At 72.8% G+C, this 56663-nt stretch carries 52 protein-coding genes and 1 tRNA gene (1 of these 53 running past the window's edge); 18 read left to right on the forward strand and 35 right to left on the reverse strand.

The genetic code is table 11. From position 1 onward, the window contains the following. Nucleotides 1-720: pantoate--beta-alanine ligase (panC, locus tag UW392_RS52320; protein WP_320782506.1), on the reverse strand; the 720-nt coding region annotated here is incomplete at its 3' end. After that, nucleotides 717-1637 carry a Rossmann-like and DUF2520 domain-containing protein gene (locus UW392_RS52325; RefSeq protein ID WP_320782507.1) on the reverse strand — a complete coding sequence of 307 codons (921 nt, stop codon included), beginning with the start codon at nucleotides 1635-1637 and terminating at the stop codon, nucleotides 717-719. The genes UW392_RS52325 and panC, both read right to left, overlap by 4 nt. Nucleotides 1638-1806: 169 nt before the next feature. Here UW392_RS52325 and UW392_RS52330 point away from each other — a divergent pair, with 169 nt between their 5' ends. Further along, nucleotides 1807-3027 (forward strand): threonine aldolase family protein, encoded by a 1221-nt coding sequence (locus tag UW392_RS52330; protein ID WP_320782508.1) that lies wholly within the window; start codon nucleotides 1807-1809, stop codon nucleotides 3025-3027. Between the two features lie 46 nt (nucleotides 3028-3073). On the opposite strand, the gene UW392_RS52335 is transcribed toward UW392_RS52330, so the two are convergent. Next, nucleotides 3074-3745: a response regulator transcription factor gene (locus UW392_RS52335; RefSeq protein ID WP_320782509.1), complete on the reverse strand. Its 672-nt coding sequence runs from the start codon at nucleotides 3743-3745 to the stop codon at nucleotides 3074-3076. A 56-nt stretch (nucleotides 3746-3801) separates the two neighbouring features. Next, nucleotides 3802-5004: a sensor histidine kinase gene (locus UW392_RS52340; RefSeq protein WP_320782510.1), complete on the reverse strand. Its 1203-nt coding sequence runs from the start codon at nucleotides 5002-5004 to the stop codon at nucleotides 3802-3804. A 199-nt stretch (nucleotides 5005-5203) separates the two neighbouring features. Between UW392_RS52340 and UW392_RS52345 the strand changes: the two genes are divergently transcribed. Further along, nucleotides 5204-6247 carry an SAM-dependent methyltransferase gene (locus UW392_RS52345; RefSeq protein ID WP_320782511.1) on the forward strand — a complete coding sequence of 348 codons (1044 nt, stop codon included), beginning with the start codon at nucleotides 5204-5206 and terminating at the stop codon, nucleotides 6245-6247. Here UW392_RS52345 and UW392_RS52350 read toward each other — a convergent pair. Further along, nucleotides 6212-7363: an NADH-quinone oxidoreductase subunit D gene (locus tag UW392_RS52350; protein WP_320782512.1), complete on the reverse strand. Its 1152-nt coding sequence runs from the start codon at nucleotides 7361-7363 to the stop codon at nucleotides 6212-6214. The genes UW392_RS52345 and UW392_RS52350 overlap by 36 nt on opposite strands. 31 nt (nucleotides 7364-7394) lie before the next feature. Here UW392_RS52350 and UW392_RS52355 point away from each other — a divergent pair, with 31 nt between their 5' ends. Both UW392_RS52355 and UW392_RS52360 read left to right on the forward strand, forming a co-directional pair. Then, nucleotides 7395-8015: a PH domain-containing protein gene (locus UW392_RS52355; RefSeq protein WP_320782513.1), complete on the forward strand. Its 621-nt coding sequence runs from the start codon at nucleotides 7395-7397 to the stop codon at nucleotides 8013-8015. 65 nt (nucleotides 8016-8080) lie between these two features. Next, a complete protein-coding gene (locus UW392_RS52360) occupies nucleotides 8081-9376 on the forward strand; it encodes a PH domain-containing protein (RefSeq protein ID WP_320782555.1) in 1296 nt (431 codons plus the stop codon). Between the two features lie 33 nt (nucleotides 9377-9409). Here the strand turns inward: UW392_RS52360 and UW392_RS52365 are convergent, their stop codons facing one another. Then, nucleotides 9410-10729 carry a hypothetical protein gene (locus tag UW392_RS52365; RefSeq protein ID WP_320782514.1) on the reverse strand — a complete coding sequence of 440 codons (1320 nt, stop codon included), beginning with the start codon at nucleotides 10727-10729 and terminating at the stop codon, nucleotides 9410-9412. 272 nt (nucleotides 10730-11001) lie between these two features. Between UW392_RS52365 and folP the strand changes: the two genes are divergently transcribed. The 5 genes from folP to UW392_RS52390 all read left to right on the forward strand — a co-directional run bounded on the left by folP (nucleotide 11002) and on the right by UW392_RS52390 (nucleotide 14128). Continuing rightward, nucleotides 11002-11877: a dihydropteroate synthase gene (folP, locus tag UW392_RS52370; protein WP_320782515.1), complete on the forward strand. Its 876-nt coding sequence runs from the start codon at nucleotides 11002-11004 to the stop codon at nucleotides 11875-11877. Continuing rightward, nucleotides 11874-12380 (forward strand): nuclear transport factor 2 family protein, encoded by a 507-nt coding sequence (locus UW392_RS52375; protein ID WP_320782516.1) that lies wholly within the window; start codon nucleotides 11874-11876, stop codon nucleotides 12378-12380. Before folP ends, UW392_RS52375 begins: the two co-directional genes overlap by 4 nt. Nucleotides 12381-12617: 237 nt before the next feature. Further along, nucleotides 12618-12977 carry a dihydroneopterin aldolase gene (gene folB / locus UW392_RS52380; RefSeq protein ID WP_320782517.1) on the forward strand — a complete coding sequence of 120 codons (360 nt, stop codon included), beginning with the start codon at nucleotides 12618-12620 and terminating at the stop codon, nucleotides 12975-12977. Further along, the gene (folK, locus tag UW392_RS52385; protein WP_320782518.1) at nucleotides 12974-13585 is read left to right on the forward strand and encodes a 2-amino-4-hydroxy-6-hydroxymethyldihydropteridine diphosphokinase; all 612 of its coding nucleotides are present in this window, start codon (nucleotides 12974-12976) and stop codon (nucleotides 13583-13585) included. Before folB ends, folK begins: the two co-directional genes overlap by 4 nt. 54 nt (nucleotides 13586-13639) lie before the next feature. Further along, nucleotides 13640-14128, forward strand: a complete 489-nt coding sequence (locus tag UW392_RS52390) for a DUF3180 domain-containing protein (RefSeq protein WP_320782519.1) — start codon at nucleotides 13640-13642, stop codon at nucleotides 14126-14128. Nucleotides 14129-14150: 22 nt separating this feature from the next. Here UW392_RS52390 and folE read toward each other — a convergent pair whose 3' ends face one another. From folE to dacB, 6 genes are all read right to left on the reverse strand, one after another. Further along, on the reverse strand, nucleotides 14151-14756 hold the full coding sequence (folE, locus tag UW392_RS52395; RefSeq protein WP_320782520.1) for a GTP cyclohydrolase I FolE: 606 nt from the start codon (nucleotides 14754-14756) through the stop codon (nucleotides 14151-14153). Nucleotides 14757-14876: 120 nt separating this feature from the next. Continuing rightward, nucleotides 14877-16916 carry an ATP-dependent zinc metalloprotease FtsH gene (gene ftsH, locus UW392_RS52400; protein ID WP_320782556.1) on the reverse strand — a complete coding sequence of 680 codons (2040 nt, stop codon included), beginning with the start codon at nucleotides 16914-16916 and terminating at the stop codon, nucleotides 14877-14879. A 174-nt stretch (nucleotides 16917-17090) separates the two neighbouring features. Beyond that, nucleotides 17091-17651 carry a hypoxanthine phosphoribosyltransferase gene (gene hpt, locus UW392_RS52405; RefSeq protein WP_320782521.1) on the reverse strand — a complete coding sequence of 187 codons (561 nt, stop codon included), beginning with the start codon at nucleotides 17649-17651 and terminating at the stop codon, nucleotides 17091-17093. 111 nt (nucleotides 17652-17762) lie between these two features. Next, nucleotides 17763-18899, reverse strand: coding sequence for a tRNA lysidine(34) synthetase TilS (tilS, locus tag UW392_RS52410; protein WP_320782522.1), 1137 nt, complete (start codon nucleotides 18897-18899; stop codon nucleotides 17763-17765). 194 nt (nucleotides 18900-19093) lie between these two features. Further along, complete coding sequence (locus UW392_RS52415) at nucleotides 19094-20227, reverse strand: zinc-dependent metalloprotease (protein ID WP_320782523.1); 1134 nt, start codon at nucleotides 20225-20227, stop codon at nucleotides 19094-19096. A gap of 77 nt (nucleotides 20228-20304) precedes the next feature. Next, complete coding sequence (gene dacB, locus UW392_RS52420; protein ID WP_320782524.1) at nucleotides 20305-21954, reverse strand: D-alanyl-D-alanine carboxypeptidase/D-alanyl-D-alanine-endopeptidase; 1650 nt, start codon at nucleotides 21952-21954, stop codon at nucleotides 20305-20307. Between the two features lie 79 nt (nucleotides 21955-22033). Between dacB and UW392_RS52425 the strand changes: the two genes are divergently transcribed. Together UW392_RS52425 and UW392_RS52430 are read left to right on the forward strand one after the other, a co-directional pair. Continuing rightward, nucleotides 22034-22525 carry an inorganic diphosphatase gene (locus tag UW392_RS52425; protein WP_320782557.1) on the forward strand — a complete coding sequence of 164 codons (492 nt, stop codon included), beginning with the start codon at nucleotides 22034-22036 and terminating at the stop codon, nucleotides 22523-22525. A gap of 125 nt (nucleotides 22526-22650) precedes the next feature. Continuing rightward, nucleotides 22651-24312 (forward strand): threonine/serine ThrE exporter family protein, encoded by a 1662-nt coding sequence (locus UW392_RS52430; RefSeq protein ID WP_320782525.1) that lies wholly within the window; start codon nucleotides 22651-22653, stop codon nucleotides 24310-24312. A 175-nt stretch (nucleotides 24313-24487) separates the two neighbouring features. Here UW392_RS52430 and UW392_RS52435 read toward each other — a convergent pair whose 3' ends face one another. The 7 genes from UW392_RS52435 to UW392_RS52465 form a co-directional block, all read right to left on the reverse strand. After that, on the reverse strand, nucleotides 24488-25399 hold the full coding sequence (locus UW392_RS52435; protein WP_320782526.1) for a DedA family protein: 912 nt from the start codon (nucleotides 25397-25399) through the stop codon (nucleotides 24488-24490). A gap of 145 nt (nucleotides 25400-25544) precedes the next feature. Continuing rightward, the gene (locus UW392_RS52440) at nucleotides 25545-25712 is read right to left on the reverse strand and encodes a TipAS antibiotic-recognition domain-containing protein (RefSeq protein WP_414497553.1); all 168 of its coding nucleotides are present in this window, start codon (nucleotides 25710-25712) and stop codon (nucleotides 25545-25547) included. 67 nt (nucleotides 25713-25779) lie between these two features. Then, the gene (locus tag UW392_RS52445; protein WP_320782558.1) at nucleotides 25780-26508 is read right to left on the reverse strand and encodes an ABC transporter permease; all 729 of its coding nucleotides are present in this window, start codon (nucleotides 26506-26508) and stop codon (nucleotides 25780-25782) included. 29 nt (nucleotides 26509-26537) lie between these two features. Further along, nucleotides 26538-27503, reverse strand: a complete 966-nt coding sequence (locus tag UW392_RS52450) for an ATP-binding cassette domain-containing protein (protein ID WP_320782527.1) — start codon at nucleotides 27501-27503, stop codon at nucleotides 26538-26540. Nucleotides 27504-27591: 88 nt separating this feature from the next. Continuing rightward, complete coding sequence (locus UW392_RS52455) at nucleotides 27592-28233, reverse strand: PadR family transcriptional regulator (RefSeq protein ID WP_320782528.1); 642 nt, start codon at nucleotides 28231-28233, stop codon at nucleotides 27592-27594. A gap of 32 nt (nucleotides 28234-28265) precedes the next feature. Next, nucleotides 28266-29726, reverse strand: coding sequence for an aldehyde dehydrogenase family protein (locus tag UW392_RS52460; RefSeq protein WP_320782529.1), 1461 nt, complete (start codon nucleotides 29724-29726; stop codon nucleotides 28266-28268). A gap of 190 nt (nucleotides 29727-29916) precedes the next feature. Continuing rightward, nucleotides 29917-30741 carry a helix-turn-helix transcriptional regulator gene (locus tag UW392_RS52465; protein ID WP_320782559.1) on the reverse strand — a complete coding sequence of 275 codons (825 nt, stop codon included), beginning with the start codon at nucleotides 30739-30741 and terminating at the stop codon, nucleotides 29917-29919. 399 nt (nucleotides 30742-31140) lie between these two features. Between UW392_RS52465 and UW392_RS52470 the strand changes: the two genes are divergently transcribed. Next, nucleotides 31141-31641 (forward strand): ATP-binding protein, encoded by a 501-nt coding sequence (locus UW392_RS52470; protein ID WP_320782530.1) that lies wholly within the window; start codon nucleotides 31141-31143, stop codon nucleotides 31639-31641. A gap of 145 nt (nucleotides 31642-31786) precedes the next feature. Here the strand turns inward: UW392_RS52470 and UW392_RS52475 are convergent, their stop codons facing one another. From UW392_RS52475 to rpmG, 5 genes are all read right to left on the reverse strand, one after another. Beyond that, nucleotides 31787-32056, reverse strand: a complete 270-nt coding sequence (locus UW392_RS52475; protein WP_320782531.1) for a DUF397 domain-containing protein — start codon at nucleotides 32054-32056, stop codon at nucleotides 31787-31789. Nucleotides 32057-32418: 362 nt separating this feature from the next. Further along, entirely contained in the window at nucleotides 32419-32652 is a 234-nt protein-coding gene (gene rpsR, locus UW392_RS52480) for a 30S ribosomal protein S18 (protein WP_320782532.1), read from the reverse strand. 5 nt (nucleotides 32653-32657) lie between these two features. Next, nucleotides 32658-33854: a CobW family GTP-binding protein gene (locus tag UW392_RS52485; protein ID WP_320782533.1), complete on the reverse strand. Its 1197-nt coding sequence runs from the start codon at nucleotides 33852-33854 to the stop codon at nucleotides 32658-32660. Next, complete coding sequence (locus UW392_RS52490; RefSeq protein WP_320782534.1) at nucleotides 33854-34114, reverse strand: type B 50S ribosomal protein L31; 261 nt, start codon at nucleotides 34112-34114, stop codon at nucleotides 33854-33856. The genes UW392_RS52485 and UW392_RS52490 overlap by 1 nt, the downstream gene beginning before the upstream one ends. An 8-nt stretch (nucleotides 34115-34122) precedes the next feature. Further along, nucleotides 34123-34287, reverse strand: a complete 165-nt coding sequence (rpmG, locus tag UW392_RS52495; protein WP_044382365.1) for a 50S ribosomal protein L33 — start codon at nucleotides 34285-34287, stop codon at nucleotides 34123-34125. A 72-nt stretch (nucleotides 34288-34359) separates the two neighbouring features. Between rpmG and rpmB the strand changes: the two genes are divergently transcribed. From rpmB to UW392_RS52515, 4 genes are all read left to right on the forward strand, one after another. Then, on the forward strand, nucleotides 34360-34596 hold the full coding sequence (gene rpmB / locus UW392_RS52500) for a 50S ribosomal protein L28 (RefSeq protein ID WP_320782535.1): 237 nt from the start codon (nucleotides 34360-34362) through the stop codon (nucleotides 34594-34596). Beyond that, a complete protein-coding gene (rpsN, locus tag UW392_RS52505; protein WP_320782536.1) occupies nucleotides 34596-34901 on the forward strand; it encodes a 30S ribosomal protein S14 in 306 nt (101 codons plus the stop codon). Before rpmB ends, rpsN begins: the two co-directional genes overlap by 1 nt. A gap of 141 nt (nucleotides 34902-35042) precedes the next feature. Then, nucleotides 35043-35531 carry a hypothetical protein gene (locus UW392_RS52510; RefSeq protein WP_320782537.1) on the forward strand — a complete coding sequence of 163 codons (489 nt, stop codon included), beginning with the start codon at nucleotides 35043-35045 and terminating at the stop codon, nucleotides 35529-35531. Between the two features lie 94 nt (nucleotides 35532-35625). Further along, a complete protein-coding gene (locus tag UW392_RS52515; RefSeq protein WP_320782538.1) occupies nucleotides 35626-36147 on the forward strand; it encodes a DUF4232 domain-containing protein in 522 nt (173 codons plus the stop codon). 77 nt (nucleotides 36148-36224) lie between these two features. Here the strand turns inward: UW392_RS52515 and UW392_RS52520 are convergent, their stop codons facing one another. Beyond that, nucleotides 36225-37382, reverse strand: coding sequence for a DUF2786 domain-containing protein (locus UW392_RS52520; RefSeq protein ID WP_320782539.1), 1158 nt, complete (start codon nucleotides 37380-37382; stop codon nucleotides 36225-36227). 105 nt (nucleotides 37383-37487) lie between these two features. Between UW392_RS52520 and UW392_RS52525 the strand changes: the two genes are divergently transcribed. Continuing rightward, a complete protein-coding gene (locus tag UW392_RS52525; RefSeq protein ID WP_320782540.1) occupies nucleotides 37488-39155 on the forward strand; it encodes a bifunctional 3'-5' exonuclease/DNA polymerase in 1668 nt (555 codons plus the stop codon). Between the two features lie 202 nt (nucleotides 39156-39357). Here the strand turns inward: UW392_RS52525 and UW392_RS52530 are convergent, their stop codons facing one another. Then, on the reverse strand, nucleotides 39358-41412 hold the full coding sequence (locus UW392_RS52530; RefSeq protein WP_414497554.1) for a BTAD domain-containing putative transcriptional regulator: 2055 nt from the start codon (nucleotides 41410-41412) through the stop codon (nucleotides 39358-39360). 113 nt (nucleotides 41413-41525) lie between these two features. On the opposite strand from UW392_RS52530, the gene UW392_RS52535 reads away from it, so the two are divergent. After that, nucleotides 41526-42410: an alpha/beta hydrolase gene (locus UW392_RS52535; RefSeq protein WP_320782541.1), complete on the forward strand. Its 885-nt coding sequence runs from the start codon at nucleotides 41526-41528 to the stop codon at nucleotides 42408-42410. A gap of 44 nt (nucleotides 42411-42454) precedes the next feature. Here the strand turns inward: UW392_RS52535 and UW392_RS52540 are convergent. The 9 genes from UW392_RS52540 to UW392_RS52580 all read right to left on the reverse strand — a co-directional run. Continuing rightward, nucleotides 42455-42531 (reverse strand) — tRNA-Thr (locus UW392_RS52540). Nucleotides 42532-42639: 108 nt separating this feature from the next. Further along, nucleotides 42640-44214, reverse strand: coding sequence for an alpha/beta hydrolase (locus tag UW392_RS52545; protein WP_320782542.1), 1575 nt, complete (start codon nucleotides 44212-44214; stop codon nucleotides 42640-42642). Nucleotides 44215-44337: 123 nt separating this feature from the next. Further along, entirely contained in the window at nucleotides 44338-45543 is a 1206-nt protein-coding gene (locus tag UW392_RS52550; protein ID WP_320782543.1) for a DNA polymerase III subunit delta', read from the reverse strand. A 111-nt stretch (nucleotides 45544-45654) separates the two neighbouring features. Then, complete coding sequence (tmk, locus tag UW392_RS52555) at nucleotides 45655-48972, reverse strand: dTMP kinase (protein WP_320782544.1); 3318 nt, start codon at nucleotides 48970-48972, stop codon at nucleotides 45655-45657. 134 nt (nucleotides 48973-49106) lie between these two features. Beyond that, nucleotides 49107-51974 carry a type I DNA topoisomerase gene (topA, locus tag UW392_RS52560; protein ID WP_320782545.1) on the reverse strand — a complete coding sequence of 956 codons (2868 nt, stop codon included), beginning with the start codon at nucleotides 51972-51974 and terminating at the stop codon, nucleotides 49107-49109. A gap of 273 nt (nucleotides 51975-52247) precedes the next feature. Beyond that, on the reverse strand, nucleotides 52248-52445 hold the full coding sequence (locus tag UW392_RS52565; RefSeq protein ID WP_320782546.1) for a hypothetical protein: 198 nt from the start codon (nucleotides 52443-52445) through the stop codon (nucleotides 52248-52250). A gap of 148 nt (nucleotides 52446-52593) precedes the next feature. Then, nucleotides 52594-54114: a class I SAM-dependent methyltransferase gene (locus UW392_RS52570; RefSeq protein ID WP_320782547.1), complete on the reverse strand. Its 1521-nt coding sequence runs from the start codon at nucleotides 54112-54114 to the stop codon at nucleotides 52594-52596. Nucleotides 54115-54336: 222 nt separating this feature from the next. Next, nucleotides 54337-54927: a small secreted protein gene (locus UW392_RS52575; RefSeq protein ID WP_320782548.1), complete on the reverse strand. Its 591-nt coding sequence runs from the start codon at nucleotides 54925-54927 to the stop codon at nucleotides 54337-54339. A gap of 221 nt (nucleotides 54928-55148) precedes the next feature. After that, on the reverse strand, nucleotides 55149-56663 hold the 3' portion of the coding sequence (locus tag UW392_RS52580; protein ID WP_320782549.1) for a sodium-translocating pyrophosphatase. The gene runs 882 nt beyond the window's last position; only the last 1515 of its 2397 coding nucleotides appear in the window; its start codon lies off the right edge, out of view; the stop codon is at nucleotides 55149-55151.

The raw sequence follows: 56663 nt of genomic DNA on the forward strand, positions 1-56663 counted from the left end.
GGTGAGCCGCTCCGCCTCGGCGCGCGCCTCGGTGGCGGGCACCTCCCGGGCCCGCGCGCGCAGCGCCTCCTGGGCGGCGTGCCGGTCGCGGCCCGAGAACAGCGCCTGGGACAGGGCGAGCGCGGTGCGGCGCTCGGCGGGCGACAGGTAGCGGTTGCGGCTGGAGAGGGCGAGGCCGTCCTCCTCGCGGACGGTGGGGACGCCGACGATCTCGATGCCGAAGTTCAGGTCCCGGACCATGCGGCGGACCAGCGCCAGCTGCTGGGCGTCCTTCTGCCCGAAGAAGGACGCGTCGGGACGGGTGAGGTGCAGCAGTTTGGCGACGACGGTGAGCATGCCGTCGAAGTGGCCGGGCCGGGAGGAGCCCTCAAGGCGTTCGCCCATGGGACCGGCGGTGATCCGCACCTCGGGCTCGCCGCCCGGGTAGACCTCCTCGACGGACGGGGCGAAGACGACGTCGGCGCCGGCCGCCCCGGCGAGCGCCACGTCGGCGTCGAGGGTGCGCGGGTAGCGGTCGAGGTCCTCCCCCGCGCCGAACTGGAGCGGGTTGACGAAGACGGTGACGACGACCTCGCCGTCCGGGCCGGCCGCGGCGCGCGCGGCGCGGACCAGGGTGGCGTGTCCCTCGTGCAGGGCGCCCATGGTCATCACCACGGCCCGGCGGCCGTGCCGTACGCGCGCGTGCAGTTCGTCGGCGGTGTGCAGCAGGACGGCGGTCATCGGGCGTTCCCTTCGGTGCCCTCGGCGAGGACGCCGAGCAGGTCTTCGGCGGCCGACGGTTCCAGCAGGCCGTTCGCGAGCGCGCGGTCGGCGGTGGCGCGCGCCATGGCGAGGTATCCGGCGACGGCCGCCGGGGCGTGCGCGCGCAACTGCTCGACGTGCGCGGCGACCGTACCGGCGTCCCCGCGCGCGACGGGACCGGTCAGGGCCGCGTCACCGGAGCGCAGGGCGTTGTCGAGGGCGGCGCCCAGCAGCGGGCCGAGCATCCGGTCGGGCGCGCCGACCCCGGCGGTGCGCAGCAGCTCCATGGACTGGGCGACCAGCGTGACCAGGTGGTTGGCGCCGAGGGCGAGCGCCGCGTGGTACAGCGGGCGCTTCTCCTCGTCGATCCACTCGGGTTCGCCGCCCATCTCGATGACCAGGGCCTCGGCCGCGAGCCGCAGCTCCTCGGGGGCGGTGACGCCGAAGGAGCAGCCGGCCAGCCGCTGCACGTCGACGGGGGTGCCGGTGAAGGTCATCGCGGGGTGCAGGGCGAGCGGCAGGGCGCCGGCCCGCAGCGCGGGGTCCAGTACGCGCGTGCCGAACCGTCCGGAGGTGTGCGCGAGCAGTTGGCCCGGCCGCACCGCGCCGGTCTCGGCGAGCCCCGACACCAGGCCCGGCAGGGCGTCGTCGGGGACGGTCAGCAGCACCAGCTCCGCCCGCTCCAGCACCTCGGCGGGCGTCACCAGGGGGACGTCGGGCAGGAGTGCCGCAGCGCGCCGCCGGGAGGCGTCGGAGACCCCGGAGGCGGCGACCGGGCGGTGGCCCGCGAGCTGGAGGGACGCGGCGAGCGCGGGGCCCACGCGGCCGGCGCCGACGACACCGACGGTGAGCCGCGCGGGGCGGTCCTGCGGATCGGGCGATGGGGTTGTGTTCACGCGGGGATGGCCTTCCCGTTCCAGCCGTTCCGGTCCGCCGCGGGTACCGGACGATTTCTCGTCATGTTAACGCGATCGGCTGCCGGGGCGGTGGTTCGTCCACAGGCTGTGGGTTTCCACGGGACGGCCGGTTCATCCGCGGCGCGGGCCACCCTGCATGATCGGCGACATGACTGATGACGCCGAGAAGCACGACGGGCAGTACGCCGGACGCCACGACGATCGTCGCGACGGGCTTGACGCCGAACGGCGCGACGGACGCGGTGCCGAGCAGGAGGCCAGGAAGCGCCGTGCCGCCGCCCGCCGCGGCGCGCGGCGGGTGCTCTCCCGCCCCGGCTACCTGGCGCCGCTCGGGCAGCGCCTGGCCCTGCTGGACGGCGCCGGGGAGCTGTACGACCTGGACGAGCCCGGCGACCTGTACGGCAACGGCGTCGTCACGGCCCTGGAGGAGCGGGTCGCCGCCCTGCTCGGCACGGAGGCCGCCGTCTTCTTCCCGACGGGCACGATGGCCCAGCAGGTCGCCCTGCGCTGCTGGGCGGGCCGTACGGGCAGCCCGGCGGTGGCGCTGCACGGCCTGTCCCACCCCGAGGTGCACGAGCGGAACGCGCTGAGCCAGGTCAGCGGTCTGCGTCCGGTACGGCTGACCGGCGCGCCCCGGCACTTCACGGCGGCGGAGGTGCGCGACTTCGAGGAGCCGTTCGGCACGCTGACGGTGGAGCTGCCGCTGCGGGACGCCGGGTATCTGCTGCCGTCCTGGGAGGAGCTGACCGACCTGGTCGCGGCCGCCCGCGAACGGGACGCCGTGGTCCACTTCGACGGGGCCCGCCTGTGGGAGACCACCACGCACTTCGGCCGGCCGGCGCACGAGATCGCGGGCCTCGCGGACAGCGTCTACGTGTCGTTCTACAAGTCGCTCGACGGTTTCGGCGGCGCCGCGCTCGCCGGTCCCGGCACGCTGGTGGAGGAGGCCCGGACCTGGCGGCACCGCTACGGCGGCGCGGTCTTCCAGCAGTTCCCGACGGCCCTGTCGGCGCTGGCCGGGCTGGAGCACGAGCTGCCCCGGCTGCCGGAGTACGTGGCGCACGCGCGCGTGGTGGCCGCCGCGCTGACGGCAGGGTTCGCCGCGGGCGGCACGGCGTGGGCGCGGGTGCACCCGGAGGTGCCGCACACCCACCAGTTCCAGGTCTGGCTGCCCTGCGACGCGGAGACCGCCGCCGAGGCGTCGGTCCGCCAGGCCGAGGAGACGGGCACCCTGCTCTTCGCCGACCACTGGGACTCCCGGGGCCCGGGGCTGGCGATGACGGAGGTGACGGTGAGCGCGGAGGGACTGACCTGGACGGAGGCGGACGTACGGGAGGCGGTCGCCGACTTCGTCACACGGCTCGCGTAGGAGACGGGCCCGACTCGCCCAGCGACGCGCAGGGAGCGGGCCCCGCTCAGCCGCGTCCGCCCGCCCGTACCAGCCCCGTCTCGTACGCCAGGACCACCACCTGCACCCGGTCCCGCAGGGCCAGCTTGGTGAGGATGCGGCCCACGTGGGTCTTCACGGTCGCCTCGGAGAGGACGAGCCGGGCCGCGATCTCGCCGTTGGACAGTCCCTGCGCCACGAGCACCATCACCTCGCGTTCGCGGTCGGTGAGCCGCTGGAGCGCGGTGTGGCCCGGCTCCTGGCCGCCGCTCGGCAGCATCGGCGCGAAGCGGTCCAGGAGCCGCCGGGTGGTAGACGGGGCGACCACGGCGTCACCGCTGTGCACGGAGCGGATGGCGGTGAGGAGTTCGCCGGGCGGCACGTCCTTGAGCATGAACCCGGACGCGCCGGCCTTCAGCGCCGAGAACGCGTACTCGTCGAGGTCGAAGGTGGTCAGGATGAGCACCTTGGGCGCGCCGGGCTCGGCGCAGATCCTGCGGGTGGCCTCGACCCCGTCGAGCTTGGGCATGCGGACGTCCATCAGGACGACGTCCACGGCGGTGGCGCGCAGCACCTGGAGCGCCTCGACGCCGTCGCCCGCCTCCGCGACGACCTCCATGTCCGGCTGGGCGGCGAGCACCATCCGGAACCCGGTGCGCAGCAGCACCTGGTCGTCGACGAGCATCACGCGGATCGCCATGGGTCTCTTCTCGTTTCCTTCGGTGCCGGGTCGGTTCGGGACTCGGTGGGCGGTCGTCAGTGCGCGGCTTTCAGGGGCAGCAGCACACTGATGCGGAATCCTCCGCCGGGACGCGGACCGGCGTCCAGCGTGCCGCCCACCATGCCGACCCGCTCCCGCATGCCGATGAGGCCGTGGCCCTGCCCGTCGAGCCCGCCCTCCTCGTACAGCTCGTGCGGCGCGCCCTTGCCGTCGTCCTCCACGAGCAGGCCGAGCCCGTCGTCGAAGTAGACCAGCCGTACGCTCGCGCCCGCGTTCGGGCCGCCGTGCTTGCGGGTGTTGGTCAGCGCCTCCTGCACGATGCGGTACGCGGTCAGCTCCACGCCGCTGGGCAGCGGCCGCGGGGTGCCCTCGACCTCGAAGTCGACGGGCAGTCCGGAGCCGCGGCACTCCTGCACCAGGTGCTCGATCTGCTGGACGTCGGGCTGCGGGACGTACTCCCCGGCCTCCTGGTGCTCGCCGGTGCGCAGCACGCCGAGCAGACGGCGCATCTCGGCGAGGGCCTGGCGGCCGGTGGAGGAGATGGTCTCCAGGGCCATCTTCGCCTGGTCGGGCGCCGCGTCCAGGACGTAGGCGGCGCCGTCGGCCTGCACCACCATCACCGAGACGTTGTGCGCGACGACGTCGTGCAGCTCCCGCGCGATCCGGGCGCGCTCGGCGGCCACCGCCACCTTGGCCTGCGCCTCGCGCTCCTTCTCCAGCCGGGCGTTGCGCTCCTCCAGCTGCGCGAAGTACGCGCGGCGGGTGCGGATGGAGTCGCCGAGCACCCAGGCCAGCGCGAACGGCACCGTCTGGAAGACCGTCACGGCGACCTGGGTCGCGACGTTCAGTTCCTGGCCGGGCCAGCGCAGCTGCGCCGTGGCCGCCGCGCACAGGCTGGTGGCGAGCGCGAGGCGGGAGGCCCAGCGGGCGCCCGTCGCGGCCACCGTGTAGACGATCACCAGCATGGCGAAGTCGGCGGCCATCGTGGAGACGTCCAGCAGCAGCTGGCCCAGGCCGAGGACGACGGCCAGCACCAGCATCTTCTCCGGCATCCGGCGGCGCAGCGCGACCACCAGGCAGAGCAGGGCGGAGAACGCACCGATCAGCACCGGTGAGCCGGTTCCGTCGCCGCTCATCGCCGCGCCCATGGTCGCCACGGAGACCGCGAGCAGGACGAGGGCCCAGAAGACGTCGACCCCGGTCGGGTGCCTGCGGAGGAAATCGTAGAGGCGCTGCACGCAACCCAGCGTATGGAAGCGCGATAGGTGCAGGGGTCAACCGGAGGGTCGATCCCAAGCGGGCGCGCGTACTCCGCAAGGTGGATGCCGTGTGCGCCCGCACGCCCCCTGTACAGCGCGACGGGCCCTAGCCTGAGCCGATGACGGCGGGCAGGACGAGGGAACGGCGACGGGAACGGCAGTGACAGCAGTGACAGCAATGACGACTGGCGACTGGTGTGGCTGGCGGGACGCGATGGAGATCGCGCTGTACGGACCCGAAGGCTTCTACCGCGACAGCTCCCGCACCCCGGCCGCCGCGCGGGGACCGGCCGGTCACTTCCGTACGTCCGTGCACGCGTCGCCGCTGTTCGCCGCCGCCGTGGCCCGGCTGCTCGGCCGGGTCGACACGGAGCTGGGCCACCCCGCGGAGCTGACCTTCGTCGACATGGCGGCCGGGCGCGGCGAACTGGCCGCCGGGGTCCTCGCCGCGTTGCCCCCCGCTGTCGCCGCCCGCACCCGCGTCCGCGCCGTCGAGGTCGCCGGCCGCCCGGCGGGCCTCGACGAACGGATCGAATGGCTCGCCGAGCCCCCGCGCGGCGTCACGGGGCTGCTCTTCGCCAACGAGTGGCTGGACAACGTGCCGGTGGAGGTCGCGGAGGTGGACGCCGAGGGCGTGGCGCGCCGCGTCCTGGTGCGGGCCGACGGCACCGAGCGGCTCGGCGGGCCGGTCGGCGGCGCGGACGCCGAGTGGCTGGCGCGCTGGTGGCCCCTGCCCGCCGAGGAGGGGCGGCGCGCCGAGAGCGGAGTCCTCCGGGACACGGCCTGGGCGTCCGCCGTGGCGGGCCTGGACCGGGGACTCGCCGTGGCCGTCGACTACGCGCACACGGCCGCCGACCGGCCCCCGTACGGGACGCTGACGGGCTTCCGGGAGGGCCGGGAGGTCCGGCCCGTGCCCGACGGGTCGTGCGACGTCACGGCCCATGTCGCACTGGACGCGTGCGCGACGGCGTGCGCGCGTCCCGGCGCCCGCATCGTGCGCCAACGCGCCGCCCTGCACTCCCTCGGCCTCTCCGGCGCACGCCCCCCGCTGACGCTGGCGTCCACCGACCCGGCCGCCTACGTCCGCGCGCTCGCGGGCGCCGGCGAGGCCGCCGAACTGACCGCGCCGGACGGCCTCGGCGGCTTTGCCTGGCTGCTCCAGCCCGTCGGCACGGACGCCCGCGCGCTACTTGTCGATGTCCCCGACCACGAAGAACAGTGACCCGAGGATCGCCACCATGTCCGCGACCAGTGTCCCGGGCAGCAGCTCGGTGAGCGCCTGGATGTTGTTGTACGACGCCGAGCGCAGCTTCAGCCGGTACGGCGTCTTCTCGCCCTTGCTGACCAGGTAGTAGCCGTTGATGCCGAGCGGGTTCTCGGTCCAGGCGTAGGTGTGCCCCTCGGGTGCCTTCAGCACCTTCGGGAGCCGCTGGTTGACCGGGCCGGGCGGCAGCTCGGCGACCCGGTCCAGACAGGCGTCGGCGAGGTCGAGGGCGTTGTGCGTCTGCTCCAGCAGGCACTCGAAGCGGGCGAGGCAGTCGCCCTCCGCGCGCGTGACGACCTTCAGGGTGTCCCGCAGTTCGCCGTAGGCCAGGTACGGCTCGTCGCGGCGCAGGTCGAAGTCGACGCCCGAGGCACGCCCGATCGGCCCGCTCACCCCGTAGGCGTGCACGGCCTCGGGCGACAGGACGCCCACCGCGCGGGTGCGCCCGCGGAAGATCTCGTTGCCGAGCACCAGGTCGTCGAAGACGTCCATGCGCGAGCGCACGGCGGCGACGGCGCCACGCGCGCGTGCGGTCCAGCCGGCCGGCAGGTCCTCCTTGAGGCCGCCGACCCGGTTGAACATGTAGTGCATCCGCCCGCCGGAGACCTCCTCCATGACGTTCTGCAGCGCCTCGCGCTCCCGGAAGGCGTAGAACATCGGCGTGATGCCGCCCAGCTCCAGCGGATAGGAGCCGAGGAACATCAGGTGGTTCAGCACCCGGTTCAGCTCCGCCAGCAGCGTGCGCAGCCACACCGCGCGCGGGGGGACCTCCATGCCGAGCATCCGCTCGACGGCGAGGACCACGCCCAGCTCGTTGGAGAACGCCGACAGCCAGTCGTGGCGGTTGGCGAGCATGATGATCTGCCGGTAGTCGCGCGCCTCGAAGAGCTTCTCCGCGCCCCGGTGCATATAGCCGATCACGGGCTCCGCGCGGAGGATCCGCTCGCCGTCCAGGACGAGCTTCAGGCGCAGCACCCCGTGGGTCGACGGGTGCTGCGGCCCGATGTTGAGCACCATGTCGGTGCTCTCCGCGGCGCCGCCGATTCCGACCATGGTCTCCGTCGTGGGAGTCATGAACCCAGTCTCCCCTACGTACGCTGGGCTCATGGAGACGGGGAGCCCGGACACTTCGGGAACGGCGGCGACCTCCGGGACCGCCGGGACGGCCGGTACGACGACGGGCAGGACGTCCGCGGGCACGACGGACCCGGGCACGACGGACGCGGTGACGGCCGCGAGCACGGCTGCGGCGGCGGACGGGGACGAGCCGGTGTGGACCGGGCTGCCCCGCGGTCTGCTGCGGATGCGACGGCTGCTGCTGACGGTCTGGCTGGGCCTGCTGACCCTCGCCACCGGCGTGCTCCTCTGGCTCTTCGCCGCCCCCGCCTGGGCCGCCCTCGCCCTGCTCCCCCTGGCCCTGCTGGCCTGGGGCTGGGTGATGCTGGAGCGCAACTGGCGCTCCTGGCGCTACGCCGAGCGCGCCGACGACCTGCTGCTCAGCCGCGGCGTGCTGTGGCGGGAGGAGACGGTCGTACCGTACGGGCGGATGCAGCTGGTCGAGGTGACCTCCGGGCCCGTCGAACGGCACTTCGGGCTGGCCAGCGTGCAACTGCACACGGCCGCCGCGGCGACCGACGCCACCCTCCCCGGCCTCGACCCGGCCGAGGCCGAACGCCTGCGCGACCGGCTCACCGAGCTGGGCGAGGCCAGGTCGGCGGGGCTGTGACCGCGACCGGCGCCGAGAACGGCGTACCCGCCACCGAGAACGGCGCCCCCGCCGCCGAACAGGAGATCGTCGAGCGGCGGCTGCACCCCGTCACCCCGCTGCGGCGCGCCTGGGCCCCGGTCGCCGTCCTGGTCGGCTGGGCCGTGCACGACCCCGACCAGGCACAGCGCCAGCTCACCCGCCTCACCACCGGCACCCTCCTGATCGGCCTCGCCGTCCTCATCCCGGCCGCCGCCCTCTACGGCTTTCTGACCTGGTGGTACACCCACTACGCGGTCACCCGCACCGAACTGCGCATCCGTACCGGCCTGCTCTTCCGCCGCACCGCGCACATCCGTCTCGAACGCATCCAGGCCATCGACGTCACCCAGCCGCTGCTCGCCCGGGTCACGGGCGTCGCCAAGCTCCGGCTCGACGTCATAGGCGTCGACAAGAAGGACGAGCTGGCCTTCCTCGGCGCCGACCACGCGCGTGCGCTGCGCGCGGAACTGCTCGCCAGGGCGGCCGGTTTCGCGCCCGAGACGGCCTCCGAGGTCGGCGAGGCCCCCGCCCGGCAACTGCTGCGCGTGCCGCCCGGCGTCATCGCCGTCTCCCTGCTGCTCACCGGCGCGACCTGGGGCACGCTGCTCGCCGCCGTCGTCGTACCGACGCTGCTGTGGCTCGCCACCCACAGCCTGTGGACGGTCGTCGCGACCGCCGTCCCGCTGCTGGGCGGCGCGGGCGCGAGCAGCGTGGGACGGTTCGTCGGCGAGTACGACTGGACCGTCGCCGAGTCACCCGACGGCCTCCGCATCGACCACGGCCTGCTGGACCGCACCCACGAGACCGTGCCGCCGGGGCGGGTGCAGACCGTACGGGTCGTCGAACCGCTGCTGTGGCGGCGGCGCGGCTGGGTCCGGATCGAACTCGACGTGGCCGGGTCGTCCAACTCCGTCCTGGTGCCCGTCGCCACCCGGGAGATCGCCGCGTCCGTCGTCGCGCACGTGCTCCCCGGAGTGACCCTGCCGCCGCGCGGGGCGGCCGAGCGCCCGCCGCGCCGGGCCGGGCGCCGCGTACCGCTGTGGTGGCGCGGCTACGGGCTCACCGTCACCGACGAGGTGTTCGCCGCCCGGCACGGACTGCTGCGGCGCGGACTGGCCCTGGTGCCGCACGCCAAGGTGCAGAGCGTCCGGCTGACGCAGGGGCCCTGGCAGCGCGCCCTGGGGCTCGCGAACGTCCGCGTGGACACGGGGGCCGGCAAGACCGTCACGGCGTGGCAGCGGGACGCCACGGAGGCGGCGGAGCTGCTGCGGGCCCAGGCCGAGCGGTCCAGGACCGGACGGCGCGGCGCGCGGCCCGACCGGTGGATGGCCGGGGGCTGACGGGGCTGACCGGCCGGGGTGCGGCGGTGCGGTTCAGGAGACCGCGCTGCGCAGGCCCTCCAGGTCGATCTGCTCGGTCTCGTCGTGCGCCGTCAGGTCGATCACCTGGCCGACGCCCCGGGCGTCCTCGTCGGCCGGCTTGAACCCGGACTCCGCCTCGGCCTTGTGCAGCGCGAGCGCCTCCTGGCCGACCACGTCGGCGAGGTCCTCGTTCTGCACGGTCGCCAGGGCACCGGCGTCCGTCCCGGTACCCGGCACGTCCGGCTTCTTGTTGCCGAAGAAGTCGAAGCCGCCCTCGGTCGCCGGACGCCGCGCGGGGGCCGCCGCCGGCACGACGGCCACGGCGGTCGGCACGGTGAAGTGGCCGGACGCCCGCCGCGTGGGCTGGTTCGGCTGCACCGGCTCGGACGCGGCGGGCGCGCGCTCGTGCCCGCCGTCACCGGACGGGGGGCCGGGGACCTCGTCCTCCTGACCGGGCCCGGCCGCCGCGTCGGCCTCCGGACCGCCACCGCCACCGCCGTCCCCGTCGCCGCCGTCCTCATCGGCATCGGCGACGTCAGCGCTGCTGCCTGCACCGTCCACGGCGTCCACCCCGTCCACGCCGTCTGTGTCGCCGTCCGCGTCGAACTTGGCGTCCTCGGCGTCCTCGGCGTCCTCGGTGTGACCGACATCCTCGGTCTCCACGACGACCTCGGCGTCATCCGCGCCTTCGGCGTCCAGCCGCGCCAGCGCCGTGCTCGCCCGCAGGAACAGCCGCGACCCCTCCGGCGAGAAGACCGCGGGAGCGTCGGTGTCGCCCTTCGCCACGTCCGTGCCCGACCGCTCCTCCGACCGCTCCTCCGGGTCCTCCGGGCGCGTGTCCGGCGCCGTGCGCGCGGCGGGCAGCGCGGGCGTGGGGGCGGCCTCCAGCTCCAGCCGCCGGCGTCCCTCCAGGGCGCTGGCGCGCTCGGTCTCCGCCGTGGCGTACCGGCGCAGCAGGGAGGCGTGCTCGTTGCGCAGTCCCGCCAGTTCCGCGCGCTTGGCGCGCAGCCGCTGCTCCAGCTTGGCGCGGAGTTCGCGCGACTCCTCCAGGTCGGACTCCAGCTCGGCGACGCGCTCCTCGAAGCGCCACTCGTCGCTCGCCCGCGCGCGCGTGAGGTCGGCGACCTGCCGGCCCGCCTGGACGTCCCAGTGGCGCATGACGACCGCGCCGACGACCGCGGTCGCCGCGGCGGCGGCGGCCAGCGCGCGGAGCACGGTCGCCTCGCCGAACACCCAGGGGCCTACGGCGCAGACGACGGAGACGCCTGCGATCGCCGACGGGGGAAGCAGCCTGTGCAGAGGCGGGGAATGACGGTGACGTCCACGTGGCATGGCCAGAAACTTACCGCGCGTAGGCGTTTCTTGACGCCTCGACCCCGCAAAAAGACAGCAGTCCCGTAAGTGTTCACAGGCCATCAGGAAAAACGCGCCGATAAAACAAGATCATTTCCTGCTAGGTCCACCGCTAAGGAGATCGCTCCCGCCCGTATAACGGCTCCCTCCCCCGTACTCAGGCCCCCGCGCGCTCACGCACTCACGTTCGCGGAGACCGCCGAAGCGGCCCGAAGAAGTGGCTCGCCGGGCCCGGGGCCTAGGCTGAAGACATGAGCAAGCAGACCGGCCGCCGCCACGTGGCGGGACTCACCGCATGGGACCGCTGCGCGGTCATGGGGGTCGTCAACGTCACCCCCGACTCCTTCTCCGACGGCGGCCGCTGGTTCGACACGACGGCCGCCGTCAAACACGGCCTCGACCTGGTCTCCGAGGGCGCCGACCTCATCGACGTCGGCGGCGAGTCCACCCGGCCCGGCGCCACCCGCGTCGACGAGGACGAGGAGCTGCGGCGGGTCGTCCCGGTCGTGCGCGGCCTGGCCTCCGAGGGCGTCACGGTCTCCGTCGACACGATGCGCTCCTCCGTCGCCGAGCGGTCCCTCGCGGCCGGCGCGGCCCTCGTCAACGACGTCAGCGGCGGTCTCGCCGACGACCGCATGATCCCGGTCGTCGCGGACGCCGGCGCCTCCTTCGTCGTCATGCACTGGCGCGGCCTGCTGGAGGGCGGCAACGTCCGGGGCTCCTACGACGACGTCGTCACCGAGGTCGTCGACGAGCTGCACGCGCGCGTGGAGGCCGTTCTCGCGGGCGGCATCGCCCCGGACCGCGTCGTCGTCGACCCCGGTCTCGGCTTCTCCAAGGACACCGAGCACGACCTGGTGCTGCTGGCCCACCTGGACCGTCTCCTCGGGCTCGGCCACCCGCTCCTCGTCGCCGCCTCCCGCAAGCGGTTCCTCGGCCGGGTGCTGGCCGCGTCCGACGGCGCCGTGCCCCCCGCGCGGGAGCGCGACGCCGCCACCGCCGCCGTCTCCGCGCTCGCCGCGCGGGCCGGTGCCTGGGCGGTCCGCGTGCACGAGGTCCGCGCGACGGCCGACGCGGTACGGGTCGCGCGCGCGATCGAGGGCGCGGGAGCGGGCGGCGCCGAGTGAGCGCCCCGCACCTCGACGTGGAACAGGTCGAGGCCGCCAACACCGCCTTCTACGAGGCACTGGAGGAGGGCGACTTCGAGCGGCTGAGCGGCCTCTGGCTCACCCCGTCCGACCTCGGCGTCGACGAGACGTACCACGACCCCGCGGACAGCGGTGTGGTCTCCTGCGTGCACCCCGGCTGGCCCGTGCTCACGGGACGCGGCGAGGTCCTGCGGTCGTACGCGCTGATCATGGCGAACACCGACTACATCCAGTTCTTCCTCACCGACACCCACGTCTCCGTCACCGGCGACACCGCCGTGGTCACCTGCACGGAGAACATCCTCAGCGGCGGCCCCGCCCCGCGGGAGGGCGACGAGCTGGGACCGCTCGTCGGGCAGCTCGTGGTCGCCACCAACGTGTTCCGGCGCACGCCCTCCGGCTGGAAGCTCTGGTCGCACCACGGCTCTCCGGTCCTGGCGGAGACCGACGAGGACGACGAGGACGACGAGACGCCCGCCTGAGCGCCGCGGAGCCCGTGTGTGGTTGGAATCACCGACCGGCGGGTATGGGCGGCTACCAGCCGGTGAGCCACCGGGTCCGCCAGGGCGAACACGCGGTGAAACCTGCTTGCGCCCGGCCGGCCGCCGGCACCCCGCGGCCCGGTGTTGTCAGTGGCCGCGGGTAGATTCGACTGTGGCCGGCGAGCCGTCCGCACACGGCGACGACCGGTCCCGACCGACGACTGCAGGAGTGATTGCGTGGATCGTGTCGCGTTGCGCGGCCTCAAGGCCCGCGGGCACCACGGTGTCTTCCCCAAGGAGCGCGAGGAGGGCCAGACCTTCCTCGTGGACATCGTCCTGGGCCTGGACACCCGGCCCGCCGCGGCCGACGACGACCTGACGAAGACCGTGCACTACGGCATCGTCGCCGAGGAGGTGGTGGCCGTCGTCTCGGGCGAGCCCGTCAACCTCGTCGAGACGCTCGCCGAGCGCATCGCCCAGGTCTGCCTCAAGCACGAAGGGGTCCAGGAGGTCGAGGTCTGCGTCCACAAGCCGGACGCCCCGATCACCGTCCCCTTCGACGACGTGACCGTCACGATCACCCGGAGCCGAGTATGAGCGTCCCGTTCACCCCGGGCACCGGCGACCCGACCGTCCAGCCGGTCCCCGCGTCGGTCACCGAGCAGGTCGACGCCGCCGACACCACCATGTCCAACCCCAGGCGCGCCGTCATCTCCCTCGGTGCCAACCTCGGCAACCGCCTGGAGACCCTCCAGGGCGCCATCGACGCGCTGGAGGACACCCCCGGCGTCCGCGTCAAAGGCGTCTCCCCGGTCTACGAGACGGAGCCGTGGGGCGTCGACCCGGACACCCAGCCGTCGTACTTCAACGCCGTCGTGGTCCTGAAGACCACCCTCCCGCCGTCCTCCCTGCTGGAGCGCGCGCACGCCGTGGAGGAGGCGTTCCACCGGGTGCGGGAGGAGCGCTGGGGCCCGCGCACGCTGGACGTCGACATCATCGCGTACGCCGACGTCGTCTCCGACGACCCCCGGCTCACCCTGCCCCACCCGCACGCCCACGAACGTGCCTTCGTCCTCGCCCCCTGGCACGACGTCGACCCCGGGGCGGCGCTGCCCGGCCGCGGCCCGGTCGCCGAGCTGCTGGGCGGCGTCGAGCGGGCCGGTGTCACCCCCCGCGCCGACCTGGAACTCCGGCTGCCCGAGTAGTCGTTAAGGTCGACACGACCACTGTGCGGGAATCGAAGGGACATCTGGGACACCGTGAAAGAGCTGCGCATCAGGGTGCTGGCCGGCGTCTTCGTCGTGGCCGGCGTCCTGTCCTGGGCCGGCGCCCGCCTGTGGAACTCGGTGGGGACACTGCCGAGCGTCCCGCTGGCCGCCCCGATCGTCCTCGCGCTGATCGCCGTGGTCCTGCTGGCCACGGCCCTGTCCCTGCGCGCCCGCCTCAAGGCACAGCGCGACCGCGTCCCCGGCGCCAAGGGCGTCGACCCGCTGATGGCGGCCCGCGCGGTCGTCTTCGGCCAGGCCAGTGCCCTGGTCGCCGCCCTGGTCGCCGGCGTGTACGGCGGCACGGGCGTGGTCCTTCTGGAGTCCCTCGACATCCCCGCCCGCCGCGACCAGGCCGTCTACGCCGGCTTCGCCGTCCTGGCGGCCCTCGGCGTCATAGCGGCGGCCATCTTCCTGGAGCGGGTCTGCAGACTCCCGGAGGACGAGGACGACGACCACCCGGGCGCGGCGTCGGCGGCCTAGGCCGACTCGGGGCCCCTGCGGATCAGCGCGCCATGATGAGGCTCATGGCCTCCGCGCGGGTCGCCGCGTCCCGCAGCTGGCCGCGCACCGCCGACGTCAGCGTCTTCGCCCCCGGCTTGCGTATGCCGCGCATCGACATGCACATGTGCTCGCACTCCACGACGACGATCACGCCGCGCGGCTCCAGGATCTCCATCAGGGAGTCCGCGATCTGCGTGGTGAGCCGCTCCTGCACCTGCGGCCGCCGGGCGTAGACGTCGACGAGACGGGCCAGCTTGGACAGCCCGGTGATCTTGCCGCTGGTGGCCGGGATGTAGCCGACGTGCGCGACACCCCGGAAGGGGACCAGGTGGTGCTCACAGGTCGAGTACACCTCGATGTCCTTGACCAGCACCATCTCGTCGTGGCCGAGGTCGAACGTCGTCGTCAGCACGGACTCGGGCTTCTGCCACAGACCGGCGAATATCTCCTGGTACGCCCGCGCCACCCGGGCCGGCGTCTCCTTGAGGCCCTCGCGGTCCGGGTCCTCGCCGACCGCGATCAGCAGTTCGCGTACGGCGTTCTCGGCGCGCTTCTCGTCGAACTCGCCGATGGGGCCCTCGCCGTCCAGCGTCACGGGGTCGGTCATGTGGTGCCTCGTTCCTGTCACTGTCCTGCCTGCCGGCATAGGAGACTGCCGCGCCCCCCAGGCTAGAACCTGGGGGGCGCGGCAGTCATTCCGGGCCTGGTGGGGCCACCGGGAGGGCGATCAGCTCTCCGGGCGGTCCTCCGGGGCTCGCTCGGGAGCCGGAGCCGGCTCCGTCGTGGTGTTCTTGGCGGTGGTGATCGCCGCCGTGGCGCCGTTGGCTCCGTTCGTCAGCGCCAGCTCCTTGGGGGAGAGCACCGGCGGACGGGTGGACGGCGTACGGCGTGAGGAGCCGGTCCAAGCGGGCCGGGCCGGGCGCTTCACGATCTGCGAGAAGACCTCGGCGATCTCGTCCTTGCCCAGCGTCTCCTTCTCCAGGAGGGCCAGGACCAGGTTGTCGAGGACGTCACGGTTCTCGACGAGGATCTCCCACGCCTCGTTGTGCGCGGTCTCGATCAGCTTCTTGACCTCTTCGTCCACGAGCGCGGCGACCTCTTCCGAGTAGTCGCGCTGGTGGGACATCTCACGCCCGAGGAACGGCTCGGTGTTGTCCCCACCGAACTTGATCGCCCCGAGGCGCTCGGTCATGCCGTACTGGGTGACCATCGCGCGGGCCAGACCGGTGGCCTTCTCGATGTCGTTCGCGGCGCCCGTGGTCGGGTCGTGGAAGACCAGTTCCTCGGCCGCCCGGCCGCCCAGCATGTAGGCGAGCTGGTCGAGCATCTCGTTGCGCGTGGTCGAGTACTTGTCCTCGTCCGGCAGCACCATCGTGTAGCCGAGGGCACGCCCCCGGGAGAGGATGGTGATCTTGTGGACCGGGTCGGAGTTCGGTGAGGCCGCCGCGACCAGGGCGTGTCCGCCCTCGTGGTACGCGGTGATCTTCTTCTCCTTGTCCGACATGATCCGGGTCCGCTTCTGCGGTCCCGCCACCACTCGGTCGATCGCCTCGTCCAGCATGTGGTTGTCGATCAGCTTCTGGTCGCTGCGCGCCGTCAGCAGGGCGGCCTCGTTCAGCACGTTGGCCAGATCGGCACCGGTCATACCGGGCGTACGGCGGGCGACGGCCGACAGGTCGACGTCCGGCGCGACCGGCTTGCCCTTCTGGTGGACCTTGAGGATCTCCAGACGGCCCTGCATGTCCGGACGGTCGACGGCGATCTGCCGGTCGAAACGGCCGGGACGCAGCAGCGCCGGGTCGAGGATGTCGGGCCGGTTCGTCGCGGCGATCAGGATCACGCCGCCCTTGACGTCGAAGCCGTCCATCTCGACGAGGAGCTGGTTCAGCGTCTGCTCGCGCTCGTCGTGACCGCCGCCGAGGCCGGCGCCGCGGTGGCGGCCGACCGCGTCGATCTCGTCGACGAAGACGATCGCCGGGGCGTTCGCCTTGGCCTGCTCGAAGAGGTCACGCACCCGGGAGGCGCCGACACCGACGAACATCTCGACGAAGTCGGAACCGGAGATCGAGTAGAAGGGGACGCCCGCCTCGCCCGCGACGGCCCGCGCGAGCAGCGTCTTGCCGGTGCCGGGAGGCCCGTAGAGCAGGACGCCCTTGGGGATCTTGGCGCCGACGGCCTGGAACTTCGCCGGCTCCTGGAGGAACTCCTTGATCTCGTGGAGCTCCTCGACGGCCTCGTCCGACCCGGCCACGTCGGAGAACGTCGTCTTCGGGGTGTCCTTGGTGATGAGCTTGGCCTTGGACTTCCCGAAGTTCATCACCCGGGAGCCGCCGCCCTGCATCTGATTCATCAGGAACAGGAAGACGACCACGATGAGGACGAAGGGGAGCAGGGAGAGCAGGATTCCGACGAACGCGTTCTGCTTGGTGGGCGAGACCGTGTACCCGTCGGGGATCTGCTTGTCCTGGTACTTGTTCTGCAGCGTGTTGGCGATGTCCACGCCCTGATCGCCGATGTAGCTCGCCTGGATCTTCGAGCTGCCCTCGACCTTTTCGCCGTCCTTGAGCTGGACCTTGATGGTCTGCTCGTCGCCGGTGGTCAGCTTGGCCTGTTCGACCTTGTTCTGGTTGATCGCCTGGACGACCTGGCCCGTGTCCACCGTCTTGTAGCCGCCGGACGAGCCGACGACCTGCATCAACACGACCACGGCAAGGACGGCCAGCACGATCCACATGACCGGCCCACGGAAGTATCGCTTCACGTCCATCCACACGGAGCGGTGCCGCCCCGTCCCTCCTGCCATAGTGAGTTTGATAAGACAGTTCTTCTGACGGTACCCCAGCTTGGTGGCCCGCAGCCGCACGGGACGGCTGGCATCCCCGTCTGCATGTCCAACGGCGCGGGGGCCGCCGGGGTTCCCGCTCCGCCCTACGAGGGCGTGTCAGCCACCGTAGACGTGAGGCGCGAGCGTACCGACGAACGGCAGGTTCCGGTACTTCTCGGCGTAGTCCAGGCCGTAGCCGACGACGAACTCGTTGGGGATGTCGAAGCCGACCCACTCCACGTCGATGGCGACCTTGGCGGCGTCGGGCTTGCGCAGCAGCGTGCACACCTTCAGCGAGGCGGGCTCGCGCGAGCCGAGGTTCGACAGCAGCCAGGACAGCGTCAGGCCGGAGTCGATGATGTCCTCGACGATCAGTACGTGGCGGCCCTTGATGTCGGTGTCGAGGTCCTTGAGGATCCGCACCACCCCGGAGGACTGGGTGCCCGCGCCGTAGGAGGACACGGCCATCCAGTCCATGGTGACCGGGGAGGCCAGCGCCCTGGCGAGGTCGGCCATGACCATCACCGCGCCCTTGAGGACACCGACGATCAGCAGGTCCTTGCCCGCGTACTCAGCGTCGATCTTCGCGGCCAGCTCGACCAGCTTGGCGTCGATCTCTTCCTTGGTGATGAGTACCCGCTCAAGGTCGGCACCCATGTCGTTCGCGTCCACCCGCATCACTTTCGGTCGTACCCCATTTAGACGGCTCAGACGGCCCGCGGCCGGGCCGGACCGCCGCCGGACCGCCCACACGGGTTCCGCGTCAGCGGTCCTTCTCGGGGCCCGGATTCAGCCTTGCCGAATCACCAGTCTGCCACCCTGCCGCTGGGCGACGACCTTGCCGGGGAGGTTGATGGCTCCCTGGCCGCGCCAGCCGGTGATCAGCTTGTCGATCTCCTCGATGTGCCGGGCGAAGAGCGAGCCGGCCGGGGCGCCCGCCTCGATGGCGGCCCGGCGCAGAATTCTGCGGCGCACGGCGGGCGGCAGGGCGTAGAGCTTGCTGCACTCCAGCAGGCCCGCGGCGTCACGGACGCCCGCCTCGGCCTGCCGGGCCCAGCCGTCGAGGGCGTCGGCGTCGTCGCGGGAGAGCTGGGCCGTACGGGCGAGTGCCTCGACGACGCCCTTGCCGAGGGCCTTCTCCAGGGCGGGCAGGCCCTCGTGGCGCAGCCGGGAGCGGGTGTAGGCGGGGTCGGTGTTGTGCGGGTCGTCCCAGACCGGCAGCGACTGGGCCATACAGGCCTTGCGGGCGGTCTGCCGGTCGAGCTGGAGGAACGGCCGCCGGTAACGGCCGCCGGCCCCCGAGACCGCGGCCATGCCCGACAGGGAGCGGATGCCGGAGCCGCGGGCGAGACCGAGGAGGACCGTCTCGGCCTGGTCGTCGCGGGTGTGGCCGAGGAGGACGGCGGTGGCGCCGTGGCGCTCGGCGGCGGCGTCCAGGGCGTCGTAGCGCGCGTCGCGGGCGGCGGCCTCGGGGCCGCCCTCGCGGCCGACGGTCACGGTGGCGGACTCCACCGGGTCGAGGCCGAGCGCGCGCAGGCGCAGGACGACCTCCTCGGCGCGCAGGTCGGAGCCGGGCTGGAGGCCGTGGTCGACGGTGACGCCGCCGGCGCGGAGGCCGAGCCGGGGGGCCTCGAAGGCGACGGCGGAGGCGAGTGCCATGGAGTCGGCGCCGCCGGAGCACGCCACGAGCACGAGCGGGGCGGACGGTCGCCCGGTCGCCGGGGGGCGTGCCGGGTGGTGCGCGGGATCGCGCGGGGAGTCGTGGACGGAGCCGTGCGCGACGGGGTGCGGGAGCGCCACGGGCGCGGTGCGCGCGGCCCCTCGGTGCTCTCGGGGCTCGTGCTCGTCGTTGTGTTCGGTGAGGATGTCGTGGAGGACGCGGCGGACCGCCAGGCGTATCGCCGCGACCGCAGGATGGGGACCCATGTCCGGTGCCCTTCATGAAGTTTTCGGGGGGGGGTACTCGTGTTCCGGTCACACAGAGTGTGTAGATGGTGACAGAAACAGGCCGTTCCCCGAGCATCGCACGCCTGCCGGGGGCTCACGGTCCCTCGGACGGGTGATTGAAGGGGCGTTGGTCTGCCGCCGTCCGATTCCCTCGTGCGCCCCCTCCCTCCGCTTCACGACTCGGACGTGCGGTGCACCCGTGCGATCCAGTCCGCCGGTTTGGCGATCTCCGTCTTGGTGGGGAGGGTGTTGGGCGAGGTCCACACGCGGTTGAAGCCGTCCATGCCGACCTCGTCGACGACCGCGCGGACGAAGCGCTCGCCGTCGCGGTACTGCCGGAGCTTGGCGTCGAGGCCGAGGAGCCTGCGCAGCGCCAGGTCGAGGCGGGAGGCGCCCTTGGCGCGGCGCTGCTGGAACTTCTCCCGGATCTCCCCCACGCTCGGCACGACCTCGGGTCCGACACCGTCCATGACGAAGTCGGCGTGGCCCTCCAGCAGGGACATCACGGCGGTGAGGCGGCCGAGGATCTCCCGCTGGGCGGGGGTCTGCACCAGCTCCACCAGGGACCGGCCGCCGTCGTCCTCCTCGCCCTCGGGACGTCCGCCGGCGAGGGTCTGGGCGGCTTCGCGGATGCGCTCAAGGACGGTCATGGGGTCGACCTCGGTCTCGCCGAGGAACGACTGGATCTCGCCCTCCAGGTGGTCCCGGAGCCAGGGCACGGCCGTGAACTGCGTGCGGTGGGTCTCCTCGTGCAGGCAGACCCAGAGGCGGAAGTCGTGCGGCTCGACGTCGAGTTCGCGCTCCACGTGGACGATGTTCGGCGCGACGAGCAGCAGCCGGCCGCCGCCGTCGGCCCCGGCGGGCAGCTCGCGGGTGGCGGGGGCGAAGGTCTCGTACTGGCCGAGGACGCGGGAGGAGAGGAACGACAGCAGCATGCCCAGTTCCACGCCGGTGACCTTGCCGCCGACCGCGCCGAGGACCGCGCCGCCGGGGGTGGAGCCGCGCCGTTCCTGCATCTTGTCCAGGAGCGGTTTGAGCAGCTCGCGGAAGCCCGCGACGTTGGCCCGGACCCAGCCGGGGCGGTCGACGACGAGGACGGGGGTGTCGGCGGCCCCCTCGGAGACCATCCGGGTGAAGCCGCGGACGTGCTCCTCGGAGGCCTTGGCATGCCGTCGGAGTTCCGCGACGACGGCGCGGGCCTCGTCGCGGCTCACCTCGGGGCCCGGCCGGACCAGTCGGGTCGCGGTCGCCACCGCGAGGTTCCAGTCGACCATCCCGGAAGATGCGGCACCACCGATGCTCGTCATGCGTCAACCGTACGTGAGCGCCGCCGCCGGGGGCAGGCCGTGCGGGGCGCCGGGAGGACGCGGGTGCCGGTGGGGCGTCAGTGGCAGCCGCAGTCCGCGAGCGCGCTCGCCATCGCGTCCAGCGCCGACTGGGCGGCCTGCGGGTCGGTGGTGCCGTCGGCGAGGAAGGCGAAGCCCAGCAGCCCGCCGTCGCGGGTGACGACCGTGCCGGCCAGGGTGTTGACGCCGGTCAGCGTGCCGGTCTTGGCGCGTACGAGGCCGGCGGCGCCGTCGGTGTCGTCGGCGTAGCGGCTGCTGAGCGTTCCGGTGAACCCGGCGACGGGGAGCCCGGTGAGGACGGAGCGCAGTTCCGGGTGGTCGGGGTCGGCGGCGGTCACCAGCAGGTCGGTGAGGAGGTCGGCGGTGAGCCGGTCGGCGCGGTCCAGTCCGCTGCCGTCGTGGAAGTCGGCGCCCTTGACGGTGAGGCCGAGTTTCTTCAGGCGTGCGGTGACGGCGGCCCCCGCGCCCTTGAAGTCGGCGCGCTTCCCGCTCGCCACGGCGGTGTGCCGGGCGAGGGCCTCGGCGAGGTCGTTGTCGCTGTTGGTGAGCATCCGCTCGACCAGGGAGGACAGCGGCGGGGAGGAGACGGTGGCGAGGGTGTCGGCGCGGCCGGTCGCCTTGGAGGGGCCGGGCGGGGTGGTCTCGATGCCCCGCTTCTCCAGGAGTGCGGCGAAGGTGCGGGCGGCGGCGGCCGCGGGGTCGCTCTCGCGCGGGGCGGGGCCGCTGGAGGAGCCGTCCGTGCGGGCCTCGTCCACCATGAGGGCGGTGATGTCGGCGAGGTTGTCGTTGACCCCGATCGGGTGTTTTCCGGAGCCGGCGTAGAGCGTCGTGTCGTAGGACAGCGTCACCTCGCGCACATGGTTCTTCTTCAGCGCTTTCGCGGTCTTCGCGGCGAGGGTGCGCAGGTCGGCCGAGCCCTTGAGGCCCTTGCCCGCGGTGAGGGTGGGGTCGCCGCCGCCGACCAGGACGAGTTCGCCGGTGTCGCCTTCGTAGGCGGTCCGGGTGGTGAGGCGGTGGTCGGGGCCGAGGGCGGAGAGGGCGGCGACCGCGGTGGCGATCTTGGTGGTGGAGGCGGGGGTGAAGGCGGCGCCGACGCCGGTGCCGTAGAGACGCTTCCCGGTGGTGAGGTCGACGACGGAGGCCGCGTGGCGGTCGCCGAGCGAGGCGTCGTCGAGCAGGGGGTCCAGTACGCCGGCGAGGCCGGTCGTGCTCCGGCCGCTGTCCGGGGCGGTGTCGAGGCCGGCCAGGACGGACCCGGCGCTGGGGGCGGGCCGGGGCGCTCCGGCGGTCCCGGACTCCGTACCGTGATCTGCGCCACCCGTGTGCCGCTGGGCGACGGCCCGGTCACGCTCGGCCGTACGCTGGCCCGTGGAGTCCCAGGGGCCCGCCGCGGTCACCACGCCGACGGTGAGGGCCAGTCCGGCGGTCGCGGCACCCGCGGTGTACTGCCAGGTCTTCGGCCCGGTGATCCGGGCGAGGTGGGGCGAGGCGGCCCGAGCGAACCGTGCGACCCGCGGTCCGGCGGCCCGCGCGGCTCCGGACAGCCGTGGCCGCACGGCCTCGGCGGCCCGTACGAGCGGCGGACGCAGGGCGTCCGTGGCGCGTGCGAGACGGGGGCGTACGGCGCCCGCGGCCCGCGCGAGACGCGGCCGCACGGACCGCCACGGCCTCTCCTCCACCACGACCACCAGCCCCTTTCGCGATCACACACCTGCGTGAGGGACACTTAATCACCAGAACTATGTGCTGATCATGGAGGAGCGTCCGGTGGAGTTCGACGTCACGATCGAGATCCCGAAGGGTTCGCGGAACAAGTACGAGGTGGACCACGAGACCGGTCGTATCCGCCTGGACCGCCGCCTTTTCACCTCGACCGCCTACCCGACCGACTACGGCTTCGTCGAGAACACCCTCGGCGAGGACGGTGACCCGCTGGACGCGCTGGTCATCCTCGACGAGCCGACCTTCCCGGGCTGCCTGATCCGCTGCCGCGCGATCGGCATGTTCCGGATGACGGACGAGGCCGGCGGCGACGACAAGCTGCTGTGCGTCCCGGCGACGGACCCGCGCGTGGAGCACCTGCGCGACATCCACCACGTCTCGGAGTTCGACCGCCTGGAGATCCAGCACTTCTTCGAGGTCTACAAGGACCTGGAGCCCGGCAAGTCCGTCGAGGGCGCCAACTGGGTGGGCCGTACGGACGCCGAGGCCGAGATCGAGCGCTCCTACAAGCGCGCCAAGGAGCACGGCGGCCACTGAGCCCCCTGAGTCCACCGGGGCTCGTGTTACACGATGGGCCGTACGCATCCGCGTGCGGCCCGTTCGTGTTTGTGTGCCCATACTGAGGGCTACTGGAGGATGTGGTCGTAGGGAGCTTTGAGCACGTGAGGGACACGGAGGAGCGGGTCGCGGCACCGGGCGACGGTGAGGCGTCGACGACGTCGGAGTTCGCCCTGCCGCAGGGGCTGACCGTCCCCCGGACCGAGAGCGAGTCCGAGACGACGTCGGAGTTCGCCCTGCCGGACGGACTGGACGTCCCGCAGGCCCCGGCGGCGGAGCCCGAGGGGTCGGCGTTCAGCACTCCGCGCGGGTACAGCGCGCCGCACGCCCAGTCCGCCTTCACCCCGCCGGCCGGCGTAGCGGCGGTCAACCTCGTCAAGGACGCCCCCTGGCAGGACCGGATGCGCACGATGCTGCGCATGCCGGTGGCCGAGCGGCCCGCGCCGGAGACGCCGCAGCGGCACGACGACGAGACCGGTCCGGCCGTACCGCGCGTGCTCGACCTGACGCTGCGCATCGGCGAGCTGCTCCTGGCGGGCGGCGAGGGCGCCGAGGACGTGGAGGCCGCGATGTTCGCGGTCTGCCGCTCCTACGGCCTGGACCGCTGCGAGCCGAACGTCACGTTCACCCTGTTGTCGATCTCGCACCAGCCGTCGCTGGTGGAGGACCCGGTGACGGCGTCGCGCACGGTGCGCCGCCGGGGTACCGACTACACCCGGCTCGCGGCCGTCTTCCAGCTGGTGGACGACCTCAGCGACCCGGACACGCAGATCTCCCTTGAGGAGGCCTACCGGCGCCTCGCGGAGATCCGCCGCAACCGCCACCCCTACCCGACCTGGGTGCTGACCTCGGCGAGCGGACTGCTCGCGGGCGCGGCCTCGCTGCTCGTCGGCGGTGACCTGATCGTCTTCGTCGCGGCGCTGATCGGCGCGATGCTCGGCGACCGGCTCGCCTGGTACTGCGCCGGGCGCGGGCTGCCGGAGTTCTACCAGTTCGCGGTGGCCGCGATGCCGCCGGCGGCGATCGGCATCGCGCTGACGCTGGCACACGTCGACGTGAAGGCGTCCGCGGTGATCACCGGTGGGCTGTTCGCGCTGCTGCCGGGGCGGGCCCTTGTCGCCGGTGTGCAGGACGGTCTGACCGGCTTCTACATCACCGCCGCCGCGCGGCTCCTGGAGGTCCTGTACTTCTTCGTCAGCATCGTCGCCGGGGTGCTGGTGGTGCTGTACTTCGGCGTGCAGCTCGGCGCCAAGCTCAACCCGGACACCGCGCTGGGCACGGGTGGCCAGCCGGTGGTCGCGATCATCGCGTCGATGCTGCTGTCCCTGGCCTTCGCGATCCTGCTCCAGCAGGAACGATCCACCGTGCTGGCCGTGACCCTCAACGGGGGTGTCGCGTGGTGCGTGTACGGGGCGATGCACTACGCGGGCGACATCTCGCCGGTGGCCTCCACGGCCGCCGCGGCGGGGCTGGTGGGGCTGTTCGGGCAGCTGATGTCCCGGTACCGGTTCGCGTCCGCGCTGCCGTACACGACTGCGGCGATCGGTCCGCTGCTGCCGGGTTCCGCGACGTACTTCGGTCTGCTGGCGATCGCGCAGAGCGAGGTGGACCGGGGACTGGTGTCGCTGTCCAAGGCGGTGGCGCTGGCGATGGCGATCGCCATCGGGGTGAACCTCGGGTCGGAGATCTCGCGGCTGTTCCTGCGGATGCCGGGCGGGGCGAGCGCGGCGGGGCGGCGGGCCGCGAAGCGGACGCGAGGGTTCTAGAACCGGTTCGGGTTCCAGAGCGCCCGAGGGGCAGGACGCCCCGGGAGGGGGAGGGCGCCCGAGGGGCACGGGGCCCTAGGGGCAGGGCGCCCGAGGGGCACGGGGTGCTGTCTGTCCGCGGGTGCGGGTGCGTCGTGGCTCGGCGCGCAGTTCCCCGCGCCCCCTTCGGGGCGGTTCAGTAACCCTGGTTGTACGGGTTCTGCTGCTGGCCGTAGCCCTGCGGGTACTGCTGCTGGGGGTACTGCTGCTGCGGGTACGGCTGCTGCTGTTGCTGCTGGGGGTAGTACTGGTCGCCGTACGGCTGCTGCTGCTGCTGCTCGTAAGGCTGCTGCTGCGGCTGCTGCTGCGGCTCCGGGTCGACGCGGCGGAGCTGGGTCGTGGCGTCGTCCATGGGCTGCTGGTACTGCTGCTGGTACGGCTGCTGCGGCTGCCGCGGTTCGGGGCGGGCCGGCTCCTGCGGGTTCTTCTTGTTCTTCGAGCGGGCGCGGAGGAACTCGATCGCGATCGGGACCACGGAGACCAGGACGATCAGGATGAGGATCGCCTCGATGTTCTCCTTGACGAAGTCGATGCCGCCGAGCCAGGAGCCGAGCAGGGTCACGCCCGCGCCCCACAGGACGCCGCCGATGACGTTGAACGTCAGGAACGAGCGGTACTTCATGCCGCTGACGCCCGCGATGATCGGCGTGAACGTGCGCACGATGGGCACGAAGCGGGCCAGGACCAGGGACTTCGGGCCGTACTTCTCGAAGAACTCGTGGGCCTTGGTGACGTTCTCCTGCTTGAAGAGGCGGGAGTCGGGGCGCTTGAAGAGGGACGGGCCCACCTTCTTGCCGAACATGTAGCCGGCCTGGTCGCCCAGGATCGCGGCGAGGCAGATCAGCGCGATCGCCGCCCACAGGGGGAAGTCGAGCTGGCCGGAGGTGATCAGCAGACCGGCAGTGAACAGCAGCGAGTCACCCGGCAGGAAGAAGCCGATGAGCAGGCCGGACTCGGCGAAGACGATGAGCAGCAGGCCCCAGATGCCGAACGTGTCGAGGAGATAGTTCGGATCCAGCCAGCTCGGGCCGAGGGCAAGCGTCGTCACGGTTCCGGGCTCCTGTGGGATGAAGGTGGTGAGGCGATGAAGTACGGCCGCACAAAGCTATCAACGCCTTGTGCATGCCCCAGGTTCCACCGATGGGGCCAGGATGAACTGTGGTCTCCCTCGGACCGAGCTGTGAGGTGCCGGATCAGCCCGTGTGCCGGGCCGCGTTCGCGGTGATCGCCCGCGCGAGGTGCTCGGCGAGGCAGACATGCATGGCGTACGGGCAGTCGTAGAACCAGCCGGTGATCTGCTGCCGGTGTTCCTCCGCCAGGGCCATGGCGGCCTCGCCGGACGGGGGCTCGCCGGCCTCCATGAGCGCGCCGTAGCGCTCGTTCCAGTCGGCCTGCGAGGTGCAGGACGTGGCGTGAGGTCCGAGCCTGTCAGCGGCTGAGCCGCCGGAACCTGGCCACCGCGAGCGGGGCGAACACCGACAGCAGCGCCAGCGGCCAGAGGACGGCCGCCGCGACGTGCCCCGATTCGCCGCCGGGACCGCCGAAGAGGTCGCGTACGGCGGTGGCGGTGTGGGACATCGGGTTCCACTGGACGGCCGTGCCCATCCAGCCGGGCATGGTGGCGGGGTCGGCGAAGGCGTTGGAGAGGAAGCCGACGGGCCAGACCAGGATCTGCACCGACGTGACCAGCTCCGGCTTCCCGGCGACCAGGGCCAGGTAAATGCCGATCCACAGCATCGCGAAGCGGAAGAGCAGGAGCAGGCCGACGGCGCCGAGGAAGGCGCCGGGGCCGCCGGAGGTCCGCCAGCCGAGCGCGTGCCCGACGGCGATCAGCACGGCCAGGCCCGCCCCCGACTGGAGCATGTCGGCCGCCGCGCGGCCCACGAGGACCGCTCCGTCGGCCATGGGCAGGGAACGGAACCGGTCGACGACGCCCTTGTCGAGGTCGGAGGTGACGGCGATCATCGTGCTCTCCAGGCCGAAGGCCATGGTGAGCGCCAGCATGCCGGGCACGAGGTAGTCGACGTAGTCGCCCGCGACGCCCCGGCCGCCACCGACCAGGTAGCCGAACATCAGCAGCAGCATGACGGGGAACAGCAGGTTGACCGCGACCGGGACGGGCTGCCGCGCCCAGTGGGCCAGTTCGCGGCGGGTCATGGTCCAGGAGTCGGTCAGTGCGTGGGTGCTCACACGGTCTCCTTCGCGCGGTCGGTCGGAGGGCGGTCGGTCAGGTGCAGGAAGACCTCGTCCAGGGTGGGACGGCGCAGCGCCACGTCCTCCGCTTCGATGCCGGCCTCGGCGAGTGCCCGTACGACGTCGGTGAGCGCCGCCGTCCGGTCGGTGACGGGGGCGCTGAGCAGCCGCCGGTCGGGGTCGGTGCGGACGCCGGTGAGCGGCAGCAGGGCGGCGGCGTCGCCGAGCCGCGCGGCGTCGCGCAGGACGATGTCGACGCGGTCGCCGCCGAGGGCCGCCTTCAGCTCGTCGGGGGTGCCGTCGGCGACGGCCCGGCCGGCGTCCACGATGCAGACGCGGTCGGCGAGCTGGTCGGCCTCCTCCAGGTACTGGATGGTGAGCAGCACCGTCGTACCGCCCTCGACCAGGGAGCGGACCGAGCGCCACACCTCGGCGCGGCCCCGGGGGTCGAGGCCGGTGGTCGGCTCGTCCAGGAAGAGCACCTCGGGGTCGGTGATCAGCGAGGTGGCGAGATCGAGCCGGCGGCGCATGCCGCCGCTGTAGGCGCTGACCGCCTTGGCGCCGGTTCCGGACAGCTCGAAGCGGTCCAGAAGTTCGCGGGCACGCGCGCGTGCCCGCGCCGCGCCCAGATGATGCAGGCGGCCGAACATCTCCAGGTTCTGCCGTCCGTCCAGTTGCTCGTCCAGGGCCGCGTGCTGGCCGAGCAGGCCGATGCGGAGCCGCACCTCGTACGCCTCGGTGGCGACGTCGCGGCCCGCGACCTCGGCCCGGCCCGCGTCGGGCCGCAGCAGTGTGGCCAGGACGCGGACCAGGGTGGTCTTGCCCGCGCCGTTGGGACCGAGCACCGCGTGCACCGTGCCCCGCGCGGCGGTCAGGCACAGCCCGTCCAGTGCGCGTTTCGGGTTTTTCCGTCCGTACTCCTTGCGCAGTCCTTCGACGACGATCGCCGGTCGGTCCATCGGCCCCCCTCATTAGTCAACTTTGACTAGCTGCTCGCAAGGTATCCCCCGCGGTCGCATTGGTCAAACTTGATGAGGCCCCACTTGATCAGTGGGCGTCCTCCGGGTGCCTCTCCCCCGTCGCGTACGGGTTCGCCTCGCCCTCGCCGAGGACGCCGACGAACGGCTCGCCCTCGCCGGCGAAGGTGTACGCGCCGCCGCGGACCCGTTCGACGAGTTCCCGGGTCCAGCGGGCGCCGGTGTCGGCCGAGTGCACCCACAGATTCATGATCTCGCCGATGTGGCCAAGCTGCTCCGGGCCGCCCTCCGGCGTGTAGTACTCGGTGACGGACCTGCGCCAGGCCTCGATGGCGCCGATCCGCTCCCGGAGCAGTTCCAGGACCTCCGCGCGGGGCAGGTCGACCATGAGTCCCAGGCCCGCGGAGAGCACGTCCGGCTTCTGGTCGTAGGCCGTGAGGGACTGCCGCAGCAGCGCGAAGTACTCCTCCGTGCCCCGCTCGGTGATCTCGTACTCCGTGCGCGGCGGGCCGCCCGCGGTGGACGGCGCCGTCTCGTGCTCGTGCAGCAGTCCCTGCTTCGCCATCTGCTTGAGGGCGTGGTAGATCGAGCCGGGCTTGGCGTTGGACCACTCGTGCGCGCCCCAGTACTCCAGGTCGTTGCGCACCTGGTAGCCGTGGGCCCGCCCGTGCTGGCGGACCGCGCCGAGCACGAGGAGACGGATCACTGACATGCGGTCCAGGTTAGTCCGCGGGCCGGTGAGGGTCAGAAGGGGAAGCGGCTGCGCCCGTGCTGCACCGAGATCCACTTCTGGGTGGTGAAGGAGTCCAGCATCGTCTCGCCGTTGAGCCGGCCGAGACCGGAGTGCTTCTCGCCGCCGAAGGGGACGATCGGCTCGTCGTGCACGGTGCCGTCGTTCACGTGGAACATGCCGGTCTCGACGCGCTTGGCGAAGGCCACCCCGCGCTCCACGTCGCCGGTGTGCACGGCGCCGCTGAGTCCGTACGGGGTGTCGTCGACCAGGCGGACCGCCTCCTCCTCGCCGTCGAAGGGGACGAGCAGGGCGACCGGGCCGAAGATCTCCTGCCGGAGCAGGGCCGAGCCGGCGGGTACGTCGGTGAGCACGGACGGCTCGACCAGGTTCTGCGTCCGTCCGCCCCGCACCAGGGCCGTCGCCCCCTCGGCGAGCGCCTGCTCGACGACGCCCGCGACCGCGTCGGCCTGCCGGGAGTTGATCAGCGGGCCGATGACGGTGTCCGCGTCGGCCGGGTCGCCCGCCTTGAGGGTGCGCACCTTGGCGACGAACTTCTCGGTGAACTCCCCGGCCACCGCGCGGTCGACGAGGACGCGGTTGGCGGCCATGCAGACCTGGCCCTGATGGACGTAGCGGCTGAAGACGGCCGCGTCGACCGCGTAGTCGACGTCGGCGTCGTCGAGGACCACCAGCGCGCTGTTGCCGCCGAGTTCGAGGACCGAACGCTTGAAGTTCGCGGCGCAGACGGTGCCGACGTGGCGGCCGACCGCGTCGGAGCCGGTGAAGGAGATGACCTTCGGCACCGGGTGCTCAAGGAAGGCGTCGCCGATCTCCGCGATGTCGGTGACGACGACGTTGAGCAGGCCGCCGGGGAGGCCCGCGTCCTCGAAGATCTTGGCGACCAGGGTGCCGCCGACGATCGGGGTGTTCTGGTGCGGCTTGAGGACGACGCCGTTGCCGAGCGCGAGCGCCGGGGCGACGGACTTGAGGGAGAGCAGCAGCGGGAAGTTGAAGGGGCTGATGACGCCCACGACGCCGACCGGGACGCGGTAGACGCGGTTCTCCTTGCCCTCGCCCGGCGAGGGCAGGATCCGGCCCTCGGGGCGGAGCGCCAGGTGGACGGCCTCGCGCAGGAACTCCTTGGCGAGGTGCAGCTCGAAGGCGGCCTTCGTCCGGGTGCCGCCCAGCTCGGCGATGATCGCCTCGGTGATGTCGGCCTCGCGCTCCTCGACCAGGCGCAGCGCCTTCTCGAAGACCGCGCGACGCGCGTAGGGGCTGGTCGCCGCCCACCCCTTCTGCGCCCGCTCGGCGGCCCGGTAGGCCGTGTCGATCTCGTCGACGGTGGCTATCGTGATCGAGGCGAGCTTCGTGTCGTCGTAGGGATTGAAGTCGATGATGTCCCAGGAACCGGAACCGGGACGCCACTCGCCGTCGATGTACTGCAGTGCCAGGTCGGTGAAGTACGACGACATGTGATCCCTCAATCCCTTGCTGCCGGGCCGGACGAAGTCGACGGCCGACCGGCCTTCACGGTCCGTCCACACCTCATCGTACTGACGGGTTAAGGAAGTTGGGGAAGTTCAGTACGAGTCAGGTGATGCCCGCGTGAGACCAGGCCACGAGGTCCGGTAATGCCCTTGCGGGACCGGGAAACGGAACCCGTCAGGAGTGCCTGAGGAGGCCCCGGAGCAGGTCGCGGCTCTCGTCCGGTCCCGGGCTGTCCTGCTCCAGTTCGGCGAGCGCCTTCTCGTACTGGGCGACGTCCTCGGGTTTGTCCAGGTAGAGGGCGCTGGTGAGCTGCTCCAGGTAGACGACGTCCGAGAGGTCGGACTCGGGGAAACTGAGCAGCGTGAACGCGCCGGACTCGCCCGAGTGCCCGCCGAGGCCGAACGGCATGACCCGCAGCCGGATGTTGGGCCGCTCGGACATGTCGATCAGGTGCTGGAGCTGGCCGCGCATCACCTCGCGGTCACCGTAGGGGCGGCGCAGCGCGGCCTCGTCCAGGACGATGTGGAACTGGGGTGCGTTCTCGGCCACCAGGTACTTCTGGCGCTCCAGGCGCAGGGTCACCCGGCGCTCGACATCCGCCTCGCTCGCCTCTCGCATGCCGCGGCGCACCACCGCGCGGGCGTACTCCGGGGTCTGCAGCAGCCCGTGCACGAACTGCACCTCGTACACGCGGATGAGGGAGGCGGCGCCCTCCAGGCCCACATAAGTGGGGAACCAGCTGGGCAGCACGTCCGAGTAACTGTGCCACCAGCCCGCGACGTTGGCCTCCCGGGCCAGCGACAGCAGGGAGGCGCGCTCCTGCTCGTCGGTGATGCCGTACAGCGTCAACAGGTCGTCCACGTCACGCGTCTTGAAGCTCACCCGGCCCAGCTCCATACGGCTGATCTTGGATTCGGAGGCGCGGATCGAGTATCCCGCCGCCTCGCGCGTGATCCCCCGGGCCTCACGCAGTCGCCTGAGTTGTGATCCGAGCAGCATGCGCCGCACCACCGATCCGGGCTCTCCCGCGCTCACGTTCGCCAGCCTCCCCAACCGTCTTCAGAGGCCGAAGTCTGCCACTAAAACACTTCGAGCAGTACTCGTCCGGTTACGGAAACGGAGTTCAGCCAAAGAAAACGCACAGGACACGGCAAGACTCGCTGACACGACACCCGGGCGGAGAGGTGAAGATGGCGGAAAATTTGGCCAACAAGCGGTACGGGCAGGTCCAATTCGGTCACGTGCACGTGCATCTGCCCTTGCATCTGCCCTGCGCTTCCGAAACCATGGTGCCGCACCACCGCATCACCCGCGCCGCAACGCTGCATCGCCGCATCGCCGCATCGCTACGACCGCGAATTCCCGGGAGTGCCTCGCATGGGGACGAATGGATCGACCATGCTCAAGCCGTTACGGCAGGGCCCTCCGCCGCTCGATCCCGCCCGCGTCTCGAACGCGGCCTCCTGCATCCTGCCGCCGCGCTTCGAAGCGGTGCGCGACGCGCGGAGCTTCACGCGCGGGACGCTCGACGACTGGGACACCGGCGACCGCTACGACGACATCTGCCTGGTCGTCTCCGAACTCGTCACCAACGCCCTGCGGCACGCGCTGCCGGCCGACGCCGCCTGCCCGGCGGACGCCGCCCGCGCGGCCGCCCTGCACGGCGCGGTACGGCTGCACCTGATGCGCTGGACCGGGCGGCTGGTGTGCGCGGTGCGCGACCCCAGCGACGACAGCCCGGTGGCCCGCACCGGCGAGGACTTCGCGGCCGAGTCGGGCCGCGGTCTGTTCCTGGTCGAGTCCTTCAGCGACGGCTGGGGCTGGTACCCGCTGACCGGCACGGTGCCCGGCAAGGTCGTCTGGGCCCTGTTCCGCCTGGCGGACCCGCCCGTCGTGTAGACCGCCCCGCCTTTTCGACATGCCCGGTGTCTACGCGCGTCACGGCAGGCGATGCGGCGGTCACGGGGTGCGACCGGGGGCGGCTGCCCGGCCCCGGCGGTGAGGTGCGCGGACACCGCCCGCGCGGACACCGCCCTCCGATCGGTCAGCCCGCGACCAGGTGGTCGAACTCGCCGTCCTTGACGCCCAGCAGCATCGCCTCGATCTCGGCGCGCGTGTAGACCAGCGCCGGACCGTCGGGGAAGCGGGAGTTGCGTACCGCCACGTCCCCGCCGGGCAGCCGCGCGAACTCCACGCACGATCCCTGCGAGTTGCTGTGCCGGCTCTTCTGCCAGGCCACGCCGTGCAGATCCGTGGCGGCGATGCCGTTGTACACGCCGGACGCGTCGTCAACGTCGTACACGTCGTGGTTCACAGGCCGCTCCCCGGTGTCGCACTGGTGGCTGGTGTGGCCATTGATGCCATGGTCAACTGACCCGGATCATAACCCCGTTACACGTGCACCTGCATGGGCATATGCACGTGCACGCCGGGTGGTTACACGGTTACAGCCGCGAAGACCGCGGTGGCCACGGGCGACCCCGGCCGTGCCGGGGCCCCTTCCTCTGTGACGCCGGGCCGCCACCGCACGTTCCCCCGCCTGCCCCGGCTTGTGTTGATCATGCAACTACACCAGGGGTCCGCCTGAACAGGCGGACCCCTGGTGCGGGAGGGAAAGGCGAGGTGGCCGGAAGAGGGCTGTGAAGAGGCCGGGCTCAGCGGCTCCTCAGCGGCTCCTCAGCGGCTCGCGTAGGGCAGCAGCGCCATCTCGCGCGCGTTCTTGATCGCCGCGGCCAGCTGCCGCTGCTGCTGGGCCGTGACCCGGGTGACCCGGCGGCTGCGGATCTTCCCCCGGTCGGAGATGAACTTCCGCAGCAGATCGGTGTCCTTGTAGTCGATGTACGTCACCTTGGCCTGGTCCAGAGGGTTCGGACGGGACTTGAGGGGCTTGCGGTCGCTTTTGCGAGGCATCGGGTTCAAACCTCCAGCAGGGTGTCGAAGGCGGACGGCAGCCGCTTCCAGGCGTCGCGCCCTGCGGCGTACTCCGCGTCGGTCAGCAGGCAGGACTCCAGCAGCCGTGCCAAGCCGTCCCGGTCGAGGCCGGGCGAGGTGAAGACCAGGTGCTGGCAGCGGTCGCCGTGCTCGGGGTGCCAGTCGAGGGCGGCGGCGGCCCGGCGTACGGGCGGCACCATCTCCCAGGCCGCGTCCGGCAGCGAGGCGAGCCACGGGCCCGCCCCCTCCACGCACAGGGCACCGCCCGCGGCGTCCCAGTGCAGCAGCGTGTCCGCCTTGTCGGCCAGCCAGAACCGCCCCCTGCTGCGGGCCGCCGCGCAGGTGAGATCCTCCAGCGCGGCATAGAGCCGCTCCGGGTGGAAGGGCCTGCGCCGGCGCCACACCAGGGTGGCGACGCCGTGCGCGTCGGCGTCGGCCGGCAGCAGCGCGCAGGCCGGGTGCTGGGCCGCGGCGGCGGCCTCGACGTCGAAACCCGCGAACGCGGCCTTCACCAGCTCGGAACGGGGGCTTATCGGGTCACCGTGGTCGATCGGGACCCGGCGGGCGGTCTGCCCGATCGGGACCCGGCGGGCGGTCGGGTGGAGCTGGGCCAGCAGCTCGTGGTCCTCGTCGTCGGCCTCCGGGGAGTCGGCGAGGGCGAGGACGGGGGCGTACTCCAGCTGCCGCGCGAAGGTGTCGGCGACCGTGCGCTGGTCGGTGGCGGCCGCGGCGAGGCCGCCGTCGGCGAGGTCGTCGCCGTTGCCGAGGCAGGGCAGGACCAGCGCCGGGTCGACGGCGGTGATGACGCCGGTGACGGTGAACCCCCCGGCCGTCACCACCTCCGCCATCGCCTTGGGCTCGACGGAGTCCCACAGTTCGACGACGGCGAGCGGGACGGCACCGGCGTCCGCGAGCCGCCGCAGCTCGGGGACGAGGTCCTCGCGCAGGGCGCAGCAGGCGCAGTCGTTGACCAGCGGCGCCTCTCCGGCGGACAGCAGCCCGCTCGCGTCGCGGACGGTCCGTACGACCGTGCCCGCCGCGGCGGTCGCGAGGTCGTGGTGGAGGACGACGCCGCCGGGCACCTCGGCGAGCAACTGCTCCACGGTGGCCCGGCGGGCGTCGGCGTGCAGTCCGCCGACGATGACGACGGGGAGCGGCGGCCCTGCCGTGTCCCCGGCCATCAGGGCTTCTTCCCGTACCGGCGCTCGAAGCGCTCGACGCGTCCGGCGGTGTCCAGGACGCGGGCGGTGCCGGTGTAGAAGGGGTGGCTGACGTCCGAGATCTCGACGTCGACGACGGGGTAGGTGTTCCCGTCCTCCCACTCGACCGTCTTCCCGCCGATCCGCTCGTCGGTCATGGTCGACCGGGTGAGGAAGGCGTAGTCGGCGGCGCGGTCGCGGAAGACGACGGGGCGGTACTCGGGGTGGATTCCCTTGCGCACGGCGGTACTCAGCGCTCCTCTCGGAAGTCGACGTGCCGGCCGGCGACCGGGTCGTACTTGCGCAGGGTCAGCCGGTCGGGATCGTTGCGGCGGTTCTTGCGGGTGACGTAGGTGAAGCCGGTCCCGGCGGTGGACCGCAGCTTGATGACCGGACGGAGTTCGTTGCGTGCCATGGCTGCTATCTTACTGAAAATGAATTCCATTAACAGCCATCGTCCGGATGGCAGGAGGAGAGGTACGTCACCGTGTCCGCCCACTGCATGCTGACCGGCGCACAGCCCGGCTTCGGCAACCGCATCTCGCACTCCCACCGGCGCACGTCCCGCCGCTTCGACCCCAACATCCAGAGCAAGCGCTACTGGCTGCCCAGCGAGAACCGGCACGTACGGCTGCGGCTGAGCACCAAGGCGATCAAGACGGTCGACACCATCGGCGTCGAGGCGGCCGTCGCCCGCATCCGCGCCCGGGGAGTGAAGGTCTGATGGCGAAGAAGAGCAAGATCGCGAAGAACGAGCAGCGGCGGGAGACCGTCGCGCGGTACGCCGCGCGGCGCGCCGAACTGAAGGAGATCGTCCGGCGCCCGTCCTCGACGGACGAGGAACGCCTCGCCGCCCAGCGCGAACTGCGCCGCCAGCCCCGCGACGCGAGCGCCACGCGCGTGCGCAACCGCGACCAGACCGACGGACGCCCGCGCGGCTACTTCCGTACGTTCGGGCTTTCCCGCGTCTCCCTGCGCGAACAGGCGCACGCCGGACATCTGCCCGGGGTGCGCAAGTCGTCCTGGTAGCTTGCGCGTTGTCGTGGGGCCCCTTCGGCCGTCCGCTACAGCTTGGAGCTTCCGGTGACATCGGTGACTGTGGAAGGTACGGCGGGCGGGGCGAGGCGCAGCCGTCCCCGGGGGTGGCGCGCGGGGCGCACGGCGGTGGCCGTGGGCGTGACCGCCGTGGTGGCACTGACCGCGGCGGCGTGCGGCGGCGGCGGATCGTCCGACGACAGCCCGCCGGACGGTACGGAGCCCGGTACGACGGCGTCCACGCCGTCCGCCCCCTCCTCACCGTCACCGTCACCGTCGGCCGGTGGTTCCGAGGGGTCGGCCGGTGAACTGGAGGGCAGTTGGCTGGCCACCACCGGCGGCAAGGCGGTGGCCCTGGTGGTCACCGGGGCGCGGGCCGGTCTCTTCGCCACGGGCGGCACCGTGTGCGGCGGCAGCACGGGCGAACGGGACGGCGCGCGCACGATCCGCCTCTCCTGCACCGACGGCGACGACGCCCGGAAGTCCGGAACGGTCGAGTCGGTCGACGCCTCGCGCCTGGTGGTCGACTGGGCGGGCGGCCTCGGGACGGAGACGTACACCAAGGCGGAGGGCGGCACGCTGCCGAGCGGACTGCCGACGGCGGGCCTCGGTTCGGCAGGATGAGCCCGGAACGTGGATGTCCGGCCGGGGACCGGACTCGCGGCCGATAATCTCGGCTGTCCGCACGCACCCGCCGACAGCCAGAGGATTCTCGCTCATGCGCACCACCACCCGGCCGCCCGTGCTCGCCGCCGCCTCCGTCGTCGCGGCGCTCACGCTGCTGACCTCGTGTTCCGACGAGGGCGGCACAACCGACGGCCGCGGCGACGATTCCGCCTGCCGGATCGGCGAGTCGGGCACGGAGGTCACGGCGAGCCCCGCGCCGGCCGCCGGGGACACCGGCACCGTCACCGTGACGCTCACCAACCGCGGCTCCGAGTGCGTCCTGGACGGCTTCCCCGCGGTGACGCTCACCGCGGACGCCACCTCGGGGAAGCTGGACCCCGACGACGGCGCCTCGGCCCAGCGGCTGACGCTGGCCGAGGGCGGCGCGGCGTCCTTCACGCTCACCTACGTCCGCGGGGAGGACGACGGCGACGGCCTCGACGTCCGCGCGGCGCGCTTCGCCCTGCCCGGCGGCTCGGCCACGCACGAGATCCCGTGGTCGTACGGCGCGGTGGCGACGGAGTCCGAGGCGCCGGAGGCGACGGTGAGCGCGTTCCAGCAGGTCGGCGACTGAGCACCGCCCTTACGGCCTCGGCCGCTCAGGGCAGCGGGCGGTCGCGGAGGCTCAGGGCAGCGGGCGGTCGCGCACGCTCAGGGCAGCGGACGGTCGCGGCCCACGCGCGCGCGGTCGCCCGCGCGCGTGCCCTCCGTCCAGCCCGCCTCGTCGGAGACGCCCCGCAGCCGGGTCGTGGTCGTCTGAGGGAACATCCGTTCCAGCCGGTCGGTGACCGCGACCTCGCGGGTCGCGAGCACGGGCAGCAGGTCGTCGCGGGCCTCGGGCGACTCGTTCACCTGGGCCTCGGCGGCGGCCCGCAGCCGGGTGCCGACGCGGTGCGCGTAGGCCGCGAGGAACGACTGCCGGAAGGTCTTGGTCCGCTTCCGCCCGCCCTTGCGCTGGGCGGACTCGGCCCTGGTCATGGCGGTCTCGGCCTGCACGAGCAGTGACGTGTACAGCAGCTCGACCGCCGCCAGGTCGGTCTCGAAGCCGACGACGGTGGAGAACCCGAACGCCTCGTTCCACACCGCGCGGCAGTGGTTGGCGTCGGCCACCGCGTCCAGCAGGACGGCCTTGGCCTGCTCGTACGGCGGCTCCACGCCGATCCGGCAGGCCCCCGGCGTGTCGGGCGCGGGCGCGCGGGCCGCGAGCAGCGCCTCGTCGACGCTGTGCCGGGCCATCAGCTCCTGCGCCTTGGCGCTCAGCGCCTCCGCCTCCTCCGGGTAACCGGTCGCCTCGGCCTTGGCGAGCAGCGCGCGGATACGGGCGAGGGCGCGTGACTCCGGCCGCGCCTCCCCGCGCGGTCCGCCGGGTCCGTCCAGCGGCTCCAGGTCGGGCAGGCGCAGCAGCAGGCGGTACAGCTCCAGGACGGTGGTGGCGTGCGTGAAACGGTCACCGCGCGGTGCCGGGTGCGCGGGCCCGTCGGGGAGCGCGTCGAGCTGTGCGGCCCAGCGCGGGCCGCGCGGACGGTCGTCGGCCGCCTGGGCCCGGACCAGTCCGGCGACGAGGCGCAGATGGGGCTCACCGAGGTCCCGCCGTACGAGCCGTACGACGTCGGCGGGCTGCCAGCCGCGCCGCCAGGCCCCGGCGACGAACTCCGTGCCTCGCCGCTCCAGTTCACCGTCGGCCGCCGGGTCCGCCGCGAGCAGGGAGGCCGCGGTGTCGAGGGACGCGTCGGAGGTGTCGTAGAGGGCGGTCCGCAGAGCGCGCTCCACGGTGCCGGAAGAGCCGGGTGTACTGGTGCTGGTGCTCACCCGGCGATGGTGCCACGGCCGTCGTCGCCGGCGTCGAGGCAGTACGGGCAAGTGTCAGTCGGCTCCGTCCCCGCCGTTGTCAGACCCGGGTGCGAGACTCGCGTCATGGCTGACAGGTGGCTGCTCGCCGAGGCCGAGGACGGTGGCGTGGACGTCGCCCCCCTCGGCCCCGACGGGCTGCCCGCCGGACCGGTGCGGCGAGAGCCGGACGCCGCCGCGGCCGTGCGCGCCCGCCCCGCCGTCTCCCGCTGGATCTGGCGCTCGACCTCCCCTCTCTACCCGCGCCTGCTCGCCGCGGGCGTCCGCGTCGAGCGGTGCTACGACATCGAGGACGCCGAGACCCTGCTGCTGGGCCATGAGGGCCGCTCCGGCGCACCCCGTTCGGCCGCGGCGGCGCTGGCCAGGCTGCGCGGCACCGCGGTACCGCCGGACCCGCCGCAGCGCTCCGCCGAGCCGGGCGCGCAGTCTCCGCTCTTCGAACCGCGGAGCGTTCCGCTCCCCTTCTCCGACCTGGCCGCCGTCTACGCCGAGCAGCAGCGGCGCCACGACCGGTCCGCGCACCCGGACCGGCTGCGGCTGCTGACGGCGTCCGAGTCGGCGGGGACGCTGGTGGCGGCCGAGATGAACCGCGCCGGGCTGCCGTGGCGTGCCGACGTGCACCGCGAGCTGCTGCACGACCTGCTGGGCGAGCGGTACGCGGGCGGCGGTGAACCGCGCCGCCTGGCCGAGCTGGCGGACGAGGTGTCGGCCGCGTTCGGCCACCGCGTCCGCCCCGACCTGCCCGCGGAGGTCACGCGGGCCTTCGCCCGGACCGGCATCAAGATCCGCTCCACCCGCCGCTGGGAGCTGGAGTCCGTGGACCACCCGGCGGTGAAGCCACTGATCGAGTACAAGAGGCTGTACCGCATCTGGGTCGCCCACGGCTGGTCCTGGCTGGCCGACTGGGTCAGGGACGGCCGGTTCCGCCCCGAGTTCCTGGCCGGCGGGACGGTCACGGGCCGCTGGGTGACCAACGGCGGCGGCGCGCTCCAGATCCCGAAGGTGATCCGCCGGGCCGTGGTCGCCGACCCGGGCTGGCGGCTGGTGGTCGCCGACGCCGACCAGATGGAACCGCGCGTGCTGGCGGCGATCTCCCGCGACCCCGGCCTGATGGAGGTGGCGGGCCGCCCGACCGACCTCTACCAGTCCGTATCCGACCGCGCCTTCTCCGGCGACCGCGACCAGGCGAAGATCGCCGTACTGGGCTCGATCTACGGCCAGACCTCCGGCGACGGCCTGAAGAACCTGGCCGCGCTCAGACGCCGCTTCCCGCGCGCCGTGGCCTACGTGGACGACGCGGCCCGCGCGGGAGAGGAGGGCCGCCTGGTCCGTACGTGGCTGGGGCGGACCTGCCCGCCGGTGACGGGCCCCGGCGAGGACGACGCCGGGGAGGCGGGCCTCCCCCAGGACGACGACCGGGCCGATCGGTCGTCCACTCCGGACGCCCGCACCCGGGGCCGATTCACCCGCAACTTCGTCGTCCAGGGCAGCGCGGCGGACTGGGCGTTGCTGATGCTGGCCGCACTGCGGCAGTCGTGTGCGGGGCTCGCCGCCGAACTGGTCTTCTTCCAGCACGACGAGGTGATCGTGCACTGCCCGGCGGAGGAGGCGGACACGGTCGTCGCGGCCATCCGCGAGGCGGCCGACCTGGCCGGCCGCCTCACCTTCGGCGAGACACCGGTCCGCTTCCCGTTCACGACGGCGGTGGTGGAGAGCTATGCGGACGCGAAGTGAGCGCCTCCGGGGTCTCGACCGGCGTCACTCGTCACGGCAGCACAGCCGGCAACACAGCGCGAGCCTCGTACCTCACACCTCATACCTCGCACCTCGCACCTCGTACCTCATACCTCGCCCAGACCGCCTGGACGGTGTTCCTCATCGCGCATCGCGCTCGGGGACGACGGCACGGGTCCGTGACGGCCCAGGACGTGACCGCCTACAGGCCGAGTACCGCGTCGGCGGCGGCCAGGTGACGGCTGACCGGGCCGAACGAGACCAGACCGCTGCCCGCACCGGCGTACTCCCCTTCCGCGGCGGCGAGTTCGTCCCGAGCGCGCCGCAGTACCGGTAGCTGCCCCACGGCCGCGGCGGCCCGCGCGAGTACGCACCACAGCGCCTCCTGGAGCAGGTCGTGCGGGGGCCGGGGGACGGCCCCGAGGGCCTGCCGGGCCCGCTCGGTGTCACCGGAGGCGGCCAGCAGCAAGGGTTCCAGCCAGGGGCCGTACGGTCCCGGGTCGAGACCGGCGAAGTCACCGGGATCGGGCAGGCCGTCCCCTCGCATGACCGGAACCAGCGCGACGAGGGCGGCGGCTCCCCGGGTGAGGCCGGGCATGCCGCAGTCGGCGGTCTCCGCCAGGACCTGCGCGTACCGGGGGCGGGCGGCCGGCCGGCCGTCGGTCTCACTGGTGCGCAGCGCCCGGTACCAGGCGGTGAACACCCCGGCGAGCGGCCGTTCGTTGCGGTGTGCGAGCCGGTCGATCTCCTCGGCCTCGCTGTCGGCGGCGAGGAAGTCGCCGATACCGGCCAGCGCCTGGAGGCGGACGATACGGCCCAGCACTTCGTGTCCGGGGAGCTGGTGGTCGACGGCGAGCCGGGTCAGTTCGGCGCCGAGGGCGTCCCGGCGGGCGGCCGATCCACAGTCGGCGAACGACTGCATGAAGGCGCCGTTGAGGGCGAACGCGAGGAGCGCGGGGTCGCCCAGGCGCCGGGCGAGCCGGACGGCCTCCTCGGCGGCGCGGGCGGCGCGCAGCCGCCACGGCTCGGTGACAGGGGCACCGGCCGCCCGGGGAAGCGGCGCGTCGGCGGCGGCGTCGCCCCGGGACTCGACCGCCACGACGGACAGCAGCCGGGCGCGCAGCGCGGCCGGTCCGTCGGGGCCCAGCCGGGCGGCGGCGCGGGCGGCGGCCCACACCAGTTCTCCGGCGCCGTCGGGGTCGTCGGCGCGGGTCCACACCGCCGGGACGTCGTAGGAGCCGATGATCCGGGCAGCCAGTTCGGTGTCGCCGGTCGTCTCGGCCGCCGCGACGAGGTCCCTCCGGTGCCGGTGCGCCTCCTCCAGGCCGTCGGGGCCGGTCACCGCGAGGTCGCGCAGCAGCCCGGCGGTGGCGTGCAGCCGGGCCCGCGACCGGGCGGGGACCGAGCGGTCCCAGGAGGCCGCCGCCCGGTCCCAGACGCTGCCGGCGGTTCCGGCCGGTTCGGCGGGGGCGTCGGCGGGCGTGCTGAGGATGCGTGCCTCGGTCCGGGCCAGGGCACTCCCGCCTCCGCTCAGGGCGTCGCGGGCCTGGTCGAGCGCCTGCGACGCCTCGCCGCGCCGCCCGGCCCGGTCGAGCGCGGTGGCCAGCAGCACCCAGCCGTCCTCCCGGCCGGGGTGGGCGGCGACATGAGCGCGCAGATCGGCCACGGCGTCCCGGGCGGCGCCGGTCGCCAGCAGGGCGTCGGCGCGCCGCTCGACCGCGTCGAGCCGCAGTGCCTCAAGCCGGGCCCGTTCGGCGGCGGCCCACGCCACGGCGGGGAAGTCGGCCAGGACCGGCCCGCGCCAGCAGGCGAGCGCCTCGTCCCACAGGGCGACGGCCGCGTGCGGCGCCGCCCCGGCGGCCCGCGCGGCGATGTCCTCGAACCGCCAGGCGTCCACCGCGCCACGGCCCGCCCGTAGGACGTATCCAGGGCCGTCGGTGACCAGCAGACGGGACGGCTGCCGGGGCGGACGGCCGGGCTCCAACGCTCGCCGCAGCGCGGCCACGAAGGTACGGACCGCGCCCACGGCGCCCGCCGGGGGCCCGTCCTCCCACAGGTCCGCCACGAGCCGGCCGACGGGGACCACGCGTCCCCGGGCGATCAGCAGCCGCCCGAGCACCTCCCGGTGCCGGGGCGCGCCCAGCGCGATCGGTGTGCCGTCGGCGCCCCGGGCGGCCACCGGCCCCAGCAGTCCGAACTCCACACCTACTCCACACCCACGGCTGGGTCCCTCCACGGGCGCCGCCCGTCCACTCATCGATCGCTGATCCGGGCCCCGCAACCTGGGTGACGTCCCCGGACACCCCGGCCGTACGGCCCGGAACGTCCACTTTGCCACGCCCCCACACCCTCACGCCCCCAGGAGTCACTGTGACCTCCCCGAGCATTACCGGTTTCACCGAGCACCGCATACGCGTCGACGACGGCGTCACCCTGAACGCGGCCGTGGGCGGGACGGGCACCCCCGTCGTCCTGCTGCACGGCTTCCCGCAGACCCACCTGATGTGGCGGCACGTCGCCGCCGGCCTCGCCGCCGACGGCCACACCGTCATCTGCCCCGACCTGCGCGGCTACGGTGCCAGCGACAAGCCCGCCGAGACCGGCCCCGAGGTCTACTCGAAGCGGACCATGGCCCGGGACGTCGTACGCCTCGCCGCCGAACTGGGCCACGACCGCTTCACCCTGGCCGGCCACGACCGGGGCGCGCTGGTCGCCTTCCGCGCCGCGATGGACCACCCCGACGCCGTGTCCCGCGCCCTCTTCCTGGACGTCCTGCCGACCCTCGACATGTGGGACGCCCTGCACGGCGTCTCCGCCGCCGTCGGCTTCCACCTCTACCTGATGGCCCAGGCCCCCGGCCTGCCCGAAGAGATGATCCAGGCGGCCGCCGACCCCTTCTTCGCCCACTTCCTCGACGCCTGGACCAAGGACCCGGACGCCCTGCCCGCCGACGTCCGAGCCCACTACCTCGCCGCGTCCGCGGCTGCCGTCCCCTCGATCGTCGCCGACTACCGCGCCTCGGCCGGCGTGGACGTCGACCACGACACCGCCGACAAGGAGAAGGGCAACCGGCTGGCCATGCCGGTGACCGTCCTCCAGCAGGACTGGGGCGCCGCCCTCGGCTACCACGCCCAGACCCTGTGGAGCGCCTGGACGGACGACCTCCGCCACCGGACCGTCTCCTGCGGTCACTTCATGGCCGAGGAGGACCCCGGCCTGATCACCGAGGAGATCCGGGCACTCGCCGCCCGCTGACAGAAAAACCCCAGATCACGACCGACGTGACCTGGGGTTCCAAGTGGAGCCGCCTTCGGGATTCGAACCCGAGACCTACGCATTACGAGTGCGTTGCTCTGGCCATCTGAGCTAAGGCGGCGTGTCCTGCGCACCATAGTGCGATCAGCGACGTCGGTAAGTCTACACAGTTTCGGAGGGTGCTTCGTACCGGCCCCGGGGCGGTCGCCCGGGGCCGGTACGACGTCCGTCACGCGCAGCGCTTGCCGTCCTCGGGGGCCGTGCCCCGCAGCAGGTACGCGTTGATCGCGGAGTCGACGCAGGTGCTGCCCCGGCCGTACGCGGTGTGGCCGTCGCCGTCGTAGGTGAGGAGGCGGCCGGAGGAGAGCTGGCCGGCCAGGGCCTCGGCCCAGCGGTACGGGGTCGCCGGGTCGCGGGTGGTGCCGACCACGACGATGGGGGCGGCGCCGGCCGCGGCGATGCGGTGCGGCTCGCCCGAGGGCTGGACCGGCCAGTACGCGCAGTTCAGGGAGGCCCAGGCCAGCCCCTCGCCGAAGACGGGGGATGCCTTCTCGAACTCGGGGAGCGCCTCGCGAACCTCGTCCGGCGAGGAGAACGCGGCCGGGAGGTCGAGACAGTTCACGGCGGCGTTGGCGGACATCAGGTTGCTGTACGTGCCGTCGGGGTCGCGCTCGTAGTAGCTGTCCGACAGGGCCAGCAGTCCGGAACCGTCGTCCTTCTTCATCGCCGAGGTCAGCGCCTCCCGCAGCTGCTGCCACGCGCCCTCGTCGTACATGGCCGCGATGACGCCGGTGGTGGCCAGCGACTCGGTGAGTTCGCGGCCGTCGGCGTCGTCGGCGCCGATCGGCCGGGCGTCCAGCTCCTCGAAGAATGTTTTCAGGTTCTTGCCGACCTGGTCAGGGCGCGTGCCCTTGCCGCCGAGCGGGCAGTCGGTCTGTCCGACGCAGTCCTTCGCGAAGGACCGGAACGCCGTCTCGAAGCCGGCCGTCTGCTCCATGTTCAGCTTCCGGGCGGGCAGCGACGGGTCCATCGCGCCGTCCAGCACCAGCCGGCCCACCCGGGCCGGGAACAGTCCCGCGTACGTCGCCCCGAGGAACGTCCCGTACGACGCCCCCACGTAACTCAGCTTCTCGTCCCCCAGCACCGCGCGCAGCAGGTCCATGTCACGGGCCGCCTCGACGGTCGACACGTGACTCAGCAGCTTCGGCGCGTCGGCCTCGCAGCCCTCGGCGAAGTCCTTGTACGCGCCGACGAGGCGATCGGTCTCCCGCTCGTCGTCCGGCGTGGTGTCCGTCTGCGTGAACGTGTCCATCCTCGGCCCGTCGAGGCACTCCACCGGCTCGCTGCGGGCGACGCCCCGCGGGTCCACGGCCACCATGTCGTACCGGGCGCGGACCTCCTCCGGGTAGCCGATGCCCGCGTACTGCTGGAGGTAGGCGACCGCCGAACCGCCCGGCCCGCCCGGATTGACCAGCAGCGACCCCAGGCGCTTCCCCGGCCCTGTGGCCTTCTTGCGGGCCACGGCGAGACGCACGGTGCCCTCGGACGGCTTCGCGTAGTCGAGCGGCGCCTTCATCGTGGCGCACTGGAAGCCGGGCACGCCGCAGTCGCGCCAGCTCAGCTTCTGCCCGTAGTACGGCGACAGGCCCGACGGCGTCGCCTGCGGCAGCGCGGCCAGCGTCGACCCCGACGCCGAACTCGCGGAGGTCGACGCGCCCGACGAGGAGCAGGCGGCGACGAGCAGCGCGGCGGCGAGGGCTGCGAGACCGGTACGGGTTCTGCGGAGAGAGCGCCTTGAGTACATCCAGCGAGCGTAACGCTCCGCGATGACATGAATGCCGTACGTACTCGATGTGCCTCGGACGAGTTGACGGGTTGACGGCGATGGGGACGGATCACCCCGTACCGGTTCGCCCGCTCAGCCCGCTCAGCCCGATCTGAGCGCCATCGTCATCGCCTCCACCGCCAGCAGCGGCGCCACATTGCGATCGAGGGCGTCCCGGCACGCGGCGATCGACTCGATACGGCGGAGGGTGGCCTCCGGCGTGCTCCCGCGGGCCAGCCGCTCCAGGGCGTCCTCCGCGTCCGCGTTGGCGATGGCCACCCGCGAACCGAGTTGCAGGGCGAGGACATCGCGGTAGAAGGCGGTGAGGTCGGTCAGGGCGAGATCCAGGCTGTCGCGCTGCGTGCGCGTTCTGCGTCTCTTCTGCCGGTCCTCCAGCTCCTTCATCACCCCCGCGGTGCCGCGCGGCAGCCGGCCGCCCTGCGCCGCGCCGAGCGCCGCCTTCAGCTCCTCCGTCTCCTTGCCGTCCATCTCCTCGGCGAGCTGTTTGGCGTCCTCGCTCGCCGCGTCGACCAGCTCCTGCGCCGCCTTGAGCGCCCCGCCGATGTCCTCGACGCGCTGCGGCAGCTTCAGTACGGCGGCGCGGCGCGCGCGTGCGGCCGGGTCGGTGGCCAGCCGCCGCGCCCGGTCGATGTGGCCCTGGGTGGCGCGGGCCGCGGCGGCGGCGGCCTCCGGCTCGACGCCCTCGCGGCGTACGAGCATGTCGGCGACGGCCTCGACGGAAGGCGTCCGCAGGTTCAGGTGGCGGCAGCGGGAGCGGATCGTCGGCAGGACGTCCTCGATCGAGGGGGCGCACAGCAGCCAGACCGTACGGGGTGCCGGTTCCTCGACGGCCTTGAGGACCGCGTTGGCCGACTTCTCGTTCAGCCGCTCGGCGTCCTCGACGAGGATCACCTGCCAGCGGCCGTTGGCCGGCGAGGTGAACGACTTGCGGACGGTGTCCCGCATGTCGTCCACGAGGATCTGCGCGCCCACGGCCGCGACCGTGCTGACGTCCGCGTGCGTACCGATCAGTGCCGTGTGGCAGCCGTCGCAGAAGCCGCAACCGGGGGCCCCGCCGAGCGCCCGGTCGGGGCTCACGCACTGGAGCGCGGCGGCGAACGCCCGCGCCGTCTGCGTCACTCCCGCGCCGGGCGGCCCCGTGAACAGCCAGGCGTGCGTCATCTTCGACGCCTCGGGCGGCGGGGCGTCGGCCGCGGCGGCCGTGACGAGGGCGTCGGCGTCCCGGGCGGCGGCGACGAGCTGCTCGCTCACCCGCTCCTGCCCGACCAGGTCGTCCCACACGCTCATGGGCCACGCCGTCCTTCCGTCACGATCGGTACGGCCGGAATCCGTACGACTCGTCCATTGTGCGGGGCGCCACTGACATCGACGGTACGGACGTCACCGTCCGCCAGGCCGTCACCGCCCCCGACCGCCCCGCCCCCTGCGGCCCTCGTCCTCGGCCTCGTCCTCGCGCGGGCCCAGCAGCTCGTCCGCCAGCGTCGGCAGGTCGTCCAGCGGGGTCTCCTCGGCCCAGTCCGACCGGCGTCGGCGCTGTGCCCGCGGCGCCTCCGGCTCCTTCTCGAAACTGATCTGGGGCAGCTCCCGCGTACGGTCCTCGCCCCGGTCGGCGTCGTCGCGATCGGTGTGGCCGCGGTCCCCGGCGTTCGGCACCTCGTCGCGGAAGTACCCCGGCGGGACCCGGTCGGCCGACCCCTCACCGCGCCCGTCGCTGACCTGCGGAAGCACGGCAGTCTCATCGGCGGCACCGGTGCCCGGGTCCGCGGTCGCGCCCGGCTCCACCGACGGCAGCTCCGCCGTCACCTCGGAGTCGCCCGGCCGCACCTGCGGGAGCACCGCCGTCTCGTCCGCCGCGCCGGACGGCACGGGCGGGATCGGCAGCTCCGCCGTCACCTCCGCCTCGGAGGAACCGGTGGACTCAGAGCGCCGCGCGGGCTCGTCCCGCACCGGCCGCAGCACCGTGGTGTCGTCACCGAGGCGGCCAGGACGGTCGGAACGGCCAGGACGGTCAGGACGGTCAGGACCACCGGCGTCGGCGGGCGGCGCCGGCCGTGGGGCGTCCGCCGCGGACGGAACCGACGGCCTCGGCCCGGCCGACGCCGCGGCCGCCGCCTGCTCGGCCGCCCGGCGGGCCTCCTCGGCCCGCAGCAGCGCCTCCTCGGCCTTGCGCTGCTTCTCCAGGCGCCGCTCCTCGGCCTCGGCGCGCAGCCGCGCCTCCTCCTCGGCCTGCTTGCGCAGCCGCTCCTGCTCCGCCTTGCGCCGGGCCTCTTCCTCGGCCCGTGCCTTCTCCTCGGCGAGGAGCCGCGCCCGCTCCTCCTCGGCCTTGCGGCGCGCTTCCTCGGCCCGCTGCCGGGCCTCCTCCGCCTGCCGTTCGGCCTCGCGGCGCTGCGCCTCCTCCAGCTCGCGCTGCTTGCGCTCTTCCTCTTCCTTGCGCAGCCGCTCCAGCTGTTCCAGCCGCTCGCGCTCCAGGCGCTCCTCCTCCGCCTTGCGCGCGGCCTCTTCCTCGGCCTTGCGCCGGGCCTCCTCCTCGGCCTTGCGGCGCGCCTCCTCCTGGGCCTGAATCTCGGCCTCGGACAGCGGCAGCACCCGGTCGAGACGGTGCCGTACGGCGGTGGTGACGGCCTCGGGCTCCTGGCCGGCGTCGACGACGAGGTACCGCGCGGGGTCCGCGGCGGCCAGGGTCAGGAATCCGGCCCGCACGCGCGCGTGGAACTCGGCGGGCTCCGACTCCAGCCGGTCCGGGGCCTCGGTGAACCGCTCCCGGGCGGTCTCCGGCGGAACGTCGAGGAGCACCGTCAGGTGCGGGACGAGCCCGTCGGTCGCCCAGCGGTTGATGCGGGCGATCTCCGTCGGGGAGAGGTCACGGCCGGCGCCCTGGTAGGCCACCGAGGAGTCGATGTAGCGGTCGGAGATGACGACCGCGCCGCGCTCCAGTGCGGGCCGGACCACCGTGTCGACGTGCTCCGCGCGGTCGGCGGCGTACAGCAGCGCCTCCGCGCGGTGCGACAGTCCGGCGCTGGAGACGTCCAGCAGGATCGACCGCAGCCGCTTGCCGACCGGGGTCGCGCCCGGCTCACGGGTGAGGACGACCTCGTGGCCCTTGCCGCGGATCCACTCCGCGAGCGCCTCCGCCTGGGTGGACTTGCCGGCGCCGTCGCCGCCCTCCAGGGCGATGAAGAAACCGGTGCCCGCGGTGGCCTGCACCGGGTCGTCGCCGCCGAGGAGCGCGTCGCGCAGGTCGTGCCGCAGTGGCACGCCGGAGCGGTCGTCGACCTTGGCGAGGACCAGGGCCGCCACCGGCAGCAGCAGCGCGCCGACCAGTACGAGGGTGAACGCGGCGCCGCCGTGCGCGAAGACGAACTTGCCGCTCTCCAGGCGGTGCGGGCCGATGACGGCCGCCAGTACCGGCGCGACCACCACGCCGAGCGCCACGCAGACCCGGACGACCGCGTGCAGGTGCTCGGTGGTGCGGGCCCGGCGACTGTCCTCGGTCTCGTGGTCGAGCAGCGCGTGCCCGGTGTTCGCGGCGACGCCCGCGCCGGTGCCGGCCAGCGCGAGGAGGAGCAGCACCGTGGTGCCGTCCGGGACCAGGCCGACGGCGAGCAGCGCGATCCCGGTCAGGGCGATCGCCAGGGCGAGCATCCGGCGGCGCGACAGCGACGGCAGCAGGGCCGGGGCCGTACGGATGCCGACGACGACACCGCCGGTCAGCACCAGGATCATCAGCCCGTACAGCACGGGGCCGCCGCCCAGGTCCTTGGCGTGCAGCACGGCGACGGCGACCGCCGCCGCGACGGCGCCCGCGACCGCGGCGCAGGAGAACACCAGCAGCGGCAGCGCACCGGTACGGCCCTTGTCCGCACCCGTGCCGCTCACTCCGCTCCTGGGCCGGCGCAGCCCCTCCAGCGGGGAACGCGCGCGTGGCGTACGCGTGGCGGGCAGTTCCAGGAAGACGACGACGGACAGCGACGCCGCGAACAGTCCCGCCGCGACGTACGACGCGAGCGCCGCCTGGTGCTGGGCGAACCAGTCGATGCCGGCGCCGAGCAGGTTGTTCAGCAGGCCCGCGACGACGAGCACGGCGCCGGCCAGGGGAACCGCCACGAAACCGGTACGCAGTGACAGGCGCCGCAGCGCGTCCATGTGGTCGGGCAGCGGGCGTACCGTCGCGCCCTCCAGCGGCGGCGCGGGCAGCAGCGCGGGGGCCGCGCTCTCCCGGCACACCGTCCAGAAGCGCTCGGCGACCGACGCGACGAAGACGGTCACCAGGAGGACGGCGAGGGCGTCGTCCGGCGTCCAGTCGGTCCACAGCGGCGCGACGATCAGCAGCGCCGCCCGCAGGCCGTCCGCGCCGACCATGGTCCAGCGCCGGTCGAGCGGCCCCTCCGGTGAGGTGAGGGAGGTCAGCGGTCCCAGCAGGACGGCGCCGAAGAGGACCGTCGCCAGGATGCGCACGGCGAAAACGGTCGCCACTGCGAACGCCACGCCGCGGTAGCCGCCCCCGAACGAACCCACGGAGATGGCCGCCTGAACGGCCAACAGGACCAGCACGAGAAGGGCGAGGGTGTCGCCGACACCGCCCACGAGGTGCGCGCTCCACAACCGCCTCAGCTGCGGCAGGCGCAGCAGGGCTCGGACGGCGCGCTCGCGGGAGTCCGCGACCAGGGCATCGTCGGGGGCCGGCCGGAGGGCCGTTGGCTGCTCGGCTCGCGTCATGCGTTCAGCCTACTGGCAGCCACCGACACCCCCGCGTCCGTGTCCGAACGTACGCGCGCCCCGACACCGAATCGATGCCGGGGCGTTCGCTTTGCGAAGAGAATGTGCCGAAGCGGAAGCGGGCGCGGCCGGACTCAGTCCTCGGCCGGCCCGGCGGTGGCCGCCTTCTTCGCCGCCGTGGCCGTCGTCTTCTTCGCCGTGGTCGACGCCTTCTTGGCCGTCGTCGTCTTCTTGGCGGTGGTCTTCTTCGCCGCGGTCTTCTTGGCCGGGGCCTTCTTCGCGGCCGTCTTCTTGGCCGTCGTCTTCTTCGCCGTCTTCTTGGCGGGTCCCTTGGCGCGCTTCTCGGCGAGCAGCTCGTAGCCGCGCTCCGGGGTGATCTCCTCGACGCTGTCGCCGGAGCGCAGCGTCGCGTTGGTCTCCCCGTCGGTGACGTACGGACCGAAGCGGCCGTCCTTGACCACCACGGGCTTCTCGCTGACCGGGTCGGTGCCCAGCTCCTTCAGCGGCGGCTTGGCCGCTGCCCGGCCGCGCTGCTTGGGCTGGGCGTAGATCGCCAGCGCCTCTTCCAGCGTGATCGTGAAGAGCTGGTCCTCGGAGGTCAGCGACCGCGAGTCCGTGCCCTTCTTCAGGTACGGGCCGTAGCGGCCGTTCTGCGCGGTGATCTCCACGCCCTCGGCGTCGGTGCCGACGACGCGCGGCAGCGACATCAGCTTCAGGGCGTCGTCGAGGGTGACCGTGTCCAGGGTCATCGTCTTGAACAGCGAGGCGGTCCGCGGTTTCACGGCGTTCTTGCCGGTCTTCGGGGTGCCCTCGGGGAGCACCTCGGTGACGTACGGGCCGTAGCGGCCGTCCTTGGCGACGATGGCGTGGCCGCTCACCGGGTCGGTGCCCAGCTCGAAGTCCCCGCTCGGCTTGGCGAGCAGTTCCTCCGCCAGTTCGACGTCGAGCTCGTCGGGCGCCAGGTCCTCGGGGATGTCGGCGCGCTGGTGGTTCTCGGAGTCCTTCTCGCCGCGCTCGATGTACGGGCCGTAGCGCCCGACGCGCAGCACGATGTCGTTGCCGACGGGGAACGAGGAGACCTCGCGGGCGTCGATCGCGCCGAGGTCGGTCACCAGTTCCTTGAGGCCGCCGAGGTGGTCGCCGTCGCCGTTGCCCGCGTCGGCCGCCCCGCCCGTGCCGCCCGCGGCGAAGCCGCCGTCCGACGCGGTCTCGCCGAAGTAGAAGCGGCGCAGCCACGGCACGGCCTGGGCCTCGCCGCGCGCGATGGCGTCGAGGTCGTCCTCCATCTTGGCGGTGAAGTCGTAGTCGACGAGCCGCCCGAAGTGCTTCTCCAGGAGGTTGACCACGGCGAAGGAGAGGAAGGACGGGACGAGCGCGGTGCCCTTCTTGAAGACGTAGCCGCGGTCGAGGATGGTGCCGATGATCGACGCGTACGTCGACGGGCGGCCGATCTCGCGCTCTTCCAGCTCCTTGACCAGCGACGCCTCGGTGTAGCGGGCCGGGGGCTTGGTGGCGTGTCCGTCGACCGTCACTTCCTCGGCGGTCAGCGGGTCGCCCTCGTCGACCTGCGGCAGCCGGCGCTCGCGGTCGTCCAGCTCGGCGTTGGGGTCGTCGGCGCCCTCGACGTAGGCCTTGAGGAAACCGTGGAAGGTGATGGTCTTCCCGGACGCGCTGAACTCGACGTCCCGGCCGTCGGAGGCGGTGCCGCCGATCTTGACCGTGACGGAGTTGCCGGTCGCGTCCTTCATCTGCGAGGCGACGGTCCGCTTCCAGATCAGCTCGTAGAGCCGGAACTGGTCGCCGCTCAGACCGGTCTCCGCCGGCGTACGGAAGCGGTCGCCCGAGGGGCGGATCGCCTCGTGCGCCTCCTGCGCGTTCTTGACCTTCCCGGCATACGTGCGCGGCTGCGGGGGCAGGTAGTCGGCCCCGTACAACTGCGTGACCTGCGCGCGGGCCGCGGTGACCGCTGTGTCGCTCAGCGTCGTGGAGTCCGTACGCATGTAGGTGATGTAGCCGTTCTCGTACAGCTTCTGCGCGACCTGCATGGTGGCCTTCGCGCCGAAGCCGAGCTTGCGGCTCGCCTCCTGCTGGAGCGTCGTCGTACGGAACGGTGCGTACGGCGAGCGGCGGTACGGCTTCGACTCGACGGAGCGGACCGCGAACCGCGTGTTCTCCAGGGCGGCGGCCAGCGCGCGGGCGTTCGCCTCGTCGAGGTGGAGGGTGTTGGCGCCCTTGAGCTGTCCGAGGGAGTCGAAGTCGCGGCCCTGCGCGACGCGCCGGCCGTCGACGGTCTGGAGCCGCGCGACGAGCGTCGAGGGGTCGCTGGCGTCTCCCGCACGGCCGGTGCCGAAGGTGCCGGTCAGGTCCCAGTACTCCGCCGAGCGGAAGGCGATGCGCTCGCGCTCCCGCTCCACCACGAGCCGGGTGGCGACGGACTGGACGCGACCCGCCGACAGCCGCGGCATGACCTTCTTCCACAGCACCGGCGAGACCTCGTAGCCGTAGAGGCGGTCGAGGATGCGGCGGGTCTCCTGGGCGTCGACGAGCTTCTTGTTGAGCTGGCGCGGGTTGGCGACGGCGTCACGGATCGCGTCCTTGGTGATCTCGTGGAACACCATGCGCTTGACCGGGATCTTCGGCTTGAGGACTTCCTGGAGGTGCCAGGCGATGGCCTCGCCCTCGCGGTCCTCATCGGTGGCGAGGAAGAGTTCGTCGGAGTCCTTCAGCAGGTCCTTGAGCTTCTTGACCTGCGCCCTCTTGTCGGCGTTGACCACGTAGATCGGCTGGAAGTCGTGGTCGACGTCCACCCCGAGGCGGCGGACCTCACCGGTGTACTTCTCGGGCACCTCGGCGGCGCCGTTGGGAAGGTCGCGGATGTGCCCGACGCTCGCTTCGACGACGTAGCCGGGGCCGAGGTAGCCCTTGATCGTCTTCGCCTTGGCAGGCGACTCGACGATGACGAGTCGGCGGCCGCCCTTTGCGGTCTCGCTGGTCGGGGACAACTTCGCTCTTCTCTCCGGTCGACGCTGGGGACTGCCCCAGGCGTGGGTCCCGGGGTCGGGTCCTGCTTCCTTGTTCGCTCGTGACGCTGCGGAGTGTGACGGTACCTCCCGCCCCCGTGTCAAACGGGAAAAGCCCGCAACGGCCACTCGAACGGTAACCCGACTAACCCTCTTCCTGCCGCCCGGAGTGTGCACGGGCTTCCTGGCGTGTATCCGGAGTGCGATCTCCCGGTTACGCGCCGCGCGGGGTCGGACGAGTACGGAACCCGCCGTTCAGAGGTGCGTGAGACACCAGGCGCCGAGCGCCAGGGCGACCACCGCGGCGACGGTCGCGACGGCCGCCGATGCGACGGGGCTCACACCGTGGGCGACGGGGCGCCGGTAGCGCACCTGGGTCGCGGTCCACACCAGCAGAGCGCCCCCGAACAGGACGAACACCACTCCCGCGAAGATCGCCGGCCCACGCTCCATGGCTCTCCGTGCCCCTTGTTTCCGGTCGTTTCCCGTCTGCGGGAACCACGCCTGCCGAGAGGCTGCCACGCGCGGACGGCAGCCAGGCGAAGGGGAGGTGAACACGGGGGTGGTGGCGGGATGTCGCCCGCTCGTCCCCCGCCCCGGCTCACCCCGTGGCCACCAGGAACCCCTGCTCCACCAGCAGCCGGATCTGGGCCGGGGTACGGTCGCGCAGCGCCACCGGGTCCTCGCCCAGGAGCTGGGCGATCGCGTCGAGGATGCGGCCCGCGGTCATCGAGCCGTCGCAGACGCCGGCGAACCCGGCGCCGACCGTGTCCACCCGGGTGGCCCGGCGCATGCCGCGGTGCTGCCGCAGGACGACGTGCTCCGGGTCCTCGGCGCCGGGCAGCCCCACCTGCTCCTGCACGACCTCCTCGGCCAGGGTGAAGCGCGCGGCGAGCAGCGCCGCGTCGTCGTGGCTGCGCAGGTAGTCGACCCGGTCGAAGTGGGCGCGGACCGTGTCGCCGAGCGGCTGCTCGACGGGGTGCGGCCACTCCTCGACCGTGACGGAGGGCTCGGCGGCGTCGGTGCGGCGCAGCGTGATCCAGCCGAACCCGACGGCGCGGACCTTGCGCGCCTCGAACTCGTCCAGCCACGCGTCGTACCGCGCCTGGTACGCCGCCGTGTCGTCACGGTGGTCGCCCGCGTCCCGCAGCCACAGCTCGGCGTACTGCGTGATGTCCTGCACCTCGCGCTGCACGATCCAGGCGTCGCACCCGCGCGGCACCCAGGAGCGCAGCCGGTCGGTCCACTCCTCCCCCTCCACGTGCTGCCAGTTGGCGAGGAACTGCGCGTAGCCACCGGGATTCAGCCGTTCCCCCGCCTGCTGAACGAGCGTGCGGCACAGATCGTCCCCGCCCATCCCGCCGTCGCGGTACGTCAGCCGCGCGCCGGGCGAGATGACGAAGGGCGGGTTGGAGACGATCAGGTCGTACCGCTCGTCGTCCCCGACCGGCTCGAAGAGCGACCCCTCGCGCAGGTCGGCACCGTGGACCCCGGAGAGCGCGAGCGTGAGGGCGGTGATGTGCAGGGCACGCGGGTTGACGTCGGTGGCGGTCACCCTGATGGCGTGCTGCGCGGCGTGCAGCGCCTGCACGCCGGAGCCGGTGCCGAGGTCGAGCGCGGCGGCGACGGGCGTACGGACCGTCAGCCCGGCCAGCGTCGTGGACGCGCCGCCGACGCCGAGGACGACGCCCTCCGCGCGGCTCCCGATGCCCCCGGCGCCGCCCACCGCGCAGCCCAGGTCGGAGACGATGAACCAGTCCTCGCCGGCCGGCCCGCCGTACGGCCGTACGTCGGCGGTGGCCGCGACCTCGTCCTCGCCGGTCCGCACCAGCCAGCCGCTCTCCAGGCAGTCGGCGACGGGCAGGACGTCCGCCACGCGCGCGTGCGGCACCGGCTGCTGCAGCAGGAAGAGCCGTACGAGCGTCTCCAGCGGCGTGTCGCCGCGCGTGGCGCGCAGCGCGGGGACGGTCTCGCTGCGGGAGAGCGCCGCGTAGGCGGGGGCGCCGAGCAGCTCCAGCAGACCGTCGGCGGTGAACGAGGCCCCGAGCAGGGCGTCCCGGAGCCGGGCGGCGATGTCGGGGCGGTCGGTGGCGGGCAGGGGGGAGAGGTCGGCGTTACTCACGCCCCCATTGTGGCCCTGATCCGGCCCGGATCCGGGGCGCCGGGCGTCAGCCCGTCGGCATGGGTGTCGGCACGGATGCCGCTACGGGTATCGGCACGGGTGCCGACGCGGATGTCGATACGGGTGTCGGCACGAGTGTCGGCGCGGATGTCGATACAGCTGTCGGCACGGGTGCCGGCGCCGATCTCGATACAGCTGTCGGCACGGGTGCCGGCGCGGGCGTCAGCTCGTCGTGGCGGACGCCGGGGCCGAGGCGGACTTGCAGCTGGCCTGCTTGGCCATCGCCTGGCCGACGTCGCCCTCCTCAAGGTCCTTGAGCGCGTCGTTGCCGCTCTCGCTGAGCTTGTTCAGCTCGCTGGCGATGTCCTTGAGCCCGTCGGCGAACTTCGCCTGGTCCTTGGTGTCCAACTCCTCGACCTGCTTCTTCAGCGAGGCGTAGGACGACGACAGCTGGTTCAGCTCCGAGACCGCGGCCTTCTGCTTCTTCTCGCCGCCGTCGACGTCGGGCGCGCCGGCCTTCTGCACGGCGGCGCCCATCGCCTTGTAGGCGTCGGACATGTCCTGGAACGCCTGCGCGTCGGTCTTCTGGACGTCGGCGGGCCGGCTGCTGTCCGAGGTCTGCTTCTGGATCGAGGCGTTGGCTGCCTCGATCTTCTTGGCCTGCGGCTGTACGCCGTCGCAGACCGTCTCGGCCCAGGAGTTGAGCTTGTCGCTGTTGTCGTCGCCGCCGCATCCCGTCAGCGCCAGTACCAGTACCGCACCGCCGGACAGTGCGGCCGCGAGCTTCTTGTTCACCGGATTGGTCCCTTCCATGGCTCTCGGCCCCGGAACATACACGCCATCTGGGCGACATCCCCGTAACCCAGGTCCGGTAAGACCGTTTATGCAGCCATTTGCACCAAGCGAGAGAAGGGTCACGGAAAGGGGGCGCGTACGCGCGCGAAGCGGGCGGCCGACGCGTCAATACGCCTCTTCCGCCCGCTTCTTGACCCCGGCACGGCCGTTTCGGCCGGCCCTCTCCCTCAAGAAGCCGCCTAGGAAACCACCGCCCTGTCCGCCGACTTGGGTTCCTGCCCGGCGTTGTCCTCGTCACCCATCGCGATGCCGCGCCGCTTGGAGACGAAGACCGCGCCGACGATGACCAGGAACGCGATGGCCGCGATCAGCACCCGGACCCCCACGTTCTCGTCGGGGCCGTAGGAGAACTTGATCACGGCGGGCGCGATGAGCAGCGAGACCAGGTTCATGACCTTCAGCAGCGGGTTGATCGCCGGTCCCGCGGTGTCCTTGAAGGGGTCGCCGACCGTGTCGCCGATGACGGTGGCGGCATGCGCCTCGCTGCCCTTGCCGCCGTGGTGGCCGTCCTCGACGAGCTTCTTGGCGTTGTCCCAGGCGCCACCGGAGTTGGCGAGGAACACGGCCATCAGCGTGCCCGCGCCGATCGCGCCCGCCAGGTAGGCGCCCAGGGCGCCGACGCCGAGCGTGAAACCGATGAAGATCGGCGCCAGCACGGCGAGCAGTCCGGGCGTGGCGAGCTCCCGCAGGGCGTCCCGGGTGCAGATGTCGACGACCTTGCCGTACTCGGGCGTCTCGGTGTGGTTCATGATCCCGGGCTTCTCGCGGAACTGCCGCCGCACCTCGAAGACCACCGCGCCCGCCGACCGCGACACCGCGTTGATCGCCAGTCCGGAGAAGAGGAAGACGACCGCCGCGCCCGCGATGAGCCCGACGAGGTTGTTGGGCTGGGAGATGTCCATCATCAGGCTCATCGGCGCGCCCTCGCCGCTGAGCTTCTCGCCGACGTCCCGGGCGCCGGTGGTGATGGCGTCGCGGTACGACCCGAAGAGCGCCGCCGCCGCCAGGACGGCCGTGGCGATGGCTATGCCCTTGGTGATGGCCTTGGTGGTGTTGCCGACGGCGTCGAGGTCGGTGAGGACCTGCGCGCCCTCGCCCTCGACGTCGCCGGACATCTCGGCGATGCCCTGGGCGTTGTCGGAGACCGGCCCGAAGGTGTCCATCGCGACGATCACGCCGACCGTGGTGAGCAGACCGGTGCCGGCCAGCGCCACCGCGAACAGCGCCAGCATGATCGACGTACCGCCGAGCAGGAACGCGCCGTACACGCCCAGACCGATCAGCAGCGCGGTGTAGACGGCGGACTCCAGCCCGATGGAGACCCCGGCGAGGACCACGGTGGCCGGGCCGGTGAGCGAGGTCTTGCCGATGTCCCGCACGGGGCGCCGGGTCGTCTCGGTGAAGTAGCCGGTGAGCTGCTGGATCAGCGCGGCGAGCACGATGCCGATGGCGACCGCGATCAGCGCGAGGATCCGCGGGTCGCCGTCCTTGCCCGCGATGGCCGTGTCGGTGACGCCGTCCAACTCGGCGTACGTGCCCGGCAGGTAGACGAAGACGGCCACCGCCACCAGCACGAGCGAGATCACCGCGGAGACGAAGAAGCCCCGGTTGATCGCGCTCATCCCGCTGCGGTCGGTCCGCCGGGGTGCCACCGCGAAGATGCCGATCATGGCGGTGACCACGCCGATCGCCGG

The organism is Streptomyces sp. CRN 30 (genome assembly GCF_034105845.1).

Excerpts from the sequence above, each read along its gene's own strand:
- UW392_RS52545 (WP_320782542.1), bottom strand. The coding sequence starts at position 44,214 with ATGTACTCAAGGCGCTCTCTCCGCAGAACCCGTACCGGTCTCGCAGCC.
- UW392_RS52485 (WP_320782533.1), bottom strand. The coding sequence starts at position 33,854 with ATGGCCGGGGACACGGCAGGGCCGCCGCTCCCCGTCGTCATCGTCGGC.
- folP (WP_320782515.1), top strand. The coding sequence starts at position 11,002 with ATGAGCAAGCAGACCGGCCGCCGCCACGTGGCGGGACTCACCGCATGG.
- rpsR (WP_320782532.1), bottom strand. The coding sequence starts at position 32,652 with ATGCCTCGCAAAAGCGACCGCAAGCCCCTCAAGTCCCGTCCGAACCCT.
- UW392_RS52525 (WP_320782540.1), top strand. The coding sequence starts at position 37,488 with ATGGCTGACAGGTGGCTGCTCGCCGAGGCCGAGGACGGTGGCGTGGAC.
- UW392_RS52550 (WP_320782543.1), bottom strand. The coding sequence starts at position 45,543 with ATGAGCGTGTGGGACGACCTGGTCGGGCAGGAGCGGGTGAGCGAGCAG.
- rpmG (WP_044382365.1), bottom strand. The coding sequence starts at position 34,287 with ATGGCACGCAACGAACTCCGTCCGGTCATCAAGCTGCGGTCCACCGCC.
- tilS (WP_320782522.1), bottom strand. The coding sequence starts at position 18,899 with ATGGGTCCCCATCCTGCGGTCGCGGCGATACGCCTGGCGGTCCGCCGC.
- folK (WP_320782518.1), top strand. The coding sequence starts at position 12,974 with ATGAGCGTCCCGTTCACCCCGGGCACCGGCGACCCGACCGTCCAGCCG.
- hpt (WP_320782521.1), bottom strand. The coding sequence starts at position 17,651 with ATGCGGGTGGACGCGAACGACATGGGTGCCGACCTTGAGCGGGTACTC.
- UW392_RS52470 (WP_320782530.1), top strand. The coding sequence starts at position 31,141 with ATGCTCAAGCCGTTACGGCAGGGCCCTCCGCCGCTCGATCCCGCCCGC.
- UW392_RS52460 (WP_320782529.1), bottom strand. The coding sequence starts at position 29,726 with ATGTCGTCGTACTTCACCGACCTGGCACTGCAGTACATCGACGGCGAG.
- UW392_RS52565 (WP_320782546.1), bottom strand. The coding sequence starts at position 52,445 with ATGGAGCGTGGGCCGGCGATCTTCGCGGGAGTGGTGTTCGTCCTGTTC.
- UW392_RS52530 (WP_414497554.1), bottom strand. The coding sequence starts at position 41,412 with ATGAGTGGACGGGCGGCGCCCGTGGAGGGACCCAGCCGTGGGTGTGGA.
- UW392_RS52365 (WP_320782514.1), bottom strand. The coding sequence starts at position 10,729 with ATGCCACGTGGACGTCACCGTCATTCCCCGCCTCTGCACAGGCTGCTT.
- UW392_RS52355 (WP_320782513.1), top strand. The coding sequence starts at position 7,395 with ATGGAGACGGGGAGCCCGGACACTTCGGGAACGGCGGCGACCTCCGGG.
- tmk (WP_320782544.1), bottom strand. The coding sequence starts at position 48,972 with ATGACGCGAGCCGAGCAGCCAACGGCCCTCCGGCCGGCCCCCGACGAT.
- UW392_RS52575 (WP_320782548.1), bottom strand. The coding sequence starts at position 54,927 with ATGGAAGGGACCAATCCGGTGAACAAGAAGCTCGCGGCCGCACTGTCC.
- UW392_RS52415 (WP_320782523.1), bottom strand. The coding sequence starts at position 20,227 with ATGACGAGCATCGGTGGTGCCGCATCTTCCGGGATGGTCGACTGGAAC.
- UW392_RS52465 (WP_320782559.1), bottom strand. The coding sequence starts at position 30,741 with ATGCTGCTCGGATCACAACTCAGGCGACTGCGTGAGGCCCGGGGGATC.
- UW392_RS52350 (WP_320782512.1), bottom strand. The coding sequence starts at position 7,363 with ATGACTCCCACGACGGAGACCATGGTCGGAATCGGCGGCGCCGCGGAG.
- UW392_RS52330 (WP_320782508.1), top strand. The coding sequence starts at position 1,807 with ATGACTGATGACGCCGAGAAGCACGACGGGCAGTACGCCGGACGCCAC.
- rpsN (WP_320782536.1), top strand. The coding sequence starts at position 34,596 with ATGGCGAAGAAGAGCAAGATCGCGAAGAACGAGCAGCGGCGGGAGACC.
- UW392_RS52455 (WP_320782528.1), bottom strand. The coding sequence starts at position 28,233 with ATGTCAGTGATCCGTCTCCTCGTGCTCGGCGCGGTCCGCCAGCACGGG.
- UW392_RS52440 (WP_414497553.1), bottom strand. The coding sequence starts at position 25,712 with ATGGAGGCCGGCGAGCCCCCGTCCGGCGAGGCCGCCATGGCCCTGGCG.
- folE (WP_320782520.1), bottom strand. The coding sequence starts at position 14,756 with ATGACCGACCCCGTGACGCTGGACGGCGAGGGCCCCATCGGCGAGTTC.
- UW392_RS52335 (WP_320782509.1), bottom strand. The coding sequence starts at position 3,745 with ATGGCGATCCGCGTGATGCTCGTCGACGACCAGGTGCTGCTGCGCACC.
- UW392_RS52450 (WP_320782527.1), bottom strand. The coding sequence starts at position 27,503 with ATGGACCGACCGGCGATCGTCGTCGAAGGACTGCGCAAGGAGTACGGA.
- UW392_RS52515 (WP_320782538.1), top strand. The coding sequence starts at position 35,626 with ATGCGCACCACCACCCGGCCGCCCGTGCTCGCCGCCGCCTCCGTCGTC.
- UW392_RS52345 (WP_320782511.1), top strand. The coding sequence starts at position 5,204 with ATGACGACTGGCGACTGGTGTGGCTGGCGGGACGCGATGGAGATCGCG.
- UW392_RS52445 (WP_320782558.1), bottom strand. The coding sequence starts at position 26,508 with ATGACCCGCCGCGAACTGGCCCACTGGGCGCGGCAGCCCGTCCCGGTC.
- ftsH (WP_320782556.1), bottom strand. The coding sequence starts at position 16,916 with ATGGACGTGAAGCGATACTTCCGTGGGCCGGTCATGTGGATCGTGCTG.